This is a genomic window from Microvirga sp. 2MCAF35, from assembly GCF_052115545.1.
GTDB lineage: Bacteria > Pseudomonadota > Alphaproteobacteria > Rhizobiales > Beijerinckiaceae > Microvirga.
This window is the reverse complement of the sequence record NZ_JBFRGW010000007.1, coordinates 1-56,909: the sequence shown is the minus strand read 5'-3', so window position 1 is coordinate 56,909 and position 56,909 is coordinate 1. Positions and strand designations below refer to the sequence as shown.

At 63.8% G+C, this 56,909-nt stretch carries 53 protein-coding genes and 2 pseudogenes (1 of these 55 running past the window's edge); 27 read left to right on the top strand and 28 right to left on the bottom strand.

What is annotated here, in order from left to right:
• The 8 genes in view from urtE to AB4097_RS05275 are tightly spaced (at most 15 nt apart) and all read left to right on the top strand, a layout consistent with a single transcriptional unit that may run on beyond the window.
• Positions 1-585, top strand: partial view of an urea ABC transporter ATP-binding subunit UrtE gene (gene urtE / locus AB4097_RS05310; protein WP_442037566.1) — the 3' portion only. The gene continues 111 nt to the left of window position 1, outside the view; 585 of the gene's 696 nt are visible here — the last part of the coding sequence; its start codon lies off the left edge, out of view; the stop codon is at positions 583-585.
• Entirely contained in the window at positions 560-1,414 is an 855-nt protein-coding gene (locus AB4097_RS05305) for an urease accessory protein UreD (RefSeq protein WP_442037565.1), read from the top strand. Before urtE ends, AB4097_RS05305 begins: the two co-directional genes overlap by 26 nt.
• Before the next feature lie 9 nt (positions 1,415-1,423).
• Positions 1,424-2,044: an urease subunit gamma gene (locus tag AB4097_RS05300; protein WP_442037564.1), complete on the top strand. Its 621-nt coding sequence runs from the start codon at positions 1,424-1,426 to the stop codon at positions 2,042-2,044.
• Complete coding sequence (ureC, locus tag AB4097_RS05295) at positions 2,044-3,771, top strand: urease subunit alpha (RefSeq protein WP_442037563.1); 1,728 nt, start codon at positions 2,044-2,046, stop codon at positions 3,769-3,771. Before AB4097_RS05300 ends, ureC begins: the two co-directional genes overlap by 1 nt.
• Before the next feature lies 1 nt (position 3,772).
• Entirely contained in the window at positions 3,773-4,252 is a 480-nt protein-coding gene (locus AB4097_RS05290; protein WP_442037562.1) for an urease accessory protein UreE, read from the top strand.
• Positions 4,245-4,946, top strand: a complete 702-nt coding sequence (locus tag AB4097_RS05285; protein ID WP_442037561.1) for an urease accessory protein UreF — start codon at positions 4,245-4,247, stop codon at positions 4,944-4,946. Before AB4097_RS05290 ends, AB4097_RS05285 begins: the two co-directional genes overlap by 8 nt.
• On the top strand, positions 4,943-5,566 hold the full coding sequence (gene ureG / locus AB4097_RS05280) for an urease accessory protein UreG (RefSeq protein ID WP_442037560.1): 624 nt from the start codon (positions 4,943-4,945) through the stop codon (positions 5,564-5,566). Before AB4097_RS05285 ends, ureG begins: the two co-directional genes overlap by 4 nt.
• A gap of 15 nt (positions 5,567-5,581) precedes the next feature.
• Positions 5,582-6,151, top strand: coding sequence for a HupE/UreJ family protein (locus tag AB4097_RS05275; RefSeq protein WP_442037559.1), 570 nt, complete (start codon positions 5,582-5,584; stop codon positions 6,149-6,151).
• Positions 6,152-6,270: 119 nt separating this feature from the next.
• Here the strand turns inward: AB4097_RS05275 and AB4097_RS05270 are convergent, their stop codons facing one another.
• A complete protein-coding gene (locus AB4097_RS05270) occupies positions 6,271-6,681 on the bottom strand; it encodes a hypothetical protein (protein WP_442037558.1) in 411 nt (136 codons plus the stop codon).
• Between the two features lie 727 nt (positions 6,682-7,408).
• On the bottom strand, positions 7,409-8,845 hold the full coding sequence (locus tag AB4097_RS05265; protein WP_442037557.1) for a protein adenylyltransferase SelO: 1,437 nt from the start codon (positions 8,843-8,845) through the stop codon (positions 7,409-7,411).
• A 645-nt stretch (positions 8,846-9,490) separates the two neighbouring features.
• Here AB4097_RS05265 and AB4097_RS05260 point away from each other — a divergent pair.
• A complete protein-coding gene (locus AB4097_RS05260; RefSeq protein WP_442037556.1) occupies positions 9,491-9,865 on the top strand; it encodes a hypothetical protein in 375 nt (124 codons plus the stop codon).
• Positions 9,866-10,102: 237 nt separating this feature from the next.
• Here the strand turns inward: AB4097_RS05260 and AB4097_RS05255 are convergent, their stop codons facing one another.
• The gene (locus tag AB4097_RS05255) at positions 10,103-11,404 is read right to left on the bottom strand and encodes a L,D-transpeptidase family protein (protein ID WP_442037555.1); all 1,302 of its coding nucleotides are present in this window, start codon (positions 11,402-11,404) and stop codon (positions 10,103-10,105) included.
• A gap of 233 nt (positions 11,405-11,637) precedes the next feature.
• Between AB4097_RS05255 and AB4097_RS05250 the strand changes: the two genes are divergently transcribed.
• Together AB4097_RS05250 and AB4097_RS05245 are read left to right on the top strand one after the other, a co-directional pair.
• A complete protein-coding gene (locus AB4097_RS05250) occupies positions 11,638-14,970 on the top strand; it encodes a transcription-repair coupling factor (RefSeq protein WP_442037554.1) in 3,333 nt (1,110 codons plus the stop codon).
• Between the two features lie 102 nt (positions 14,971-15,072).
• A complete protein-coding gene (locus tag AB4097_RS05245) occupies positions 15,073-15,300 on the top strand; it encodes a hypothetical protein (RefSeq protein WP_442037553.1) in 228 nt (75 codons plus the stop codon).
• 45 nt (positions 15,301-15,345) lie between these two features.
• Here the strand turns inward: AB4097_RS05245 and AB4097_RS05240 are convergent, their stop codons facing one another.
• From AB4097_RS05240 to AB4097_RS05210, 7 genes are all read right to left on the bottom strand, one after another.
• Complete coding sequence (locus tag AB4097_RS05240) at positions 15,346-16,167, bottom strand: alpha/beta hydrolase (protein ID WP_442037552.1); 822 nt, start codon at positions 16,165-16,167, stop codon at positions 15,346-15,348.
• Positions 16,168-16,178: 11 nt separating this feature from the next.
• A complete protein-coding gene (locus AB4097_RS05235) occupies positions 16,179-16,877 on the bottom strand; it encodes an ABC transporter ATP-binding protein (RefSeq protein ID WP_442037551.1) in 699 nt (232 codons plus the stop codon).
• A complete protein-coding gene (locus AB4097_RS05230; protein WP_442037550.1) occupies positions 16,877-17,632 on the bottom strand; it encodes an ABC transporter ATP-binding protein in 756 nt (251 codons plus the stop codon). The genes AB4097_RS05235 and AB4097_RS05230 overlap by 1 nt, the downstream gene beginning before the upstream one ends.
• Entirely contained in the window at positions 17,625-18,656 is a 1,032-nt protein-coding gene (locus AB4097_RS05225) for a branched-chain amino acid ABC transporter permease (protein ID WP_442037549.1), read from the bottom strand. Before AB4097_RS05225 ends, AB4097_RS05230 begins: the two co-directional genes overlap by 8 nt.
• A gap of 8 nt (positions 18,657-18,664) precedes the next feature.
• Positions 18,665-19,585 (bottom strand): branched-chain amino acid ABC transporter permease, encoded by a 921-nt coding sequence (locus AB4097_RS05220; RefSeq protein WP_442037548.1) that lies wholly within the window; start codon positions 19,583-19,585, stop codon positions 18,665-18,667.
• A 122-nt stretch (positions 19,586-19,707) separates the two neighbouring features.
• Entirely contained in the window at positions 19,708-20,883 is a 1,176-nt protein-coding gene (locus AB4097_RS05215; RefSeq protein ID WP_442037547.1) for an ABC transporter substrate-binding protein, read from the bottom strand.
• On the bottom strand, positions 20,883-21,296 hold the full coding sequence (locus tag AB4097_RS05210) for a hypothetical protein (protein ID WP_442037546.1): 414 nt from the start codon (positions 21,294-21,296) through the stop codon (positions 20,883-20,885). The genes AB4097_RS05215 and AB4097_RS05210 overlap by 1 nt, the downstream gene beginning before the upstream one ends.
• Here AB4097_RS05210 and AB4097_RS05205 point away from each other — a divergent pair.
• The 8 genes from AB4097_RS05205 to AB4097_RS05170 all read left to right on the top strand — a co-directional run bounded on the left by AB4097_RS05205 (position 21,279) and on the right by AB4097_RS05170 (position 30,975).
• Positions 21,279-22,928 (top strand): benzoate-CoA ligase family protein, encoded by a 1,650-nt coding sequence (locus AB4097_RS05205; protein WP_442037545.1) that lies wholly within the window; start codon positions 21,279-21,281, stop codon positions 22,926-22,928. The genes AB4097_RS05210 and AB4097_RS05205 overlap by 18 nt on opposite strands.
• A 71-nt stretch (positions 22,929-22,999) precedes the next feature.
• Positions 23,000-25,354: a bifunctional salicylyl-CoA 5-hydroxylase/oxidoreductase gene (locus tag AB4097_RS05200; protein ID WP_442037544.1), complete on the top strand. Its 2,355-nt coding sequence runs from the start codon at positions 23,000-23,002 to the stop codon at positions 25,352-25,354.
• A 1-nt stretch (position 25,355) separates the two neighbouring features.
• Positions 25,356-26,123: an SDR family NAD(P)-dependent oxidoreductase gene (locus tag AB4097_RS05195; RefSeq protein WP_442037543.1), complete on the top strand. Its 768-nt coding sequence runs from the start codon at positions 25,356-25,358 to the stop codon at positions 26,121-26,123.
• A 2-nt stretch (positions 26,124-26,125) separates the two neighbouring features.
• Positions 26,126-26,635 (top strand): MarR family winged helix-turn-helix transcriptional regulator, encoded by a 510-nt coding sequence (locus AB4097_RS05190; protein ID WP_442037542.1) that lies wholly within the window; start codon positions 26,126-26,128, stop codon positions 26,633-26,635.
• Positions 26,632-27,468, top strand: a complete 837-nt coding sequence (locus AB4097_RS05185) for an enoyl-CoA hydratase family protein (protein WP_442037541.1) — start codon at positions 26,632-26,634, stop codon at positions 27,466-27,468. Before AB4097_RS05190 ends, AB4097_RS05185 begins: the two co-directional genes overlap by 4 nt.
• A gap of 1 nt (position 27,469) precedes the next feature.
• Entirely contained in the window at positions 27,470-28,678 is a 1,209-nt protein-coding gene (locus AB4097_RS05180) for an acyl-CoA dehydrogenase family protein (protein ID WP_442037540.1), read from the top strand.
• 13 nt (positions 28,679-28,691) lie between these two features.
• On the top strand, positions 28,692-29,135 hold the full coding sequence (locus AB4097_RS05175; RefSeq protein WP_442037539.1) for a RidA family protein: 444 nt from the start codon (positions 28,692-28,694) through the stop codon (positions 29,133-29,135).
• 364 nt (positions 29,136-29,499) lie between these two features.
• Positions 29,500-30,975 carry a diguanylate cyclase domain-containing protein gene (locus AB4097_RS05170; RefSeq protein ID WP_442037538.1) on the top strand — a complete coding sequence of 492 codons (1,476 nt, stop codon included), beginning with the start codon at positions 29,500-29,502 and terminating at the stop codon, positions 30,973-30,975.
• A 223-nt stretch (positions 30,976-31,198) separates the two neighbouring features.
• On the opposite strand, the gene greA is transcribed toward AB4097_RS05170, so the two are convergent.
• The 9 genes from greA to AB4097_RS05125 all read right to left on the bottom strand — a co-directional run bounded on the left by greA (position 31,199) and on the right by AB4097_RS05125 (position 39,831).
• The gene (gene greA, locus AB4097_RS05165) at positions 31,199-31,666 is read right to left on the bottom strand and encodes a transcription elongation factor GreA (RefSeq protein WP_442037537.1); all 468 of its coding nucleotides are present in this window, start codon (positions 31,664-31,666) and stop codon (positions 31,199-31,201) included.
• A gap of 59 nt (positions 31,667-31,725) precedes the next feature.
• On the bottom strand, positions 31,726-32,778 hold the full coding sequence (locus tag AB4097_RS05160; RefSeq protein WP_442037695.1) for a branched-chain amino acid ABC transporter permease: 1,053 nt from the start codon (positions 32,776-32,778) through the stop codon (positions 31,726-31,728).
• An 86-nt stretch (positions 32,779-32,864) separates the two neighbouring features.
• Positions 32,865-33,887, bottom strand: a complete 1,023-nt coding sequence (locus tag AB4097_RS05155; protein WP_442037536.1) for a branched-chain amino acid ABC transporter permease — start codon at positions 33,885-33,887, stop codon at positions 32,865-32,867.
• The gene (locus AB4097_RS05150; protein ID WP_442037535.1) at positions 33,884-34,609 is read right to left on the bottom strand and encodes an ABC transporter ATP-binding protein; all 726 of its coding nucleotides are present in this window, start codon (positions 34,607-34,609) and stop codon (positions 33,884-33,886) included. The genes AB4097_RS05155 and AB4097_RS05150 overlap by 4 nt, the downstream gene beginning before the upstream one ends.
• The gene (locus AB4097_RS05145; RefSeq protein WP_442037534.1) at positions 34,602-35,381 is read right to left on the bottom strand and encodes an ABC transporter ATP-binding protein; all 780 of its coding nucleotides are present in this window, start codon (positions 35,379-35,381) and stop codon (positions 34,602-34,604) included. Before AB4097_RS05145 ends, AB4097_RS05150 begins: the two co-directional genes overlap by 8 nt.
• 6 nt (positions 35,382-35,387) lie before the next feature.
• On the bottom strand, positions 35,388-36,578 hold the full coding sequence (locus tag AB4097_RS05140) for a substrate-binding domain-containing protein (RefSeq protein WP_442037533.1): 1,191 nt from the start codon (positions 36,576-36,578) through the stop codon (positions 35,388-35,390).
• 108 nt (positions 36,579-36,686) lie between these two features.
• Positions 36,687-37,622: a DMT family transporter gene (locus tag AB4097_RS05135; protein WP_442037532.1), complete on the bottom strand. Its 936-nt coding sequence runs from the start codon at positions 37,620-37,622 to the stop codon at positions 36,687-36,689.
• Between the two features lie 439 nt (positions 37,623-38,061).
• A complete protein-coding gene (locus tag AB4097_RS05130; RefSeq protein ID WP_442037531.1) occupies positions 38,062-38,976 on the bottom strand; it encodes an SMP-30/gluconolactonase/LRE family protein in 915 nt (304 codons plus the stop codon).
• Positions 38,977-38,994: 18 nt separating this feature from the next.
• Complete coding sequence (locus AB4097_RS05125; protein WP_442037530.1) at positions 38,995-39,831, bottom strand: universal stress protein; 837 nt, start codon at positions 39,829-39,831, stop codon at positions 38,995-38,997.
• Between the two features lie 232 nt (positions 39,832-40,063).
• Between AB4097_RS05125 and AB4097_RS05120 the strand changes: the two genes are divergently transcribed.
• Positions 40,064-41,116: an ElyC/SanA/YdcF family protein gene (locus AB4097_RS05120; RefSeq protein ID WP_442037529.1), complete on the top strand. Its 1,053-nt coding sequence runs from the start codon at positions 40,064-40,066 to the stop codon at positions 41,114-41,116.
• Between the two features lie 6 nt (positions 41,117-41,122).
• Here the strand turns inward: AB4097_RS05120 and AB4097_RS05115 are convergent, their stop codons facing one another.
• Positions 41,123-41,947 (bottom strand): polyphosphate kinase 2 family protein, encoded by an 825-nt coding sequence (locus AB4097_RS05115; RefSeq protein WP_442037528.1) that lies wholly within the window; start codon positions 41,945-41,947, stop codon positions 41,123-41,125.
• A 58-nt stretch (positions 41,948-42,005) separates the two neighbouring features.
• Here AB4097_RS05115 and AB4097_RS05110 point away from each other — a divergent pair, with 58 nt between their 5' ends.
• Positions 42,006-42,722, top strand: coding sequence for a glutathione S-transferase family protein (locus tag AB4097_RS05110; RefSeq protein WP_442037527.1), 717 nt, complete (start codon positions 42,006-42,008; stop codon positions 42,720-42,722).
• 3 nt (positions 42,723-42,725) lie between these two features.
• Here AB4097_RS05110 and ligD read toward each other — a convergent pair.
• The 8 genes and pseudogenes from ligD to AB4097_RS05070 all read right to left on the bottom strand — a co-directional run.
• Positions 42,726-43,595, bottom strand: a pseudogene (ligD, locus tag AB4097_RS05105) (non-homologous end-joining DNA ligase); the annotation flags it as partial.
• A 57-nt stretch (positions 43,596-43,652) separates the two neighbouring features.
• Positions 43,653-44,306, bottom strand: a pseudogene (locus tag AB4097_RS05100) (DNA polymerase ligase N-terminal domain-containing protein); the annotation flags it as partial.
• Between the two features lie 41 nt (positions 44,307-44,347).
• Positions 44,348-45,982 carry an ABC transporter ATP-binding protein gene (locus tag AB4097_RS05095; protein ID WP_442037526.1) on the bottom strand — a complete coding sequence of 545 codons (1,635 nt, stop codon included), beginning with the start codon at positions 45,980-45,982 and terminating at the stop codon, positions 44,348-44,350.
• A gap of 1 nt (position 45,983) precedes the next feature.
• Positions 45,984-47,126: an ABC transporter permease subunit gene (locus AB4097_RS05090; RefSeq protein ID WP_442037525.1), complete on the bottom strand. Its 1,143-nt coding sequence runs from the start codon at positions 47,124-47,126 to the stop codon at positions 45,984-45,986.
• An 8-nt stretch (positions 47,127-47,134) separates the two neighbouring features.
• Entirely contained in the window at positions 47,135-48,055 is a 921-nt protein-coding gene (oppB, locus tag AB4097_RS05085) for an oligopeptide ABC transporter permease OppB (RefSeq protein ID WP_442037524.1), read from the bottom strand.
• Between the two features lie 82 nt (positions 48,056-48,137).
• Positions 48,138-49,724, bottom strand: coding sequence for a peptide ABC transporter substrate-binding protein (locus AB4097_RS05080; protein ID WP_442037523.1), 1,587 nt, complete (start codon positions 49,722-49,724; stop codon positions 48,138-48,140).
• A 172-nt stretch (positions 49,725-49,896) separates the two neighbouring features.
• Positions 49,897-50,331 (bottom strand): GlcG/HbpS family heme-binding protein, encoded by a 435-nt coding sequence (locus AB4097_RS05075; RefSeq protein ID WP_442037522.1) that lies wholly within the window; start codon positions 50,329-50,331, stop codon positions 49,897-49,899.
• 103 nt (positions 50,332-50,434) lie between these two features.
• Positions 50,435-51,661, bottom strand: coding sequence for a urate hydroxylase PuuD (locus tag AB4097_RS05070; protein WP_442037521.1), 1,227 nt, complete (start codon positions 51,659-51,661; stop codon positions 50,435-50,437).
• 205 nt (positions 51,662-51,866) lie between these two features.
• Between AB4097_RS05070 and uraH the strand changes: the two genes are divergently transcribed.
• The 6 genes from uraH to AB4097_RS05040 all read left to right on the top strand — a co-directional run bounded on the left by uraH (position 51,867) and on the right by AB4097_RS05040 (position 56,200).
• Entirely contained in the window at positions 51,867-52,220 is a 354-nt protein-coding gene (gene uraH, locus AB4097_RS05065; protein WP_442037520.1) for a hydroxyisourate hydrolase, read from the top strand.
• A gap of 2 nt (positions 52,221-52,222) precedes the next feature.
• Positions 52,223-53,665 (top strand): allantoinase PuuE, encoded by a 1,443-nt coding sequence (gene puuE, locus AB4097_RS05060; RefSeq protein WP_442037519.1) that lies wholly within the window; start codon positions 52,223-52,225, stop codon positions 53,663-53,665.
• Between the two features lie 75 nt (positions 53,666-53,740).
• A complete protein-coding gene (gene lysM / locus AB4097_RS05055) occupies positions 53,741-54,187 on the top strand; it encodes a peptidoglycan-binding protein LysM (protein WP_442037518.1) in 447 nt (148 codons plus the stop codon).
• A gap of 67 nt (positions 54,188-54,254) precedes the next feature.
• Positions 54,255-54,572: a rhodanese-like domain-containing protein gene (locus AB4097_RS05050; RefSeq protein WP_442037517.1), complete on the top strand. Its 318-nt coding sequence runs from the start codon at positions 54,255-54,257 to the stop codon at positions 54,570-54,572.
• 135 nt (positions 54,573-54,707) lie between these two features.
• Positions 54,708-55,145: a c-type cytochrome gene (locus tag AB4097_RS05045; RefSeq protein WP_442037516.1), complete on the top strand. Its 438-nt coding sequence runs from the start codon at positions 54,708-54,710 to the stop codon at positions 55,143-55,145.
• Positions 55,146-55,252: 107 nt separating this feature from the next.
• Positions 55,253-56,200 carry a c-type cytochrome gene (locus AB4097_RS05040; protein ID WP_442037515.1) on the top strand — a complete coding sequence of 316 codons (948 nt, stop codon included), beginning with the start codon at positions 55,253-55,255 and terminating at the stop codon, positions 56,198-56,200.
• The last annotated feature ends 709 nt before the right edge of the window (positions 56,201-56,909 follow it).

Sequence of the window (56,909 nt, the reverse complement as noted above, 5' to 3'; positions counted from 1 at the left end):
GTCGGCAAGACTTCGCTTCTACGCGCCATCGCCGGGCATCGCCCGATCGCGGGTGGCAGCATTCATTTCGAGGGTCGAGACATCGCACGCCTGAAACCCTTCGAGCGGGCGGCACTCGGGATCGCCTATGTCCCGCAGGGCCGCGAGATCTTTCCGCTCCTGACCGTCAAGGAGAACCTCGAGACTGGCTTTGCCCCGTTGAAGCGTGGCGAGAAGACGATACCGGAAGAGGTTTTCGAGCTGTTCCCTGTCCTGAGAACCATGCTTGGCCGGCGCGGGGGCGATCTGTCCGGCGGTCAGCAGCAGCAATTGGCCATTGGGCGGGCCCTGGTCACGCGGCCGCGCCTGCTCGTGCTCGACGAGCCCACGGAAGGCATCCAGCCGTCGATCATCAAGGACATCGGCCGGGCGATAACCTACTTGCGCGAACGGAAGGATATGGCCATCCTCCTGGTCGAGCAGTATTTCGACTTCGCCCGCGATCTGGCCGACCGGTTCGTGGTGATGGAGCGTGGCGAAATCGTCCAGCATGGCGACCGTTCGGCGCTTGAGGGAGATGATGTACGTCAGCGCTTGGCCATTTGATGGCGTCTCCCAATCCGGATCTCAGCAGCGTCAGCGCGCGGTCGGGCGGGTTGCGTTCAGCGCAGCCGGGCTTGATGGCCGCACCCGTCCCATGCGGATCGAAGAGAGCGGATCCATGCGGATCAGGCTTCCGAAGGGTGCGGGGCGCGGGCTCGACGCGGTTCTCGTCAACACGGCGGGCGGCATCGCCTGCGGCGATCGTTTTTCTGTTCGGATCGAAGCAGGTTCCGGCGCTGCGGTGACGGTTGCGACTCCGGCGGCCGAGAAGGTCTACCGGTCAGACGGCCCGGTCGCGGAGCTGGTGGTCGATCTCAAGGTCGCGGCCGACGCACGGCTCGACTGGCTGCCGCAGGAAACTCTCCTGTTCGATCAGGCGCGTCTTTGCCGAAGCCTCGCTGCGGACATGGCCGAGAATGCGAGCCTGACATTGTTCGAGGCCGTCGTGTTCGGGCGGGAAGCGCGAGCCGAGCGGATTATGGACGGGTTGTTCGAGGACCGCTGGCGCATTCGGCGGGGAGGGCGCCTCATTTATGCCGATACGCTGCGGATCGACGGCCCTATCGGTGACCTTCTTCGGAAGCCCGCCGTCGGCAATGGAGCCCGCGCCTTCGCCACGTTGATCCATGTGGCGCCCGATGCGGAAGCGTGGCTGGACTTGGTGCGCGAGCATCTCTCCTCCATTGGCGGCTGCGACGCCGCAGCCAGTGCCTGGAATGGGCTACTCGCCGTGCGTTTCTGCGCGTTGAAGATCGAAGCGCTTCGCGCTGCCGCCATTCCGTTCCTGCTCGCCTTTCGCGGCGAGCCTCTGCCTCGTGTCTGGCTCAGCTAGGGTCGAACCATGCAACTCACTCCCCGTGAAAAAGACAAGCTCCTGATCGCCATGGCTGCCATGGTCGCCCGCCGCCGGCTGGAGCGCGGTGTGAAGCTCAATCACCCGGAAGCCATCGCCCTCATCACCGATACGGTCGTCGAAGGCGCGCGCGACGGACGTTCCGTCGCCGAACTGATGGAGGCGGGGGCGCATGTGGTCACGACCGACCAGGTGATGGAAGGCGTCGCCGAGATGATCCACGACGTGCAAGTGGAAGCGACCTTTCCCGATGGCACCAAGCTCGTCACAGTTCACCACCCGATCCGTGGCGCGGCCTCCAGGGACGTGCCCGGCGAAGTGACTGCGCAGGAGGGCGAGATCGTCTTCAACGATGGCGCCGAGCGCGTTGTTCTCACCGTCGCCAATACGGGCGACAGGCCGATCCAAGTCGGCAGCCATTACCATTTCTTCGAGACCAATCCAGCCCTGTCCTTCGAGCGAGAGAAGGCCCGCGGCATGCGGCTCGACATCGCGCCCGGTACGGCGGTGCGCTTCGAGCCCGGTGCCACGCGCGAGGTGGTTCTCGTTCCACTGTCCGGCAAGCGCGAGGTCTATGGGTTCCGCCAGGGCGTGATGGGAGCGCTGTGATGTCGAATGCAAGAAAGCCAGCCTCCCTGCCGCGTTCCGGCTATGCGGATATGTTTGGCCCGACGAAAGGCGACCGCATCCGCCTCGCCGATACGGCTCTCGTGATCGAGGTGGAGAAAGATTTCACCACCTATGGCGAGGAGGTGAAGTTCGGCGGCGGCAAGGTGATCCGCGACGGCATGGGACAGGCGCAGACGACCCGCGCCGAGGGTGCGGTCGACACGGTCATCACCAATGCGGTTATCCTCGATCATTGGGGCATCGTGAAAGCCGATATCGGCATCAGGGGCGGGCTGATTGCCGCCATCGGCAAGGCCGGGAATCCGGACGTGCAGCCCAACGTGGACATCGTCATCGGGCCGGGCACGGAGATCATTGCCGGCGAAGGCAAGATCATCACGGCGGGCGGCTTCGATTCCCATATCCACTTCATCTGCCCGCAGCAGATCGAAGAAGCGCTCATGTCCGGCATCACCACGATGCTGGGTGGCGGAACGGGACCTGCGACGGGAACCTTCGCCACCACCTGCACGCCGGGACCGTGGCACATCGCTCGGATGATCGAGGCGGCCGACGCCTTTCCGATGAACTTGGCCTTCACGGGCAAGGGGAATGCCTCGAAGCCGGACGCCCTGGAGGAGATGATACAGGCCGGCGCCTGCGCGCTGAAGCTGCACGAGGATTGGGGCACGACCCCGGCAGCCATCGATTGCTGCCTCTCTGTGGCGGATGCCTACGACGTGCAGGTGATGATCCACACCGACACTCTCAACGAATCCGGTTTCGTCGAGGACACCATCGCGGCGTTCAAGGGGCGGACGATCCACGCCTTTCACACGGAGGGCGCGGGCGGCGGCCATGCGCCCGACATCATCAAGGTGGCGGGCCTGCCCAACGTGCTGCCGTCCTCCACGAACCCGACACGCCCCTATACGGTGAACACCATCGACGAGCATCTCGACATGCTCATGGTCTGCCATCACCTGTCGCCGTCGATCCCCGAGGACCTGGCCTTTGCCGAGAGCCGCATCCGCAAGGAGACCATTGCGGCGGAAGACATCTTGCACGATATCGGGGCGCTCTCGATGATGTCCTCCGACAGCCAGGCGATGGGTCGCGTCGGCGAGGTTATCATCCGCACGTGGCAGACCGCGCATAAGATGAAGGTCCAGCGCGGCGCGCTCCCGGGCGAAACCGGCGACAACGACAATTTCCGTGCCCGTCGCTATGTGGCGAAATACACGATCAATCCGGCCATCGCCCATGGCGTGTCCAGGCATATCGGCTCGGTCGAGGTCGGCAAGCTCGCCGATCTCGTGGTCTGGACGCCGGCCTTCTTCGGCGTGAAGCCCGATCTCGTGCTGAAGGGAGGCGCCATCGCGGCGGCTCTCATGGGCGATCCCAATGCATCCATTCCGACGCCGCAACCGGTGCATTACCGCCCGATGTTCGGTGCCTATGGCCGGGCGCTCGCCGCGACCTCGCTCACCTTCGTGTCGAAGGCTGCCGTGGAGGATGGCCTGGCGGAAAGGCTCGGCGTCCAGAAGAAGCTCGTCGCCGTTGAGAACGTTCGCAGCGGGATCGGCAAGAAGGACATGGTGCTCAACGATGCGACGCCCGTGATCGAGGTCGACCCCGAAACCTACGACGTTCGCGCCGATGGCGAGCTTCTCGTCTGCGAACCCGCGAAGGCTCTTCCCATGGCCCAACGTTATTTCCTTTTCTGATATGATCCGCGCCACATCCATCATTCGCCGCGATGCCGTCGAGCAGGACCGCATCGTCGATGTCATCACCCTCGATCATGGCGACAGGCACCGCCGCCGCATCATGCTCAATGCCGATGGCGGAACCTCCTTCCTGCTCGACCTCGACAGGGTCGATGTGCTGGAAGACGGCGATGCCATCCGTCTGGAAAGCGGCTGGCTCGTGGAAGTCAGGGCCGCGCCGGAAAAGCTCGTGGAGATCACCACGGAGAATCCGCTCGATCTCCTGACCCTCGCCTGGCATATCGGCAACCGACATGTGCCGGCGGAGATCACCCGCGAGGCGATCTACATCGCCTATGACCACGTTCTGGTCGATATGCTGCTGGGCTTAAGCGCCAAGGTCGAGATCGTCGAGCGTCCTTTCCGGCCCGTGCGCGGTGCCTATCATCATCACGAGCATGGCAGGGATTCTGACCACCATGGATACAGCCATGGATGAGGATTCCTTGAATGTGCAGGGAAGGAGCGGCGAGGCGGCGATCCTGCCGCTCTTCGCCTGGCTCTCGCCGTCCTATCCCGTCGGCTGCTATGCCTATTCGCATACGTTGGAATGGGCTGTGGAGGCCGGCGACGTCATCGATGAAGCAAGCCTCGTCGGATGGCTGACCGATCAGCTCACGCTTGGGTTCGGGCTCAACGATGCCATTCTCCTGAGCCAAGCCTACGGGTCCGTGGAGCGGAGCGATCGTGAGGCTCTCGAAGCGATCAACGAGCTCGCTCTTGCCCTGTCGCCATCCGCCGAGCTTTATCTCGAGACCAGCCAGCAGGGGCGCAGCTTCCTTGATGCGACGCTCGCCGCATGGCCCTCGCCACGCCTGCTCCAGATCGAGGGAGACGTTGCTTTTCCCGTTGCCATCGGTATGGCTGCGGCGGCTCATGGCATTCCGCTCTCAATCACCGCGCAGGCCTATCTCTTCGGACTGGTGCAGACGCTCGTTTCCGCCGCCATCCGTCTGGCGCCCATCGGGCAGACGGCGGGCATCCGTGTATCGGCCGCACTGGCCGAGACTGTGCAGGATATTGCCCGTCAGGGAATGGCGCTCACGCTCGACGATATCGGCGGCTCGACCTTTCGGGCCGATCTCGGCTCGTTCCATCACGAAAACCAGTATACGAGGCTTTTCCGCTCATGAAATCTCAGACAGGACCCCTTCGCGTCGGCATCGGCGGGCCGGTCGGCTCGGGCAAGACAGCCTTGATGGAAGCGCTGTGCAAGACGTTCCGCGAGCGCTACGACATCTGCGCGATCACCAACGACATCTACACCAAGGAGGATGCACGCCTCCTGACCGTCGCCGGGGCGCTGCCGGTAGAACGCATTATGGGCGTGGAAACGGGCGGATGCCCGCACACGGCCATTCGCGAGGATGCGTCCATCAACCTTGCGGCCATCGCCACCATGCGCAAGCGCTTTCCGGCGCTCGATATCGTGCTGGTGGAATCCGGCGGCGACAATCTGGCCGCGACCTTCTCGCCCGAGCTCGCCGATCTGACGATCTACGTCATCGACGTGGCCGGCGGCGAGAAGATCCCGCGCAAGGGCGGCCCCGGCATCACGCGCTCCGATCTCCTCGTGGTCAACAAGATCGACCTTGCGCCCCATGTCGGCGCCGATCTGGCGATCATGGAAGAGGATACGAAGCGCATGCGTGGTCAGAGGCCTTACGTGTTCAGCAATATCCGCGACGGCATTGGGGTCGATGCTATCGCCACATTCGTCGAACAGGCCGGCGGCCTGTCCAGCGCAGCCTGAAGGAGGGTTTTCAGCATGATCAAACGCTCAATTCTCATCGCGACGTCGGTCGCTGCATCCACGCCCGCCCTGGCTCATACGGGCCATGATGCGGTCTCGGGTGTCCTCGCCGGTTTCGTGCATCCTCTGACGGGCGTCGATCATGTGCTCGCCATGGTCAGCGTCGGCCTCTTCGCGGCTCTTCTCGGCGGGCGAGCGCTATGGGCCGTTCCCGCGAGCTTCGTGGGCATGATGCTTATTGGCGGAATGATCGGCTTTGCCGGGATCGAAGTTCCTGCGGTCGAGATCGGGATCGCTGTCTCCGTTATCATTCTCGGTGCGATCGTGTCGTTGGGGTGGTCATGGTCCGTCGGCGCGGCGATGGCTCTCGTGGGTATTTTTGCCGTCTTCCACGGCTATGCGCATGGGGTGGAGATCCCATCCGGAGTAGGTGCCGTGCTCTACAGCCTCGGCTTCACTCTTGCGAATGTGATGTTGCATGGCTTGGGAGTTGCGTTCGGAACGATCACGGCCCGTCAGGCACATGCCGGACGCTTAGCCGGCGCTGCAGTTGCAGCCGCCGGCATTGTTCTCCTGATCGGGTAGAAACATGAATTGTCGGTTGGGATGCATTCTGAATTGTCTCTAGTTTAGGGGCCGTCGATCTCATCGTCAAAATCAAAGTCCTTGGCTGCGGACCCAGCCAAGGACTTTTCGTATGAAAATCAGATCCCGTTAGCGTTTGCCGCCGCCATTGCCACCGTCACGACCACCGCCATGGCCACCTCCGTTTCCGGCAGGACCATCCTGATCCGTACCATCGCCGTTGTTGGATCGGCCGGGATTGGACGAGTCGTTGCCGTCCGCATCATTCCCGTGGCCATTGTTGCCATGACCACCGGCATTGCCATTGCCATTCCCGTGTCCATTGCCGTTGCCGCCGTGGCCGTTACCAGCCGGACCATCCTGGTCGGTTCCGTCACCGTTGTTCGAGTTTCCAGGGTTGGACGAGTCATTGCCGTCGGCATCGTTGCCGTGACCATTGTTGCCATGGCCGTTACTATTGCCGTGACCACCGCCGACGCTTCCGCCTGTGCCACCAGTTCCACCAGTTCCACCAGTGCTTCCTGTTCCACCGGTCCCGCCAGTGCTTCCGGTTCCACCGGTCCCGCCGGTCCCGCCGTTGTCGGTCGAGCCGTTCGAACCGGCGGTATTGCCGCTGCTGCGACTGCCGCCGGTCCCGCTCGTTCCCGAGGCAGCATTGTCTGCCACAGCACCGCCACGGCTGGAGCTCGTGCTTCCACCGACAACACCGCTATTGCCTGTGCCAAGTGTGCCGCTGCCGACCGCTCCGGAAGTGCCGCGATTAGAACTCACAACGCCAGGAGCCATCAAAGGAGCGTTGCTGATCGAGCCCGTCACGCCCTCATATCGGTCGGATTCTGCAGGACGGTCCATACGGCGCAAGGCTTGAGGCCGAATGGCACAGCGACAGGTTTCCTGACCTCGCACAATGCGAAGTCGGCAGTTGTGATACATGGAGGCATCAGCGACTGCGGGTACGCATTGCTGACCGGTTCTAATGCCCTGAGCGCTAGACGGAGCTCCAAGGAAAAGGAGGATTGCCGCGCTGGACAAAGTAAGAGCGTATGAACGCTTCATCGTGTTCACCTACGTAAAGCCAATTTTGATGATGAGCCGGGTTGAGGTAGCTCGCTTGGCTTAAAGACGCAGGGCTAGGAATAACGTTCCGTTATATAGGCAAAAATCTATTCTGACAGAAAGGGAACTTTGTAGAAGCTTAAGCTTTAAATCGCCCCTATTTCTGGTAGTTAACCGGAAATATGCTTTAGTTTGCTGCCGTCAAGCTTGAGAGGACGTCTCTATTCCATAGGCTGCGGCCATACTGCGGATCTGATCGAGCTTGGCTTTGAATACGGACCAGTCATCTTCTGCGGCAATGGGAGCCCAAAGCGCCTCGACCTCGTCGATCAGCATGGTGCAGGGCGCGGTGCGCGCAAAATAGGGATGACCGAATTGGATACCCGGTGCCGGATCGAAATTGACGAGCGCGGCGCGGACGGGCTCGAAGGACGGTTGCGCGTAGAAATGCGCGGAGGGGCTTTTCTCCGCGCGCTGCGCACTCAACAGCCCGCCATGCCAATCGAAGAACGTTTGCTCGAACGGCGTTTTGCTCTCATGCAGAAACGACCACAGGGCTTTGGCGAGGGCCCCATCCTGCTCGAAGCTTTTCGATTGGAGGCCCAGGCGGCGCAGGATGGCGCCCGGGAATTCCCGATGAAGCGCAGGCTCGAATGTGGAGAGCGCCTGCTCGAGGCTGCTCTGCGGGGCGAAGGAAAGTAGGCATTCCGCCAGACGATACAGATTCCACAACAGCGTGTCGGGCTGTCGCCCGAAGGCGTAAAGGCCCGTCTCGTCGAAGTAGGCGGCCGTGAAGCCCGGCTCATAGACGGGCAGGAAACGCCATGGTCCGTAGTCGAAGCTCTCTCCCGTGACATTGATGTTGTCGGTGTTGAGCACGCCGTGCACAAAGCCCGCCGCCATCCATTGCGCGCCCATGCGGGCCACGCGTCGGCACACCTCTTCCAGAAAGGCAGCGGCGCGGTCGGGTTCCTCCTCGCGCCACGCCTGCGGCATGTAGGTTCGGATGGTGTAGTCGAGGAGCTTGCGGAGGTTGTCGGTCTCGTCCAGGTAAAGCAGGCGCTGGAACGTTCCGATGCGGATGTGGGAATGGCTGAGGCGCACCAGCACCGACGCACGTGTGGGCGACGGCTCGTCGCCGCGTTCGAGTTCCTCGCCGGTCTCGATCAGGCTGAAGGATTTCGATGTCTCGACGCCGAGCGCTTCGAGCATCTCCGTCGCCAGGATTTCCCGCACGCCGCCCTTCAGGGTCAGGCGGCCATCCGCATGGCGCGACCACGGCGTCTGCCCGCTGCCTTTCGTGCCGAGGTCGAGAAGCCTGCCGTCCTGCACATCGTGGAGCTGCGCGAACAGAAAGCCGCGTCCGTCGCCCAGATGCGGATTGTAGGTTCGGAACTGATGGCCATGGTAGCGCAAGGCGAGGGGCTGTTCGAAGCTGTCCGGGAGCGGAACGAAGCGTCCGAAATGGTCGATCCATTCTTCATCGCTGAGCGACCCGAGGCCCGCTCGCTCGGCCCAGCGCTGGTTGCGGTATCGCAGGATGTGCTGCGGGAACTCCGCCGGCCGGACAAGGTCATAGAAATCGGAACCGAGATCGGAATGGCGTGTCGAGGCGCGATAGCTGGCGGAGGCGGGCATGTGCGAGATCCGGTGAACTCGTGATCAATTCCAGGACATCCGAAATGTTCAGAATTGTCCGGATGGATCAAGCCTCATGCGGGTTCGAGGCCTCGTTCGAGGGAATGCCTGCCAAGTCATGCTACTGTGCAGTAAAAATATAACAACATAACGTGTTACGGTATGGCTTGAACAAGGGTGCGTTCTCGAAGCCAACTAAAATATTAGGTGAACTCAGAGTCAGAAAAGGCTTTCTTTTTCCTTACGTTGCTGAGCGTTGTTGAAGCGGCGCCCCGTTGTCGATGCGTCAATTTGTGCTTTGGTCTATTGGCTACGGCGAAAAGCTCCCCTAGGATTCTTTCGTTAAGGAAGACGGGAGGAAGGTTTATGGCATTCAAGGATATGCTGAGCCTTTGTGGCCGGATCGGTCTGATCGTCGTGGCCTTTGCGTTCGTAGCCGGGATTGTTGCCGGTCCTATCCTTGAGAGAATCTGGTCGTCGCACCTCACTGTGACGCAGAACAACGAGACGCCTCTTTCCGCTCCGCCCAGGGTCCCGGCCAATCCTAAGGCCGCAGAGCCAGGCTAACGCCTTCTTAGAACTCTCCAGTTCATACAACAGCACCGCCGCGAGGCGGTGATCCAGATCCTATTGCGGGAAGGTGCGATGAGCAGCGAAGTGCTTTTGCGGCAAGAGATCCGACATTCTCTTGGTTATGTCCGCGGCATGATCGATCATTACTCCGGCCTCTACTCGGGCGAGAACCTCACCCGGGACGTGCTCAGTTTTTGCGATGGGATGATCCGGTCCGAGGAGTCGAGCTCTCGGTTGAGGGAGGCGCGGCGCCTGGTCGAGGAAAGGTGCCGGCAGTTGGCAGATGCGGCGGACCGTTTTGCTAAGCGCGACCCAGCTTCGATTGCGACCATGCGGGCGCAGGCCGTCGCGGCGATCGATCTGTTTCAGGATGCCGCGTTCGAATGGCACAAGACCCGCGCGGCTGTTCCGTCATCTGGATGCCTGCTGCGCAGGAAGAGTCTTTAGAGCATCGAACGCAAAAGTGGGAACCGGTTTTGCGTGCAAAGATGCGAAAGAACAAAAGCTGAGAGCGTTGGACGGGAGTTCGAATTCTCACGTCCAACGCTCTACAGCATCGGACCCAAAAGTGGATTTGCACTTTTGGGATCCATCCGATGCTTTTTCTCTTGGCTGGCGCATCGAATGGAGCGGACCCGCAGGGCCGCGTCAGCGAATACCGGGTCCACTTTTCCGTCCGATGCGCTAGCGCGTCGTCATCTTTGCACCATCCTCCAGACGCTTGGGTTTGATCGACGCCGTCGCGGGTACGTCCATGACCTGGGGTTCCGGCAGAGGGTTGCTCTTCGGGGTATCGAGCCCGTAGACATCGTCGCGGAAATGCACCGCGCCGTCCGCCGTCGCATAGCCGGTGAGATAGACCCAGGCGACCGGGACGGGCTTGTCGAGACGGATGTCCTGGCGGGTCGCGGCAGCGATGGCCGTGTCGATCCCGTCTTTCGTCCATACGCCCGCCTGACCGTTGGTGCCGCGCAGAAGCCATTCGGCGAAATCGGCCACATCGGCCACACGTACGCAGCCCGAGGAATGGAAGCGGGCATCCTGCGCGAAGAGCTGCTTCTTCGGTGTGTCGTGCATGTAGACGGCATGCTTATTCGGCATGTCGATGCGGATCTGTCCGAGCGAGTTGATGGCGCCGGGATCCTGGCGCAGGGTGTAGTTCACCGCATTCTCCGTGGACCAGTCGAGCGTCTTGGGATCGACCTCCTGTCCCTTGGCATCGAGGATGCGGATCTTCATCTTCTCCAGATAGGCGGGATCTTTCCGCACATGAGGAATGATGTCCTTCTTGATCAGGGAGACCGGCACCGTCCATGTGGGATTGATGTTGACGGCGGTGACGCGGGTTTCGACGATCGGAGAAGGACGATCCGCCTTGCCGGCGATGGCGACATAGCGGCGGGCCACCTGTCCACGCTCGACGGCTTCCACGGCGGCCGATGGAATATTCACGACCACATAGCGATCACCGAAAGCGAAAGTGGAACCCGTCAGCCGTTGCGCCGAAGCCGTGAGCTGGCGATGGCGGGTGAGCGCCGGGACGTTCAGTGCGTCCAGGGTTCGTGCCCTCACCGCACCGGATTCGGGCAGGCCGTGGCGTGCCTGAAACCTTTTGACCGCACTGGTCAGTTCCGTGTCGAAGACTATGCTCGTCGTGGCATTGTCCGGGAGGTCTCCCTCCAGAGCGAGACGTTGCCGAAGGGTCGCGACGAGCGGCCCCTTGTCGCCGCTCTTCAGGACCGTCCCTGCGGGCAGGCTCGGCCACCCTCCCGCCTCGGCGATGCGCTTATAGGTCCAGGCGGCCCGCATCGTGTTGATGAAGGTGCTGGCGTCCAAGGTCGGGCGTGGATCCTGCGAGATCGAAGCTATAGGCGTGGGCGCCGCTTTCTCGGGCGCCTGGGCCGGTGTCGTGGCTGCCGCTTTGGGCGGCAGGACCAGGCCTCCGGCGGGAGGGGGCGATCCGTTCGGCGCGGCCTTCGTAGGCATGTCCGAAGGCAGAGTTTCAGCCACCGCGAAGGCGCTCGGAGAGCTCCAGAGGGTGGAGCACAGGAGCAGGGCTAGTCCAAGGCGGAGATGGTGTGCATTCCCATAGGTCATGTTCCGACTATGAGGGTTCTTGGTTTACAAAATGCTGTGCCGGGCGAGCGACTGCGTGAGATTGCAACAAGGACAGGACAGGGACGTTGTCCTGGGTCTTCCGACCGCCCCACGAGTGTTCCATGCGTGCCAAACCTCTCCCCCCTCAGGATATCAGGCGGATCGACCTGCCTTTGCCATCCTCCATAGGGCTCCATGCGGTCCGGTTGCTCGAGCAGGCGAAGGAGGCTGGGCCGGCAGGGGCCGTTTATGTCGCAGGAGGGGAGCGCTGGGCCGAGCAGATGGCGCAGGCCATGCGAGGATTGGCTCCCGGACTCGACGTTTGTCTTCTACCGCCATGGGACTGTCTTCCCTACGACAGCGCTTCGCCCTCGCGAGAGGCCATGGGGCGACGCATGTCCGTGCTGCGGCGAATGTGCGAACCGGGCACGGCTCCGCGCGTCCTGATCACGAGCGCAGCTGCGATCATCCAACGGGTGCCGCCGCGCGACAGGGTGAACAAGGCTGTCTTCCCTCTCCGGGCAGGCGAGGAGTTTTCCGCGGAAGCGTTGAACGAGTACCTGCATCGAGCGGGATACATTCTGGATGAGCGGGTGGATGAGCCGGGCGAAGTGGCCATCCGAGGACAGGTGATCGATCTCTTTCCCGCCGATAGTCTTTTACCCTATCGGGCCGAGCACGATGGACGAACCATCGTGGCCATTCGCTCCTACGATCCGATCTCTCAATTGACGGAGATGGAAGTCGACCATCTCGTGATCGGCCCGGCTTCGGAAGTCGTTCTGCATGAGACGGATGATGGCGAAGCATCCGTCGAACGGGTGGACGGAATGGAGCACCGTCTGCCGGAATTCTATCCCCAGCTGGAAACCGTCTTCGACTACTGGCCGGATGCGGCCATCGTCCTGGATGTGAAGTTCGAGGAGAGGCGCCAGCTCGTGATGGAACAGGCCGCCGATGCCTATGACAATCGGACGAGTCGGCGGATTCAGGGCAGGCCCGCAGCATCGGCCTTGGCGCCTGAGCGGCTGTTCATCCAGGACGACGAGTGGGTGGGTTTCATGTCGAAGCGCCGTGTCGTCTACATCCATGCCGTATCGCAGGATGATGCCTTGCAGAATGCGGTGCCGAATTTCGCGATCTCTTCAAAACCCTCGAAGGCCCTTGCGGATTTCCTGCGTGCTCAGTCCGACGCGGGAAGAAAAATCGTCCTGGCTGCGGCTGCCCGTTCGGATCTGGGCAGGCTCAGGCGCCGGGTCCAATCCATCGGGCGTCCCGACGATGTAGGTGGCTGGGATGCCGTCGTGGACGGTCCGTCCAAGGGATGGTTTGCCTTGCAGGCCGACCTCAAGAAAGGCTTCGTCGATGAGCGGGATGGGATCGCGCTGATCACGGCCACGGACGTGCTGGGGAGCCGCGTTCGCAGCAGCGCGGAGGCCGAGGTCGGTTCCGCCCCGTCGGGCTTCACGGATACGGGCTTTCAAATAGGCGATGCCGTCGTGCATATCGATCACGGGATCGGCGTCCTGCAGGGCATCGAGACCGTCACCGCCGGTGATGCCGGCGAGAGCGAAGCGGTCCGGCTTGGTTATGCGTCCGACACGACGCTCCTTGTCCCCGCGACGGAAATGGACAGGGTTTGGCGCTACGGCGCGATGTCGGATGCCCTCTCTCTGGACAAGCTGAAAGGCGATGCATGGCAGGTGCGCCGTGAGAAGATCGAAACGGAAATCAGGGAAACGGCCAAACACCTGATCGGCCTCGTCGATGCCCGCAAGGCGAGAAAGCTGGAGCCGCTCGTCCCGCCGAGCCGCGACTACGAACGCTTCGTCGCCCGCTTCCCGTTCTCCGAAACAGCCGACCAGATCAACGCCGTCGAGGCCGTCCTCGAAGGTCTCTCTTCGGGACTGGCGATGGACCGCCTCGTCTGCGGCGATGTCGGGTTCGGCAAGACGGAAGTTGCCCTTCGTGCCGCCGCCGCTGTCGCGCTCTCGGGCAAGCAGGTGGCTATCGTCGCTCCAACGACCGTCCTGGCTCGCCAGCATGTACGGAGCTTCGAGAGGCGTTTTGCCGGCCTTGGCATTGAGATTGCGCATCTCTCCCGTCTTGTGTCGCCATCCGAAGCGCGGGCGGTGAAGAAGGGATTGGCCGACGGGTGGATCCGCATCGTCATCGGCACGCATGCGCTCGCTGCAAAAGGCGTGACGTTCAAGAATCTCGGGCTCGTCGTCATCGACGAGGAGCAGCGGTTCGGTGCGGCGGACAAGGCCAAGCTCAGGCGCCTGTCGGCGGAAGCGCATGTGCTGACGCTGACCGCCACACCGATTCCCCGGACGCTGCAATCGGCGCTGGTCGGATTGCAGGAGCTGAGCATCATCGCGACGCCGCCGGCGCGCCGGCAGCCGATCCGCACGTTTCTGACGCCCTTCGATCCGGCCAGCGTGCGCGACGCGCTCATGCGCGAGCGGCGCCGGCGCGGGCAAAGCTTCGTCGTCTGCTCCCGGGTCGAAGACATCGAGCCGATGCGCGAGCGGCTGGCGAAGCTCGTTCCGGAGCTCGACATCATGGTGGCTCATGGGCAGATGCCGCCCGCGGAAACCGACGACGTGATGGTGCGCTTCGCCGATGGGGAAGGGGATGCCCTCCTCTCCACCAACATCATCGAGAGTGGCCTGGATGTTCCCCGCGCCAACACTATGCTGATATGGCGCGCGGATCGCTTCGGAATGGCGCAGTTGCATCAGCTCCGAGGGCGTGTCGGGAGAGGGCGCGTCCGAGGGACGGCCTATCTGCTGACGGAACCCGGTCAGGAACTCCCGAAAGCAACGGAAAAGCGCTTGCGGACGCTGACGGCCCTCGACAGGCTGGGAGCAGGATTTGCCATCAGCGCGCAGGATCTCGATCAACGCGGCGCCGGCGCGCTGCTGGGCGAGGAGCAGGCTGGCCATGTCAAGCTGATCGGCACGGATCTTTATCAGCATATGCTCGCGCACGCCCTGCGGGGCGAGAGCCTGGACGGCGACTGGACGCCCGAGCTCAACATCGGCCTGTCCGGTGCCATTCCGGAAACATACGTGAACGAGCCTGAGATGAGGATCAACCTCCATGCCCGCCTCGCTCGGTATGACTCGTCCGAGAGCCTCGACGACCTGGAAGCGGAGATCGAGGACCGCTTCGGCTCCATCCCCGAACCGGTTCAGAACCTCCTGAGGTTCGCCTATCTGCGGCAACTTTGCCGGAAGCTGGGGATTGCCCGTATCGATGCGGGGCCGCAGGCGATTGCGTTGACCTTCCGTCCAGGCTGCGCGGAGAAGCTCTCTCTGCAGGCAATGATCGAGGCCTCGCAGGGAAGGTTCGACTGGAGCAAGGAGCGCCTGGTGTGCTCGGCCTCCAGTGAGCAGGCCGAGGAGCGTCACGGTATAATCCTTGACTTGCTGGATTCGCTTTCGCGATAGACCCTGCATGGAACAGTCACGGTCCGCGTTGTGCGAGCGCTCCGTGAACGGATTCGATCCAGCAGACTTAACACTGAAAATAGTCTTGATCGTGAGGAGCCCATGACGTCCGAGGAAATCCAGGAGCTGAACGCTGCACGCGAAAGCCTCGTGAAGCGGCGCAGGGAAATGACGCGGCAGATTTCCGAGGCTCCGCTCCCCTCCGTCGATCTGGCCGAAGAGCTGACGAAGATCCTCATTGCCATTGAGGCCGTGGACCGGGCGCTCAACGAGGCGGGCCATCCTTACATGAGCCAGGGTGTGGTCGACCAGCTTACGAGGGACAGCTGAAAGTCCTGATCCTGCGGCACAGGTCCTGACGCAGCCTGAAAAGGCTCAAGCGTCCTCTGCCAGCCCCACGAGCATGTCCACGAGCGGGGCGCCCGGGTCGGCGAGCCCGGCGATGACGTCGAAATGGTGCGCTCCCGGCACCTCGTGGTAGCGGGTCGTCACGCCTGTCTTGCCCCAGCGCTCGACGATGGCTCGGGACTGGCGCAGGAACTCGCCGCTCTCGGCGCCGCCGACGACGGCGATGAGGCGCCCGCTCGCAGGAGGATTCCACTCCAGCGGGCTTAAGGAATGCGCTTCCTCGACGGTCAGACCGAGAGCCTTGTTGAGCAAGGTCGGGACCAGCGGCGGCAGGTCGAACAGGCCGGAGATCGGCATGGCGGCGCGAACGGGTTTCAGCAGTGCGTCGGGGCGTGCCATGAGGCAGGCTGTCAGATGACCGCCGGCCGAATGGCCGGTCACGACGAGAGGGCGGCCCAGGCGCCTCGTGACGAAATTGGCCGCCGCCTCGATTTCGGACACGATCTCGGCCAGTGTGGCGGCAGGTGCGAGCGTATAGCTCGGGATCGCAACGGTCAGCCCGCGTTCGTTGGCGCCGCGCGCCAGATGGCTCGACGACGACTTGTCGAACGCCTGCCAGTAGCCGCCATGGATGAACAGCACCACCGGGCCGCCGGCATCGCCGCCCGGCGGGTGGAACAGGTCAAGCCGGTTCCGTTCGCCCGGCCCATAGGAGAGATCGAGCTCGCAGTTCGCGCTCTCGCGGTAGGCGGCGGCATCCCTTAGCCAGCCTGCGATATGGGTCGGGTGATCGGGCACGCGCGCCCGGTTGTTGTACTCGGCCTCCAGGTCGAGGTCTTCGGCTGCCATCGCGATTGCCCTTAAACGTGGAGGTAGCGGTCTTTGAGGCTGCTGTCCTTCATGAGCTCTTCGCTCGTTCCGGTCCAGACCGAGCGGCCCTTCTCGATGATCACGTGCCGGTCGGCGAAGCTCGCGAGCGCGCCGATATTCTTGTCGATCACCAGGATCGATTGGCGCTCGCCCTTGAGACGCTTCAGGCACGTCCAGATCTCGGCGCGGATCAGGGGCGCCAGCCCTTCCGTGGCCTCGTCGAGGATCAGCAGCTTTGGGTTGGTCATCAGCGCCCGGCCGACAGCCAGCATCTGCTGCTCGCCGCCGGAGAGCTGCGTGCCCAGGTTGCCGCGGCGCTCCTTCAGGCGCGGGAACAGGTCGTAGACCGCGTCGAGCGTCCAGCGACGAGAGCCTCTTCTGGCCGAGGCCGTCGCGACGAGGTTCTCTTCCACCGTCAGCGTCGGGAAGATCTGTCGGCCCTCCGGCACGAGGCCGATGCCCGTCTGCGCGATGCGATAGGGTGCGAGCCCCGTCACGGCCGCGCCGTCAAAGCGGACCTCGCCGCCGCGTGGGCGGAGCAGGCCCATGATGGACCGGATGGTGGTGGTCTTGCCCATGCCGTTGCGGCCGATGAGCGTCACCACCTCGCCGGCATTGACCTCGAGCGAGATGTCGAAGAGCACCTGTGCGGCGCCGTAGGACGCCTGGAGCTGTCGGACGGAGAGCATCAGACCAACTCCTCTTCGCCGAGATAGGCGGCGCGGACCTCCGGGTTCGCCCTGATCCGCTCGGGTGTGTCGGTAGCGATCACGCGGCCGTAGACGAGAACGGAGACGCGGTCGGCCAGGGAGAAGACCGCATCCATGTCGTGCTCGATCAGCACGATGGTGAGGCGACTCTTCAGGCGCCGCAGGGTCTCGACCACGCGCAGGGATTCGTCATGGCCGGTGCCGGCGAGGGGCTCATCGAGAAGCAGAAGCTTCGGCGCGGTCGCAAGGCCGATGGCGAGTTCGAGCTGGCGCTTCTCGCCATGGGACAACAGGCCGGCCGGGATGTGCGCGCGAGCCGCGAGGTTGACCTGTGCAAGGCACTCCATGGCGGGCTCGTTCAGGGCCTTCTCCTGCGCGGCATTGCCGAAGAGGCGGAAGCTCGAGCCCGAGCGGGCCTGGACGGCCAGCGCCACGTTCTCAAGCGCCGAGAAGCCCGGGAGGATCGACGTGATCTGGAACGAACGGGCAAGCCCGCGCCGGACGCGCTGCGGCATCGACAGCTGCGTCACGTCCTCGCCGTCGAACAGGACGGATCCGGAATTCGACGGCAGGGTGCCGGAGATCTGATGGATCAGGGTCGTCTTGCCCGCCCCGTTGGGGCCGATGATGGCGTGCAGTTCGCCGGGCCGGACGGACAGGCTCACATCGTCGGTGACGACGAGGGCGCCGTAGGTCTTGCGCAGATTGCGCAATTCGAGGAGCGGCTCAGCCATAGTGCGGCCTCCGCAGCAGGCCCATGATCCCGCCCCTGGCGAACAGAACGATGAGGATGAGCAGGGGCCCGAACACCATCTTCCAGTTCTCGGCGAGATGGGATCGGGCTTCCTCGCTCAGGAAGAAGCTTAAGGAATGCAGGATCTCCGGCAGGAACTCTTCCAGGAGCAGGAAGGCAGCGGCGCCGATGATGGCACCATGCAGGGAGCCGAGCCCGCCGAGCACGACCATGAAGATCAGCTCGCCGGAACGCTGCCACGTCATGAAGGCCGGGCTGACGAACTCGGCCTGGTTCGCCAGCAGGCAACCGGCAAGCCCCGCCAGCATGCCGCTGATAACGTAGGCGGCGAGCTGGAAGCGGAACGGCTGGAAGCCGATGGCTTCCATGCGGATGGCGTTCTCCCGCGTGCCGCGCAGGACGCGCCCGAACCGGGAAGCGACGACGGAGCGCGAGAACGCATAGGCTCCGAGAAGGCAGAGCAGGCAGACCCAGTAGAAGGTGAAGTCGTTCTTCAGAACGCCCGTTCCGGCCAGGAGACTGCGCGACGACAGGGTCATGCCGTCGTCGCCGCCATAGGCCGCAAGCGACGTGGCGAGGAAGTACAGCATCTGCCCGAAGGCGAGGGTGATCATGATGAAATAGACACCCTTGGTCCGCAGCGAAATCGCCCCGGTGATCAGCGCGAAGAGCGCCGAGGCGGCAAGCGCTACGGGAATCTGCACGAGGGCATCCTCGATGCCGTGGCTGGCCAGGATGCCGACCGCATAGCCGCCGAGCCCCAGAAAGGCCGCGTGGCCGAAGCTCACCAGCGCGCCGTAGCCGAGGATGAGGTCGAGCGCCATGGCGGCGATACCGAAGATCATCACCCGCGTCAGCAGGGACAGGATATAGCCTTCGGCACCCGAGTAGGTGGCGAACAATGGGGCCGCCGCGAAGGCGGCGAAGAGAACGATGGGGACGATCTCGAACCGTGTGGTGAGCGATGGCATGGGCGCGGAGGGTGTTTCAGCGAGTTCGGTCATGACGCACCCTAGCGCTTCACGGGGAACAGGCCGGAGGGGCGGAAGAACAGCACGGCGGCCATGAAGATATAGATCAGCATCGGGGCGATGGCACGGCCGGTCTGGCTCGCGGCGGCGGGATCGAGAAAGAGGCGCAGCAGGTTCGGCGCGAAGCTGCGTCCGACCGTGTCCACGAGCCCGATCAGGAGGGCTGCGAGAAACGCGCCGCGAATCGACCCGATTCCGCCGATCACGATCACCACGAAGGCGAGGATCAGGATGTTGTCGCCCATGCCGGGTTCGACGGAGAGGATCGGCGCAACCATCGCGCCGGCAAATCCCGCCAGCATGGCGCCGAAGCCGAACACGATCATGAACAGCCTTTGGATGTTGACGCCGAGCGCCGACACCATGGAGGCGTTGCTGGCGCCCGCGCGCACCAGCATGCCGACGCGCGTGTGGTTGACGAGGACATAGAGCAGGGCGGCCACCACGAGCCCGGCCGCGATGATCGCGAGGCGATAGACGGGGTAGAGCAGGCCGCTCGCGATCTCCACCGAGCCCGAGAGGAGATCCGGCACGGGAACGCTCAGGGGAGCGGCACCCCAGACGAACTTGACGCCCTGGTTCAGGAACAGGATCACGCCGAACGTGGCGAGCACCTGATCCAAATGATCGCGGTCGTAGAGATGCCGGAAGACCAGCACTTCGAGCAGCAGGCCGAAGGCCAGCGCGGAGGGCAGGGCGAGCAGCAGCGCCCAGCCGAAGCTGCCGGTCCAGGCGCTGAACGCCGCCACCAGATAGGCGCCGACCATGTACTGCACGCCGTGCGCGAGGTTGATGAAGTCCATCACCCCGAACACCAGCGTGAGGCCGGCGGCGATCAGGAAAAGGATGAGGCCGAACTGAAGGCCGTTCAGAGCCTGGACGAAGAGGAGTGTTGCGTTCATCGGCACGTCACTGGCAGCAGGCCTGCTCGGGCGCCCTCATGTGAAAGCGCCATGATGATTGCTTGATAGAAAAGGATCGATCTGCCCAGTGCGAGCAGATCGATCGACTTATGCGTAGCGCCTCAGTTCGTGGCGGTGCATTCCTTGGCATAGGCGTCCGTGTAGTCGTCGAACACCTTCTCGACGATCTCCGTCTCCAGCTTGCCGTCGGCGCGCTTGGCCGCCTTCACGAGATAGAAGTCTTGAATGGGGAAGCCGTTGGCACCGAACTTGAAGTCACCGCGCAGCGACTTGAAGTCCGCCTTCTTGATGGCGGCGCGCAGGGCTTCCTTGTCGTCGGTCTTGCCGCCGGTCGCCTTGAGGGCGGAATCGATCAGCAGGGCCGCGTCGTAGGAATGCATGGCGTAGGAGGCCGGCACGGTGTTGTAGGCCGCCTCGTAGGCCGCGACGAACTTCTTGTTCGCCGGATTATCCATGTTCGGAGCCCAGTTCGAGCCGCTGAGCATGCCGATGGCGGCATCCTGCTGCGCGGGCAGGTTCGTCTCGTCGACCGTGAAGGCGGAGAGGAACGGAATGCGGTCGGCGAGGCCTGCGGCGCGGTACTGCTTGACCAGGTTCACGCCCATGCCGCCCGGCATGAAGGTGAAGATCGCGTCGGGCTGCATGGACGCGATCTTGGCAAGCTCGGACTGGAAGTCGAGCGTGTTGAGCGGAATGTATGATTCCTCGACGACCTCGCCCTTGTAGTGGCGCTTGAATCCGGCGAGCGCGTCCTTGCCGGCCTGGTAGTTCGGCGCCAGCAGATAGACCTTCTTGTAGCCGCGGTCCTGCGCGACCTTGCCGAGAACCTCGTGGTTCTGGTCGTTCTGGTAGGAGGTGGCGAAGAAGTACGGGTTGCAGCTCTTGCCGGCGAGGTTCGACGGGCCGGCATTCACGCTGATGTAGAAGGTCTTGGCGTCGACGATGGGCTTTTGGGTGGCGACGGCCACGTTGGAGAAGATCGGGCCGACGACGAAATCGACCTTGTCGCGCTCGAGAAGACCCTTCACCTTCGTCACCGCAACGTCGGGCTTAAGCTCGTCGTCGACGACGATAACTTCCACTTCCCGCCCGCCGAGCTTGCCGCCGAGATCTTTCACGGCGAGCTGAAAGCCGTCGCGGGCATGCTGGCCGAGGACGGCCGACGGGCCGGAGAGGGTCAGCAGCAGGCCGACCTTCAGCTTCTCCTGCGCCATGGCCGGGGCTGCGGCCAAGCCGACGGCCGCCGCAAGGCCAAGGGTTTTAAGCGTTACGTTCATCATGGTCTCCCGAGTGGTGTTCCCTGCGCACATTGGCTGTGCTGCGTGATTGTTTCCGACGGGACGTAGGACGCCCCGACGGACAGGTCGGCGATACTCTGCCGCAAAAATTTTCTGCCGAACACTCCCTTTGTCGGAGCTTTCTCCCCGGCATCCCCAGTCTTTGCCCAATCTTTGGGATTGCCAAGGATTATTTTAAGATTAAAATATTTTTTCGGTTCTTCAAGCGGATTATTACGCAGAGGAAGGCAGGCGAAATGACGAGCGCGTGACTGGCAATGGACGGGCAGCGATACGAAGTTCGCCAAGGTGCGGCGTCCGACGATCTGCTGCCGACCCGGCCAAGCCGACAGCGCTTCGTTCTCCTGACGCACAATAAAACAGAGGAGCGGACGATGGCGGACACGGCGCATGTGGATACCTTTGCGAGGGACAATCTTCCGTCTCGCGACCTATGGCCGACATTCCAGTTCACCCGTTCCGAACTTCACTATCCCGAGAGACTCAACTGTGCCGTAGCCTTCCTCGACCGGTGGGTCGATGAGGGGCGAGGCGATGAGCCCTGCATCATAAGCCCGACCGAAACCCTGAGCTATCGCGCCCTGCAGGAGCGCGTGAACCGCATCTGCAACGTGCTGGTTCACAGGCTGGGCTTCGTGCCGGGCAACCGCGTCCTGCTTCGCTCGGCCAACAATCCGATGATGGTGGCCACCTATCTGGCGGTCCTGAAGGCCGGCGGCGTCGTCGTCGCCACCATGCCGCTGCTGCGCGCCAAGGAGATCGCCTACCCGCTGAACAAGGCGCAGATCACCATTGCGTTGTGCGACCATCGCCTTGCGGACGAGATGGAGCGCGCCAGGGCGATGGCGCCCGGTCTGCAGCATGTGGTCTATTGGGGCTCGGGCAAGACCGACAGCCTCGAGGCGATGATCGCCGAGGCTTCGCCGGAATTCGAGGCGGTCGATACGGCCGCCGACGATGTCTGCCTCATCGGGTTCACGTCCGGCACGACGGGCGAGCCGAAGGGCACCATGCATTTCCACCGCGACATGCTGGCGATCTGCGACGGCTATGGGCGAAACGTCCTGCGGCCCGAGTCGAACGACCGCTTCATCGGTTCGCCGCCGCTCGCCTTCACCTTCGGTCTTGGCGGAATTGTGCTGTTTCCCATGCGCGTCGGCGCCTCGACCGTGCTGCTGGAGAAGGCCGGGCCCGACGATCTTCTGCCCGCCATCATGCAGTACAAGGCCACCATCTGTTTCACGGCGCCCACCGCCTACCGCGCGATGCTGTCGAAGCTCGAAGGCTACGACATCTCATCACTGCGCAAATGCGTCTCGGCCGGCGAGCCTCTGCCGAAAGGTACGTTCGAGGCCTGGAAGTCCGCGACGAAGATCAGGCTCATGGACGGCATCGGCGCCACCGAGATGCTGCATATCTTCATCGCCGCGACGGAGGACGAGATCCGTCCCGGCGCGACGGGAAAGCCCGTTCCGGGCTACGAGGCCAAGGTCGTCGACGACGAGGGCCGCGACCTCCCGCCCGGCAGCATCGGCCGTCTGGCCGTGCGCGGGCCGACGGGATGCCGCTATCTCGCGGACGAGCGGCAGCGCAAATACGTGCAGGACGGATGGAATATCACCGGAGACACCTACCTCATGGATGAGGACGGGTATTTCTGGTACCAGGCCCGCTCCGACGACATGATCATCTCGGCGGGCTACAACATCGCAGGACCCGAGGTCGAGGCCGCGCTCCTCACCCATCCGGCGGTCGCCGAATGCGGCGTGGTCGGAGCGCCCGACGACGGGCGCGGAACGGTGGTCAAGGCCTATGTGGTGCTCCGTTCCGGCCATGCTCCGGGACCGGAGCTGACGAAGGTGCTGCAGGATCACGTCAAGGCCGAGATCGCGCCCTACAAATATCCGCGCCTCATCGAATTCGTGGAGGTCCTTCCGCGCACCCAGACCGGGAAGCTGCAGCGCTTCGAGCTGCGGCGGATTGCCCAGGACGTCGAGGGCCACCAGGAGGCGATGAGCGCGTGACGCTCTTCCGGCTTGTGCTGAAATTATTTTAAGCTTAAAACAATATGTGCAGTTTGTCGGGTGGGAATCTCATGAAGACAGCGATCATCGGCGGCGGCCCGGCGGGGCTTTATTTCGCGATCCTGCTGAAGAAGCTTCGGCCGGAATCCGACATCACGGTCTATGAGCGCAACCGCGCCGATGAGACGTTCGGCTTCGGCGTCGTGTTCTCCGATGCGACGCTCGACAATTTCGAGAAATACGACCCGCCGAGCTATCAGCGGATCGTGCGGGAATTCGCCTATTGGGACGACATCGCCATCCACTTCCGCGGCACCGAGCACCGGATCGGCGGCAATGGTTTCTGCGGCTGCTCGCGCCGCACGCTGCTCCTGATCCTGCAGGACCGCGCGGAGGAGCTCGGCGTCAGGCTGCGCTACGAAGTGGACGTGGATGACGAGAGCCTGTTTAACGATGCGGATCTCGTGGTCGTGGCGGACGGCATCAACAGCCGCTTCCGGGAACGCTATGCGGATCACTTCCAGCCGGAGGTGGATCTGCGCCCCAACAAGTTCACCTGGATGGGCTCCACCAAGCCGCTGGACGCCTTCACGTTCATCTTCCAGGAGACCGAGTGGGGGCCGTTCATCGCCCACGCCTATCAGTATGAAGCGAACCGCTCGACCTGGGTGTTCGAGACCGATCCCGAGACGTTCGAGCGGGCAGGGTTGAAGGACAAGAGCGAGGCCGAGTCGGCGGCGCTCATGGAGAAGATCTTCGGCTGGTTCCTCGGCGGGCACCGCGTTCTCACCAACCGCTCGATCTGGCGCAATTTCCCGATGATCCGCAACAAGCGTTGGGTCATGGGCAACAAGGTGCTGCTCGGCGACGCCAAGGCGTCGGCGCATTTCTCCATCGGGTCCGGCACAAAGCTCGCGATGGAGGATGCCATCGCGCTCTATGAATCCCTCCGTCGCGATCCGAGCGTCGAGGGTGCGCTGTCGCTCTACGAGACCGGACGGCGCGAGGAGGTCGAGAAGACCCAGCACGCCGCCGACGTGTCCCTCGTCTGGTTCGAGCATGTGGCGCGCTTCTGGGATTTCGACCCGGTGCAGTTCGCCTTCGGCGTCATGACCCGCGCCAAGGCGATCACCTACGACAACCTGCGCCTGCGCGCGCCCGATTTCGTGGCCGATGTCGACCGGACCTTCGCACGACAGGTGCGAAAGCAGGGCTTCGACGTATCGGTCGAGAGCCCGAGCGCGCCCATGTTCCAGCCCTTACGCCTGCGGGACATGACGATCGCGAACCGCGTCGTCGTTTCGCCGATGGACATGTATTCGGCCAAGGACGGCGTGCCGGGCGATTTCCATCTCGTGCATTACGGCGCGCGCGCCATGGGCGGCGCGGGGCTCGTCTTCACGGAGATGACCTGCGTGTCGCCGGAAGCGCGCATCACGCCCGGTTGCACGGGCCTGTGGAACGACGAGCAGGAAGCGGCCTGGAAGCGGATCGTCGATTACATCCATGCCAATTCGGCCGCGAAGTTCTGCCTGCAGCTCGGGCATTCCGGGCGCAAGGGCGCGACCAAGCTCATGTGGGAGGGCATGGACCGGCCTCTGGACGAAGGTGCGTGGGACATCTGCTCCGCATCTTCCATTCCCTACTTTCCCGACAGCCAGGTGCCGCGCGAAGCGACGCGCGCCGACATGGATCTCATCAAGGCGCAGTTCGTCGAGGCTGCGCGACGTGGCGAGCGGGCCGGGTTCGACATGCTCGAACTGCATTGTGCCCACGGCTATCTGATGGCGAGCTTCCTGTCGCCGCTCACGAACCGCCGCACGGATGAATATGGCGGCTCCCTGGAGAACCGCCTGCGGTTCCCGCTCGAAGTGTTCGACGCCATGCGCGAGGTCTGGCCCGCGCACAAGCCCATGTCGGTGCGCATCTCCGCGACGGACTGGGCGGAGGGCGGGATCACGGGCGACGATGCAGTGGAAATCGCCAGGGCTTTCTCCGAGCATGGTGTCGATCTCGTCGACGTCTCGACCGGCCAGACCGTGCGCGAGGCGCGGCCGATCTATGGGCGGATGTTCCAGACGCCGTTCTCCGATCAGGTGCGCAACGAAGCGCAGGTTGCCACCATGTGCGTCGGCAACATCACGGCGGCCGATCAGGTGAACACGATCCTGGCGGCGGGCCGCGCGGATCTCGTGGCGCTCGGCCGGCCGCATCTCGTCGACCCGTTCTTCACCATGAAGGCGGCGGCGTGGTATGGCGCGAAGGACATCCATTGCCCGCCGCAATATCTCGCCGGCAAGGACCAGATCTTCCGCAACTCGGTACGCGACCGGCAGGACATGGAAGAGCTGAAGGTCAAGGCAAAGCCCAAGACCCGGGCGGAGTTGAAGATGGAGGCCGGCGAGAAGCCTCTCGCGGCGGAATGATATGACCCTGACAACTCTTAAAGGACGGCACGCCCTGGTGACCGGCGGCGGTCGCGGGATCGGCCGCGCCATCGCGGCGTCGCTCGTGAAGGCAGGCGCCACTGTCACCATTGTTGGGCGCTCTCCCGCATCGCTCGAACAGGTGATCGTGGAGGGTGAGGCCCATGCCGCCGCTATTGCCGATGTTACCGATGCGCCCGCCGTGCAGCGCGCAGTGCGAGAGTCGGTCGGGCGCTATGGCCCTGTCGACCTGATGATCGCCAATGCCGGTGCGGCTTCCTCCGCGCCGTTCATGAAATCGGGACCCGAGGTCTTCCGGCAGATGCTGGACGTGAATCTGCTCGGCGTCACCAACATGGCACAGGCGGTGCTGGGCTCGATGACGGAGCGCGGTTTCGGACGCATCGTCGCGGTGGCATCGACCGCGGGGCTCAAGGGCTATCCCTATGTGAGCGCCTATTGCGCGGCCAAGCACGCGGTCATCGGCCTCATCCGTGCGCTTGCGCTCGAGAAGGCGAAGACCGGCGTGACAATCAACGCGGTCTGTCCCGGTTTCACCGATACCGATCTCGTCACCGAAAGTCTTGATCGCATCATGGCGAAGACCAACAGAACCCGCGACGAGGCGCTCGGCGAACTCGTGAAGCACAACCCGCAGGGACGGTTGATCGATCCTTCTGAGATCGCCGATGCCGTGCTCTGGCTGTGCGGTGAGGGAGCGCGCTCCGTGACAGGACAGGCCATCGTGGTGGCCGGTGGAGAAATCTGACGATGGACGATCAAGCCATTCCCCTCGACGCCGAGACTAAGGCGGTCGAGATGCCCGAGGATCACCGGGAGGAGCTGCGCCTGTGGCTGCGGCTTCTCACCTGCTCGACGCTGATCGAAGGCGAGGTGCGCCGCCGCCTGCGCGAGCGCTTCGACGTGACGCTTCCGCGCTTCGACCTGATGGCCCAGCTCGACAAGGCGCCGGACGGCATGATGCTGTCCGATTTGTCAAAGCGAATGATGGTGTCGAACGGCAATCTCACGGGCCTCGTCGACCGGCTCGTCACGTCGGGCCATGTGGTGCGAACCGTGTCGCCCACGGACCGGCGCGCCATGGTGATCAGCCTGACGCCAGAAGGCCGCGCCGAATTCAGGACGATGGCGGGCGAGCACGAGCATTGGATCGCCGATCTTTTCGGCGATCTCACCGCAAAGGATCGCAACGAGCTCATGCGGCTTCTCGCCAAGACGAAGCTGTCCGCCCGCCGGGCCATCATGGGAGACGACCAGTGAGTCAGTTCGCCAATTCCGTCACTCTGCCGCTATCAGGTTACGAGCCGCGTCATTTCCTGCTCTCGGTGGACGGACCGGTTGCGACGGTCACGCTCAATCGGCCGGAGAAGAAGAACCCGCTCACCTTCGAAAGCTACCGCGAGCTGACGGATTTCTTCCATGCCTGCGCCAAGGATGATGTCGTCAAGGCTGTCGTCATCACGGGGGCGGGCGGCAACTTCTCGTCCGGCGGCGACGTGTTCGAGATCATCGGCCCGCTTGTCGCGATGGACACCAAGGGCCTCACGGCCTTCACGCGCATGACGGGCGAGCTGGTCAAAGCCATGCGCGCCGCGCCGCAGCCCATCGTGGCCGCTGTCGAGGGCATCTGTGCGGGCGCCGGTGCCATCGTGGCCATGGCGTCGGACCTGCGGCTCGCGGCGCCGGGCGCCAAGGTGGCGTTCCTGTTCAACAAGGTCGGCCTCGCCGGCTGCGACATGGGCGCCTGCGCCATCCTTCCGCGCATCATCGGCCAGGGCCGTGCCTCGGAACTGCTCTACACGGGCCGCTTCATGAGCGCCGAGGAGGGCGAGCGCTGGGGTTTCTTCAGCCGTCTCGTCGAAGCCGGCGAACTGCTCGCCGAGGCCGGCAAGCTCGCCCGCGCCATCGGCACCGGGCCGACCTATGCCAACACCATGACCAAGCGCATGCTCGCCATGGAATGGGCCATGTCGGTGGAAGAGGCCATCGAGGCGGAAGCGGTCGCGCAGGCCCTGTGCATGACCACGGAGGATTTCGCCCGCGCCTATCGGGCCTTCGCGGCGAAAGAGAAGCCTGTGTTCAAGGGAGATTGACGTGATCGACGCGAGCTTTCTCTCCTGGCCGTTCTTCGAAGGCCGCCACCGGCGGTTCGCCGGCGACCTGGACGCCTGGGCGAGCCGGGAGGTCGAGCCGCTCGTCGATCACCACGACGTGGACGCCTCCTGCCGTCGTCTTGTACGGCGCCTGGGCGAGGGTGGCTGGCTGAAGGCGGTGGTGCCGCAGGCCTATGGCGGCCTCACCCCGTCCTTCGATGTCCGCACCCTGTGCCTCGCACGGGAAACCCTTGCCGCTCATGAAGGCCTGGCGGATTTCGCTTTCGCCATGCAGGGCCTCGGTACGGGGCCGATCACCCTGTTCGGTTCGGAGGCACTGAAAACACAATACCTGCCGCCGGTCGCGCGAGGGGATGCCATCGCGGCATTCGCCCTTTCCGAGCCGGAGGCGGGCTCAGATGTGGCGGCCATGAGCACGACGGCGACGCCCGACGGTCCTGACCATGTGCGGCTCGACGGCGTGAAGACCTGGATCTCCAACGGCGGCATCGCGGACCATTATGTGGTCTTCGCCCGCTCGGGCGAAGCCCCGGGCGCGAAGGGCCTGTCCGCCTATGTGGTCGATGCGCAGACGCCCGGCTTGAGCATCGAGAACCGCATCGACGTCATCGCGCCGCATCCGCTCGCGACGCTGCGCTTCGAAGGCTGCCGGGTGCCGCTGACGAACCGGATCGGCGGGCCGGGCGAGGGGTTCAAGGTTGCCATGGCGACGCTCGACGTGTTCCGCTCGACGGTGGGAGCGGCGGCGCTCGGTTTGGCGCGCCGAGCTTTGTCAGAGGCGCTGCAGCACGCGTCTTCGCGCAAGCTCTTCGGCGCGCCTCTCGGCGACCTGCAGATGACGCAGGCCGCGCTCGCCGACATGGCGACGGGCGTGGACAGCGCCGCGCTTCTCGTCTATCGCGCCGCCTGGACCAAGGACCAGGGAGCCCCGCGCGTGACGCGCGAGGCCGCCATGGCGAAGATGCACGCGACGGAAACCGCCCAGAGCGTTATCGACAAGGCCGTGCAGATCTTCGGCGGCCTTGGCGTCACCCGAGGCGTGAAGGTCGAAGAGCTCTATCGGGAAATCCGCGCCTTGCGCATTTACGAGGGCGCCACCGAAGTCCAGAAAATCGTGATCGCGCGCGAGCTCCTGAAGATGCTGGAGGCGCAGCGCGTCCGGGATCTCGGCACAGCGTCCGATCGATAAGGGAGGAAGAACGATGACAGCCGCACTGGAAGGCACTCCCCGGCCTGACGTCGACGATGGGCCCGAGGTTTTGAACCCAAAGCGTTGGCGGGCGCCGAAAGGCTATTCCAACGGCATGATGGGCGAGGGCAGGGTTCTGGTGACGGGCGGTGTCGTCGGCTGGGACGAGAAGGAAGTGTTCGCCGATGGCTTCGTCGCGCAGGCCCGCCAGATCTTCGAGAATATCCGGGCCATTCTGGCCGAGGGAGGTGCCGAGCCCCGGCATCTCGTGCGTCTGACCTGGTACGTGGTCGATATCGACGAATACCTCGCCCACCTCCGTGAGCTCGGCCGCGCCTATCGGGACGTGTTCGGCGCGCATTATCCCGCCATGGCGCTCGTCCAAGTCGTGCGGCTCGTGGAGAAGGCCGCGCGGATCGAAGTCGAGGCTACGGCCATCGTTCCGAGCAAGCGTTAGCGCATCGTGCCGCGTGAGGATTTAGAGCAGGCTCATAAACCTCCCACCTCATCCTGAGGAGCAGCGGAGCTGCGTCTCGAAGGAGGTTCCAGTGCGTTCTGGAGACGCCCTCGTCCTTCGAGACGCCGCCTCTGGCGGCCCTCAGGATGAGGTGATAGTTTGTGGAAAGCGATATCATCGGCACGAGGCCGGTGATGACGAGCCATGACTTTGGAGCCGGATGAGGCATTTCGGCTGTGTTGCAGGAATGCCCGCTTCCTCGACAACGTTGCGGATGCCTATAAAAGCGCCTGTTTTGCGCTAGTATTACATTGCTGGTTTGCGGTGAATGGCGCCTTGAATCAGGTTCATCCGCAGGCCTTCTATGCTGCACTCCAAAACCGACAGGTTCGCCGCTCAGTCGTCGAGCGAGTTCGCCGACGATGCCGAGATGTTCGAGCTGGCCCCCGTATCCCTCTGGCTCGAGGATTACAGCGGGCTCAAGGAGCTGTTCTCGCAATGGCGTCAGGCCGGCGTGACGTCGCTGCGGGATTATCTCCTGGAGGACACGACGCGGGTGGAGGCCTGTTCGAGCCTGATCCGCGTCATCAAGGTCAACCGCAAGACCCTCAGCCTGTTCGAGGCCGAGGACCTGTCGCAGCTGGTGAACAATCTCGGCCGGATCTTCCGCAATGACATGCTGAAGACCCATGTCGACGAGCTTGTGCAGCTTTGGGACGGTCACACGCAATTCTTCAGCAATACCGTGAACTACACCCTGTCGGGCAAGCGGCTCGACATCCAGCTCAAAGGCAGCGTGCTGCCGGGCCATGATGACCGCTGGGATCGCGTTCTGATCGCCATCGAAGACGTGACCGAGCGCGAGACGGCGCGCCGTCAGCTTGCCGCCAGCGAGACCTACGCCCGGGGCCTGTTCGAGCATTCGCCCGTATCCTTGTGGGTGGAGGATTTCAGCAGCGTCAAGCATCTCCTCGACGACGTGCGCCGGCAGGGGGTCATCGATTTTCGCGTGTTCACCGATGTGCATCCGGAATTTATCACGCGCTGCATGAGCGAGATCCGCGTGATCGACGTCAACCGACACACGCTCGAGCTCTTCGCGGCGCCCGACAAGCAGACCTTGCTGATGCGCCTCGGCGACGTGTTCCGCGACGAAATGCGGGAGCATTTCCGGGAGCAGCTGATCGACCTCTGGAACGGCAAGATTTTCCAGCAGCGCGAAGTCGTCAACTACTCCCTGTCCGGCGACGAGCTGCATCTTCACCTGCAGTTCTCCGTGCTGCCGGGCTACGAGAAGGATTGGTCGCTGGTCCAAGTGGCGCTGACCGACATCACGGCCCGCAAGCGCGCCGAGGCCTACCTGGAATATCTCGGCAAGCACGATGTTCTGACCAAGCTCTACAACCGCTCCTTCTATGTGGACGAGCTCAATCGCCTGGAGCGCAAGGGACCGTTCCCGGTATCCGTCGTCATCATCGACCTCAACGGTCTGAAGGCGGCGAACGACCAGCTCGGCCACGCGGCGGGCGACGCGCTGCTGCGCCGCGCCGGCGAGGTGCTGAGCAAGGCCGTCGATAAGCCGTCCTATGCCGCGCGCATCGGCGGCGACGAGTTCGCTCTCCTGATGCCCGGCACCGACGACCGGGATGCCAGGGTCGTGATGGACGGCATCGAGAACCTGCTCGAAGTGAACAACCAGTTCTATACCGGCCTGGCTCTCCGTTTCGCCATGGGGGCCGCCACGAGCCAGCCAGGCGAGAGGCTGGAGGCCGTCGTGAAGCGCGCCGACCTCCTGATGTACGAGGCCAAGCGCGCCTATTACGCGGCGGCTGAGGGGTAACGCGACATTGTCATCCCTGGCGCACGAAGTGCGTCAAGGGGATCCGTCGCGGATTGCTTGATCAGGAATCCCCTACTCATCCGCTGACGCTCCAGCCAGGAATGACGCCCACGACGTCATGGCCGGGCTTGTCCCGGCCATCCCGATACGGTGAAGCGCCGCGCTCAACGGAACCGAGATCACCGGCACGAGGCCGGTGATGACGAGCGGAGATAACAGATCCTCACAACCCGATCTCGACGATCTCCGCCGTCGTCTGACCAACCGGCACCACGTCGCCGATTTCCTTGCCCATGAGGGCCTGCGCGAGCGGGGATACGTAGGACAGGCTTCCCTTGGCGGGATCGGCCTCGTCTTCGCCGACGATTCGATAAGTCTGGCGCCGGCCGTCCTCGCGCTCGAAGGTGACGCGGGCGCCGAAGCGGACATGAGCGGCGTCCGTGGGAGGCGGCACCACCTCAGAGGAGGCCCGGCGGGCGGACCAGTAGCGCAGATCGCGGTTGAGACGTGCCACTTCGGCTTTGTCGTCGGCGGCCTGCGCCGCGTCAAGGCGCCTGTGCAAGGCTTCGATTTCCGCCTCCATCTGGGCCAGCCCCGTGGGCGTCACGAGATGGTGCGGACTGATCATCCGGTCGGGAAGGTCCTCGAAGGCTTCTCCACCCTCGGTCTCACGAACAAAGGCACGGCTCATTACGTCTCCTCCGCTCTTTAAAAGGGGAAACGGTTCGAGGCTCGCTAAGGTTTCCGGAACTAACCTTTATTGCTTGGCTTGGACCGGGTTTGCCGCAGGCGTCCGACGATGCCGCCCGGGAAGGCATAGACGCTGACGATGAACAGCGCGCCGAGCCACAGGAGCCACCGGTCCGGGTGGATCAGGTTGGGCAGGAGCGGGATCCCCGCCACAGCGGCGCTCCCTATGCCCATCAGTACCTGCAGGTAACTCTGTGCCAGGACGAAGAGCGTCGCCCCGATGATGGCGCCGTACATGGTGCCCATGCCGCCTATGACGACCATGAGCAGGATGTCGATCATGATCGAGAAGGACAGGGTGGTGTCGGGGCCGTTATAGCGCAGCCATAAGGCCATGAGGGCGCCGGCGATCGTGGCGGCGAGCGCCGAGATGACCGAGGCCGCCGTCCGATAGGCCACGACCCGGTAGCCGAGCGCCTCGGCGCGAAACTCGTTCTCGCGGATCGCCTGCAGCACGCGCCCGAAGGGCGAGTTCACGATGCGCAGGAGAACGAGGAAAACGACCAGGGAGACGAAGAACACGAGGTAATAGGCGAGCAGCCGCCCGTTGACCGCGGTGCCGAATAGGGGCTCCGACAGGAGCCGGAAAGCTGGTCGTAGCGCCTGCGGCAGCTGGAACGACAACCCGTCCTCGCCGCCGGTCACCTCGGAAAGCTGCGAGGCGAGAACGGCCGCAGCCGACGCAACCGCCAGTGTGATCATCGAGAAGAAGATGGCGCGCACCCGCAGCGACAGGAGGCCGATGGCGACGGCGAGCAGCGCCGACAGGGCGAGCGCCGCCACGAGACCGATGGCAGCCGAGCCCCAGGTCGGACCCAGGCGTTCCAGCGCAATGGCGATGCCGTAGCCGCCGATGCCAAAGAACATGGTGTGGGCGAAGGACACGATGCCCGAATAGCCGAGCAGCAGGTCGTAGCTCGCGACCAGCACGACGAAGACGCAGATCTTCGCCGCCGTGCCGACCGGCTGGCTGCCGGAGAACAGGAACGGCGTCGCGGCGAGCAGCAGCAGGATGGCGATCAGGATGGCGCTCAGCACACGCGAACGCGGCATGTCGGAGGAGAGGATCGCGCTCAAGAGGCCGCCGCGCCGGCGTGTCTCGTCGAAGGGAAGGGCGAGGGCAGAGGTGGAAGATGTGCTCATCGGCGGGCCACCGGAAACAGGCCCTGCGGACGCCAGATCAGCACGAGGGCCATGACGAGGATGTTGGAGATCAGGGCAAGCTTGGGCTCGATGAAACCGACGTAATTGGCGACGAGCGCCACGAGGATCGAGCCGACGAAGCAGCCGCCGACGGAGCCGAGGCCGCCGATGATGATGACGATGAAGACCAGCACCATCACCTCCATGCCCATGCCGGCGGTGAGCGTCTGGCGGTAGAACGCCCACATGACGCCGCCGAGACCGGCGAGCGCCGAACCGGCGACGAACACGCTCACGAAGAGGCGGCGGATGCGGTAGCCCAGCGCCTCGACCATCTCGGGGTTCTCGACGCCCGCCCGGATCAGCAGGCCGATGCGGGTGCGGTTGAGGAGGAGCTGCATCCCCATGAAGACCACGAGGCCGATGGCGACGGCGACGACCCGGTAGCGCTCCATGACGATGTCGCCGAGCACGAAGGCGCCGCGCAGGGATTGCGGCAGCGGAATCGGGATGGGCGAGGCGCCCCAGATGGCGTGGATCAGCTGCTCGGTCACGATCAGCCCGCCCATGGTGACGAGGATCTGCTTCAGGTGGCTGCCATAGACCGGGCGCACGATGACGCGTTCGAAGACGGCGCCGGCGGCGCCCGTCACGGCCATGGCGGCGAGGATGCACAGGAGCAGCAGGGCGAGGTTCAACCCGATGGAATCCGCCGTCGCCCAGCCGGCGAGCGGCCCGAGCACAAGGAGCGTCGCGTAGGCGCCGAGCGAGATGAACACGCCATGGCCGAAATTGATGATGTCCATCAGGCCGAAGACCAGGGTCAGCCCCGAGGCCATGAGGAAGATCATCATGCCCATGGCCAGCCCCGCCACGGTGAGCGTCACCCAGGTCGAAGGGCTGCCGACGAAGGGCAGGGCGAGCAGCGCGAGCGCCGGAACCAGCAGGAGCGGAAGCCAATCGGTCTTGGCGCGCGGCAGCTCGGCCGGGGCGGAGGCGTCCGTGGTCAGGTCGCTCATTGATGCGCATCCAGGGAAAGGCCGAGCAGACGCTGCTGCAGGGCCGTGTCGGCGACGAGGTCGCGCATGGCGCCGGAATGCACGATGCGCCCGTCATCCATGACGACCACGTTGTCGCCGAGCGCCGAGGCGGCGTAAAAGTTCTGCTCCACCAGCAGGATCGTCTCGCCCGAGGCCTTGAGGGCCTTGAAGGCCTCGATCATGGAGCGCACCATCACGGGCGCGAGGCCCTTGGTCGGCTCGTCGATGAGGAGCAGGCGGCGCGGCTCCGCAATGGCGCGGGCAATGGCGAGCATCTGCTTCTGCCCGCCGGAGAGATTGCCCGCCGGCAGGTTCCAGAACCGCTTGAGGGCGGGGAAAAGGCCGAGGATCCAGTCGAGCCGGGTCTTGTCGACAGGCCCGGAACGGGCGGCGAGCACGATGTTCTCGCGCACGGTCAGGTCGGTGAAGATGCCCATGGATTCCGGCACATAGGCGATGCCCGAGCGCGCGATGTCCGGCGTGGCGCTCGCCGTGATGTCGCGCCCGTCGAACCGGATGCGGCCGGATGATGCCTGCCACAGGCCCATGATCGTGCGCAGGGTCGTGGTCTTGCCCGCGCCGTTGCGGCCGAGAAGCATGGTCAGCTCGCCGGCAGGCACCGCGAAGTCCACCCCGTGCAGGATGTGATAGGGGCCGATATGCGTATGCACGCCGCTCAACTGGAGGAGGGGCTCAGGCACGGGTGACCTCCACGCCGAGATAGGCTTCCTGCACCACGGGCGAGGCGATGACCTCCGTGGGCTCGCCGTCTGCGACGAGCGTGCCGTTGTGCAGCACGATGATGCGGTCGGAGAGCGAGCGCACCACGTCCATCTTGTGCTCCACCAGAAGCACCGTGGCGTCGCCGCGCTGCTTGATGTCGTGAATGAGTTCGAGCACGGTCGGCACCTCGTCGACGCTCATGCCCGCGGTCGGCTCGTCGAACATGAAGACCTTGGGCTCCATGGCGATCAGCAGCGCCACTTCGAGCTTGCGTTGGTCGCCGTGGGAGAGCGCCTTCGGGGCGATGTGGCGCTTGTCCGCCAACCGCACCCTTTCCAGGATGCTTTCCGCCTTCTCGATCAGGTCGCGGCGTGAGTTCCACACCTTGAACAGGGACCAGCCCGCCTCGGCGCGGCTCTGCACGGCCAAGCGCACGTTCTCGAGGGCGGTCAGCTGCGGGAACAGGTTGGTAAGCTGGAACGCGCGTCCAAGACCGCGCTTCGCCCGTGCCGAGGTGGGAAGCGACGTGATGTCCTCGCCCTCGGCGAGCACCTGGCCCGACGTGGCGCGCAGCTGGCCCGAGATGAGATTGAAATAGGTCGTCTTGCCGGCGCCGTTCGGGCCGACGATGGCCGTGAGCGTGCCCGGCGTGAACCGGCACGACACGTCGTTGACGGCCACATGGCCGCCGAAGCGAATGGTAAGCCCGCGCGTTTCAAGCGCGGGCGTCGTTGTCTTCGACAGGATCACGGGGGTTCAGCGCTTGTTGCGAACCGGGATCGGCATCTTGTCGGCCGGGATGGTGGCCACGAGATCGAGCAGGTCGTTCGCGTCCTTGCCGTTGGCCTTGACCTTGAAGTGATACATCTCCTGCAGGGCCTGATGGTCTTCCTTGCGGAAGGTCATGGGTCCCTTCGGCGTCTCGAAGGTCATGCCTTCCATGGCCGTGATCAGCTTCTCGGTGTCGGTGCCGCCCGCCTTCTGGATGGCCGTGACGGCAGCAGAAGCCGCAGCGAAACCGCCCGCGGTGAAGAAGTCCGGCGGCGCGTTGTAGCGCTTCTGATGCTCGGCCACGAGCCAGTCGTTCATCTGATTCTTCGGGAATGCATAATAGTAATACACTGCGCCTTCCATGCCGGGATAGTTCTTGTAGATCTGCATGGCCGGCAGGATGTTGCCGCCGGGCGCGATCTCGATGCCGAAGCGCTCCGGCTTCAGGTCGGCGATCTTCGGCAGCGGGTGTTGGCCGGCCCAGATGATGTTGATGATCTTCTTGCCTGGCTTGTCCTTGAGCGCGTCGAAGATGCGCTGCGCGGAAGCCGTGAAGTCCGTGGCGTTCTGCGGCGCGTATTCTTCGAACACGACCTTGGCATTCGGGCGGATCTCGGCGAGCGCGTTCTTCAGGGCCGTAACGCCGTCCTTGCCGAAGGCGTAATCCTGCGCGAGCGTCGCGATGGACACCTCGCCGCTCGCCGGAACGGCGGCCGCGGCGCCGTAGGCGTCTTGCGTCGAGTTGCGCGCGGTGCGGAAGATGAAGCGGTTCCACTTCTCGCCTGTGATCGCGTCGGCCACGGCGGGCTCCACGATCAGCACCTTGCCGTTCTCTTCGGCCACCGGCAGCATGGCAAGCGCCGCTGCGGACGACGTGGTGCCGACGGCCAGATCGACCTTGTCGTCGTTGTAGGACTGTTCCAGCAGGGTCTTGGCGAGATCGGCCTTGAGCTGGTCGTCCTTCACGATCACGTTGATCTTGCGGCCATTGATGGCCATCGTGCCCTTCGTGAGATATTCCAGGCCCATCATGAAGCCGGCTTCGGTCTGCTTGGCGTAAGCTTCGAGCGGCCCGGTCTTGCCGGCGATCAGCGCGATCTTGATGTCTTGGGCGAAAGCCGCGGAGGCAAAGAGAATGCCTGCCGTAGCGGCAGTAATGGTAAGCTTCAGGCGCATCGGACTCCCCGTGTCTTTATTGCGCCATTGGCTGCTTCGCAGTGCAGCATGTCAAGTTCGACTCTCGGACCATCCGCAGGGAAAACGACACGCTATAGCTGTGCCGGTTCAGGCCTCCGGCAGCACGGGCGTTTCGATGTCCTTGGCCTCGCGCCCGCGCCGGGCGGCTTCACGCTCCAGGAGGATCAGAGCCACGCCGGCGGCGCAGATGATGGCGGCGCCGACCAGCGTCCAGAAGCCGACCACGTCGCCGAAGAACAGGTAGCCCAGGACGATGGCCCACACGATCAGCGTATACTGATAGGGCGCCACGACGGAGGCAGGAGCGATCTTCAGCGAGCGGTTGACGCAGACATGGGCCGCCATGGACACGATGCCGAGCAGGAACAGACCCGCCAGGTCGAGGGGCCCCGGCGTCACCCAGGCGAGGGGGGCCGCGACGAGGCCGAAGATCAGCGCGCCGAGAATCTGGCCGAAGACGAGCGTTGCGTCGTCCGTGTCCCGGAGCTTGCGGGTGGTGATCATCAGGAGCGAGTAGAACAGGCTCCCTGCGAGCGCGATGAGAGCAGGGAGAGACAGGGTGGCCGTCGACGGACGCAGGGCGATGAGGACGCCGATGAAACCGACCGCGATCGCCAGGATGCGCGGCTTGTCGATCTTCTCGCCGAGCCAGAACGCCGCGAAGGCCGCGACATAGATGGGGCCTGCGAGATAATAGGTCATCACGTCGGCGAGCGGCAGATAGGTGACGGCCCAGTAGAAGCAGGCGACTTCGAGGGTTGAAAGCGTGATACGGACCGCGTGCAGGGCCGGTTGCGGCGGAATGGCGAAGGGCACCTTCCGCTGTCGCATGATGGGCAGGAGAACCATCAGGGCCGCGATGCTGCGCAGAAGCAGGACCTGACCGACCGAATAGGTGGCGACGAGCCACTTCCCCATGACGTCGTTCATGGCGAACATGAACACGCCCAGCAGCATCAGGCCGATGCCGACGAGGGTGCCTGAACGGACGATTTGCGCGGAGGATGAACCGGGGCGACTCATGGGGCGCATACATGAGCGAAGCGCCGGCAATGCACAAGCATTGTCGAACACGACCTTAGTCCGACGCTCGCTTCATTCTGATTGACCTGAGCCCTCATCCTGAGGAGGTCGCGCAGCGACCGTCTCGAAGGACGAGGGCGTCTCCTGTACTCTCTGGACGATCCTTCGAGACGCAGCTGCGCTGCTCCTCAGGATGAGGCGGAGGGCCAGGGTTGACGACGGGGATAGCCGGCACAAGGCCGGTGATGACGAGGAGGGTGTCATTTCGGGGCGAGCGTAAGCGAGAGCCCGGAACCCATAACCGCTAACGATGCCGGAAATGAGTGTGAGGCGGCTCGTACTTCCTTGAGCCGCCATGGTTATGGGTTATGGGTTCGCCTGCGGCGCCCCGTAATGACGGCGGTGCAACACTAAACGTCATGACACGAGGTGCGATGCCTTAAAACGTCTTCGCCCCGTTCACCGGCAGCATGATCGCGTAGAGCGATGTGGTCGCGCAGATGTAGAGCCGGTTCCGCTTCGGCCCGCCGAACACCACGTTTGCCACGGTTTCCGGCACGAGGATCTTGCCGATCATCGTGCCGTCGGGGTCGTAGCAATGGACGCCGTCGCCGGCGCTGGTCCAGATCCGTCCCGCGTCGTCCAGCCGGAAGCCATCGAACAGGCCTGCCGTGCAGGTGGCGAAGACCTTGCCGTTCGAGAGGCCGCCGTCGGCGCTCACGTCGAAGACGCGGATATGGCGCGGGCCGTCCTTCACGTGGGTCGCGCCGGTATCGGCCACGTAGAGACGCGTTTCGTCGGGCGAGAAGGCGATGCCGTTGGGGCGCACGAAATCGTCGCCGACGATGTGGACATCGCCCGTCTGCGGATCGACGCGATAGACATGGCAGGCGCCGATCTCGCTCTCCGCCTTGTGGCCCTCATAGTCGGAATCGATGCCGTAGGCTGGGTCCGTGAACCAGATCGAGCCGTCGGACTTCACCACCAGATCGTTAGGGCTGTTGAGGCGCTTGCCCTCATAATGACTCGCCAGCACGGTGATGGAGCCGTCATGCTCGGTGCGCGTCACGCGCCGGTTGCCGTGCTCGCAGGTGACCAGACGCCCCTGACGGTCGACGGTGTTGCCGTTGGAATACCCGGCCGGATGGCGAAAGACGCTGACCGCGCCGGAGGTCTCGTCGAACCGCATCATGCGGTCGTTGGGAATGTCGCTCCAGACCACATAGCGGCCTGCCGGAAAATAGGCCGGGCCCTCCGACCAGCGGCAGCCCTCCGCCAATTTCTCCAAACGCGCCGATCCCTTGAACAGGTGCTGGAAGCGCTCGTCGAGAACAACCGCGACATCTCTGAACATGGGAGCTCTCAAGTCCTGTCAGTGAGCCATCAGAACGGGAATGGACGTGTTGCCGAGGATATGGCTGGTCGCACCACCGAAGAACATCTGCCTGAGGCGGCTCTGGGTATAGGCACCCTTCACGAGAAGATCGCATCCGACCGCAGTGGCTTCGGACAGGATGGTCTCTCCGGGCTTGTTCGAGGGATCGGGTACCGTGATCGCCTCGGCCGGCATGTCGTGCATGCGCAGATGCCTGGCGAGTTCCGAACCGGAAGGACCGGGCACACCCCAGTCTTCCAGTTCGAGAACGACGATGCGCCGCGCCTTCTTGAGCAGGGGCATCGCGCCCAGGACCACGCGTGCGGTCTCGGTGCTCCGGTTCCACGCGATCACGACGGTCTCGGCGAAGGTGCGGGGCGCTTGAGGCGGCGCGATGAGGATGGGACGGCCGGTCTCGAACAGGGCCGCCTCCACGGTGGAGAGGCGGGTCTGGCCGTTCGACCCGTCCGGCCGTCCGACCACGATGAGATCGAACACCCGGCCGTAGGCGCCGAGGAACGCGTCTTCCGTGAGCCCGTCCTGCCGCCAGCCGAAGCCCAGGCCGGGCAGGCCCGCCGAGGCGCGTTCGATCTGCTGCACGGTCATGAAGGCCTCGAACCGCTCGCGGCAGGCGCGGGCCATTTCGAGCCGGTTCTCCGGGGTGATGGGTGAGGGAACACCGATGGCGATGTCCACCGGCAGGACAACCGGATAATCGGGGGTGATGGCGATCCCCTCGATATAGCTGTCGAAAATCCGGCCGACCTGCAGGGCAGTCCGCAGCTGGGGCTCGACGATTCCGTGGTCTTCAATCGGGACGAGAATGCTCTTCATAAGGATTATTGTCGCGCTTAAACCCGCGCTCGGCAAGACCATCCGAAAGTTCACCATGGGCTGTGGATGGGCTGGAGCATTTTTCGGGGAAGTGGGTCCGGTTCACCGTCAAAAATGCGGCAAAGCAAAAAAGAGAGGGGATTCCACGCCAGTGGAAACAGCTCTAGGGTTTGACATCCGGTTGTCGTCGGTTCCAGCTTGAATGCCCCGCCACATCAAGGAGTCCTAAGAAATGCGTAAGTTCGCGACCATCGGCGCAGCCACTCTCCTCGCGTTGTCCATTTCCGTGACCGCCCATGCGTTCGATCAGGGCAATACGAGCCGGATCAAGACATTGGTTGATACCGGCATGCAGTATTACTGGACCGGCGGGGACGTGAAGAAGGCGGAAGCCGAGATCTTCAAGGGCATTACCCTGCACGGACGCTACGACGTGGTGGAGAAGGCGTTCGCCGAGGCCTCGACCCTTGCGCCCGAGCGTCTCGATTTCCGCTTCGCGGTCGCCTCATCCCAGATCCTGCAGAAGAACCTTTCAGGCGCCCGGGCAACCTATCAGGACATTCTCGCCAAGGATCCGGCCTCCTTCGATGCGCAGGCCTGGCTCGCGGCGCTCGCGCGGATCGAGGGGCAGGCCGACGAGGCGGCCCTGACGGATCAGGCGCTGGCCGCTCTCGACCGCGAGCGCGCGGAAGCTTATCGCCAGCGTTTCACCCGCGCCGAGGCCATCATGGCCGAGCGTCCGAACCTGGACGTGCCGACCGTTCCCGGCCGCGTGATGATCGTCACCCTCGGCTATGCGCTCGCCAAGGACGGCACGGCGGAAAAACCGCTCCTCGACCGGCTCGACGTGGCGCTGAAGGCCGCGAACGCGAATCCGACGGCCCGGATCATGGTCACGGGCGGCCAGCCGCAGGCCGGTGTCACCGAGGGTGACGTCATGACCAAATGGCTTGTGGAGAAGGGTGTCGACCGGGACCGCATCCTCATCGAGGACAAGTCGAAGGATACGGTCGGTAACGTGCTGAACGTCGCCAACCTGCTAAAGCGCCACACAGCCGATGCGGTCATCCTGGTGACGAGCTCCAGCCATATGCGCCGCGCCCGCACGTTGCTCGAAGATGCCTTCCGGCAGTACGGGCTCAGCGCGCCGATCCTTCCGGTGGTGGCCCTCGACGCGTCGTCGGTCGAGGAGGCGGCGAAGGTTTCCAAGGACGAGCGGATGGTGATCTACCGCGATCTCATGCGCGTCTCGGGCCTGTGGGCCTATCCGGGCATCCAGCAGTAAACGGGCCTACTCGATCTTGAAGTCTCCTGGTTTCCAGGAGACTTTCGGATATTGCGGGTCCATCTCCTCAAGGGTCGCCTTGACGATGGTCGCGATGGCCGCGTTGCGGACCCATTTCCGGTCGGCGGGAATGATGTGCCAGGGCGCCCACTTGGTCGAGCAGCGATTGAGCATCGTTTCATAGGCTTCCTGGTATTCGTCCCAGTGCTCCCGATCTTCCAGGTCACCCGGGTTGAACTTCCAGTGCTTCGTCGGATCGTCGAGCCGCTCCTGAAGCCGCTCCTTCTGTTCGTCCTTCGAGATGTGCAGCATGAACTTGAGGATTGTCGTGCCGTTCTCCGCGAGCATCTTCTCGAACGCGTTGATCTGCTCGTAACGCTGCTCGATGGCCTTGTCAGGCGCGAGCTTCCTGACCCGGCCGATCAGAACGTCCTCGTAATGCGAGCGGTTGAAGATGCCGATGGTGCCGCGTCTGGGAACGGCCTCATGGACGCGCCAGAGATAATCGTGCTCCAGTTCGATCCGCGACGGCGGGCCGAAGGCGTGGACCGAGACGCCCAACGGCCCGGCCGCATTGAACACGCCGCGGATCGTGCCGTCCTTGCCTGATGTGTCGGTGCCTTGCAGGATCACGAGCAGGGACCGCTTTCCCTCCGCGTAGAGCCGGTCCTGCAGGATGTCGATATCCCTGGCGAGAGCCGCCGTTGCGGCCTTCGTTTCCTCCTCGTCCTTGAAGAGCGATTTGTCCCGTGGATCCCAGTCCTTCAGCCGAACCTTCCCGTCGGGTTCGACCCGAAGCTTGTTCATCAAGGTCCGTTCCTGATCCGCCATGCCCTGTCCTCCATGTCTCCAGGACGATAGGGCACCATGGCCGGAAAGGAAGGTTGGGATGGCGGCCGTCCCGGTCTTTACGGACATTCCGGCAGTGCCTACCAATGATCTCCCCATCACCATGGAAGAAGCCGCCACGATGCTGTCACTCTACTATTATCCCGGCAATGCCAGTCTCCTGCCGCACATGATGCTGCGGGAAATCGGGGCGGAGTTCGAGCTGTGCCTCGTGGATCGCGGGCAGAACGCCCAGAAAAGCACTGACTATCTCAAGCTCAATCCGAGCGGGCGCATCCCCGTTCTCGTCGACGGCGATCTCGTCCTGTTCGAGACGGCTGCCATCGCTCTTCATCTGGCCGACAAGTTCCCGGAATCGGGCCTTGCGCCCGCCGTCGGAACGGTCGAGCGGACGGAGTTCTACAGGTGGATGATCCATCTCACGAACACGCCGCAAGTGGAGTTTCGCGCCTGGTTCTATCCGCACGAGCACGTGAAGGACGAGGCCGCTGCGCCGACCGTCAAGCAGGCAGCCGGAGAGCGCCTCGACCGCATGTTCGACGTGATCTCCGGGCAGCTCGGCGACAAGCCTTGGCTTCTCGGCGAGCGTTTCTCCGCAGCCGACCTGTTCCTGTTCATGCTGATCCGTTGGGGCCGGGGCATGCCGCGCCCGCCGCGTAGCATTCCGAACCTCAACGCCTTGGCTGAGCGGGTGCTCGCACGGCCCGCCGTTCAGAAGGCGCTCGAGGTGGAAGGGATCAAGGCTCCGGTGTTCTGAGTTCTACTTCTTGCGCGATGTTCGCTTCGATGGGCGGCGCTCAGGCAATACCTGATCGACCTTGCCCATTTCGGCCCAGGGATCTCGTTTCAGCGAAGCGAGACGTTTGCTTAGGTTCTTGACGCTGAAGCCGTTGGGCCTGAGATCCGGCGACAGCTCCTCCCAGGCGATGGGCGTCGCCACGGGAGCGCCGGGTCGCGAGCGCGTGGAGTAGGGGGCGATTGCCGACGCCTCGCGATTGTTGCGCAGGTAATCGATGAAGATGCGACCCTCGCGCTCCTGCTTGACGGAGGTGGTCGTGTAGCGATCCGGCTCCTCGGCCGCCATGGCTTCGGCGATCTCGCGCGTGAACACGAGAGCGTCCTTCCAGGGCGCTTTCGGCTTGAGTGGCACGACCACGTGCAGGCCCTTGCCGCCGGTCGTCTTCACGAAGCTTTCCAGGCTCAGCGCTTTCAGCCGTTCGCGGACGGCCAATGCACCCTCGATCACACGCGGCCATTCCACCCCGTCACCGGGATCGAAATCGAAGATGAGCCGGTCGGGACGTTCGAGGTCGGCCAGGGTCGCGCCCCAGACATGCATCTCCAGCACGCCGGACTGGACGAGGGCTATGACGCCCTGAATGTCGCGAACCGTCAGGACTTCCGACTGACTCTTCCCGTCCGGCACCATGTCCCGGTGGATGAAGGAATTCATGCCCGCCCAGGAGTGGCGCTGGACGAAGCACTTCTTTTGCACTCCTCCGGGACAGCGGGTGAGCGTGAGAGGGCGGTTGACCAGATGCGGCAGGAGCCAATCGGCGATGCCGGCATAGAACTCGGCCAGTTCCTGCTTGGTCAATCCCTGATCTTCCCACAGCACGCGGTCAGGATGGGTGAGGGGAACGCCAGCCACTTCGGCTGAACTTCTACCGGATTCCATGGACTTCGACGCACTCCGCTTCGCGGGCTTTTCCGACTTTGCCGATGGTGCCTTCTTTGCCGGTGATTTCTTCTTCGCAGCACTCTTCGCCTTGCGTGCCGGGGCGATCTCCTCCAGCGAGCGGCCCGTCTTCACCGACAATGGCGCCTCGTCGAGAATGTCCGGATCGTTCTCGCCTCTAGCATAGCCATCCTCGGCCTTGATCAGAAGCCAGGATTCCTGCCGCTCGCGGGGACGTTTCGCCATGCGGACGAGATGCCATGTCCCATGCAGCTTCTCGCCATCAAGACGGAAGGTGAGACGGCCCTTCTCGTAGCTTTCGTGGGGATCGCCTTCCGGCTCCCATGTCCCGCGATCCCACAGCAGAACGGTGCCGCCGCCATATTGGCCTTCCGGGATCGTGCCTTCGAAGTCGCCGTAATCGAGCGGGTGGTCCTCCACATGGACCGCGAGGCGCTTCTCGCCCTGGACGAGGCTTGGTCCCTTCGCCACCGCCCAGCTCTTGAGAACCCCGTCGAGCTCGAGGCGGAAATCGTAATGCAGGCGCGAGGCGTCGTGCTTCTGCACGACGAAGGAAGCACCGCGACGGCGGGAAGCTTTGCCCGCCGGCTCGGAGGTTTTCGTGAAGTCGCGCTTGGCGCGATAGGCTGCGAGCTTTGCCATGGCGCCGAGTCAAATCCGCGCCATGGGTTCTGGTTCCAGCGCTAGGAGGCCAAGGGCTGGGTTGCCGCCTCGGCCTTGTCGCGCTCGGTCAGGAAGGCGGCCGCGATCAGATCGCGGGTATAGTCTTCGTGCGGCCTGTCGAAGATCTCCTCGGCCGTGCCGCGCTCCACCACCTTGCCGCTCTTCATGACCATGATCTCGTCCGAGAGCGCCCGCACGACCGCGAGGTCGTGGCTGATGAAGACGTAGGCCAAGCCGTGGGCCTTCTGCAGGCCGCGCAGCAGCTCGACGATTTCCTTTTGGACGGAGCGGTCCAGCGCCGAGGTCGGCTCGTCGAGCACCACGAGCTTCGGATGCAGGATCATGGCGCGGGCGATGGCGATGCGCTGACGCTGGCCGCCGGAGAATTCATGCGGGAAGCGGTTGCGCCATGCCGGGTCGAGCTGCACCTCCTCGAAGGCCTGGGCGGCCCGCCGGTCGCGCTCCTTGCGCGAGATGCTCGGTTCGTGGACGAGCAGGCCCTCGGTGACGATCTCACCCGCCGTCATGCGCGGCGACAGGGAGCCGAAGGGGTCCTGGAACACGAGCTGGAGATGACGCCGCAGGGGTCTCATGCCGCCCCGGTCGAGAGGCATCAGGTTCCGGTCCTCGAACCGCACGAGACCGGAGGCGGGCAGAAGGCGCAGGATGGCTCGGCCGAGGGTCGACTTGCCCGAGCCGGATTCACCCACGACACCCACCGTCTCGCCGGCGCGAACCCGCAGGCTCACATCGTCGACGGCACGAAGCACATGCGTCGCCTTGCCGAAGAAGCTCTTCTCCAGGGCGAACTGAACCGCGATGTTCCGCGCATCGAGCACCACCGGCGCCGTGGGCGCGACCGGCTCCTTGCGGCCGGTCGGCTCGGCGTCGATGAGCATCTGCGTGTAGGGATGCTTGGGCGCCGCGAAGATCGCGTCGGTGTCGCCGCTTTCCACCACCTCGCCGCGCTTCATCACATAGGTGCGGTCGGCGAAGCGGCGCACCACGCCGAGATCGTGGGTGATGAACACGATCGACATGCCGAGCCGCTTCTGCAGGTCCGCCAGAAGCTCCAGGATGCGGGCCTGGACGGTCACGTCGAGAGCGGTCGTCGGCTCGTCGGCGATCAGCACGTCCGGGTTGTTGGCGAGCGCCATGGCGATCATCACGCGCTGGCGCTGGCCGCCCGACATCTCGTGCGGATAGGCATCGATGCGCCGCGCCGGGTCGGGGATGCGGACGAGTTCCAGAAGCTCGATGGCGCGCTTGCGGGCCTCGGCTTTGCTCAGGCCGCCATGGGTGGTGAGCGGAAGGCTCAGCTGATCGCCGATCCGGTAGAGCGGATCGAGGGAGGTCATCGGCTCCTGGAAGATCATGGTGAGCTTGGAGCCGCGGTAGTTGTTGAGCCGGCCCGGAGACAGGCCGACAAGCTCCTCGCCGCGATACTTGACCGAGCCTTCGGCCCAGCCGTTCGAGGCGAGAAGCCCCATGACGGACATCATGGTCTGACTCTTGCCCGACCCGGACTCGCCCACGATGGCGACGGTTTCGCCCGGATTGATGTCGAGGTCGATGCCCTTTACCGCATGGAGGATGCCGTCGCCGGTGCGGAAACGGACGTGAAGGTTGCGGACGGAAAGAACGGGTTCAGCCATCTCAGCGATCCTTCGGGTCGAGAGCATCGCGCAAGCCGTCGCCGATGAAGTTCAGGCAGAAAAGGATCGCGACAAGCGTGATGGAGGGATAGATCAGCATCCAGGTGGCGCCCTGGATGTTCTTGGCGCCTTCCGAGATCAGGACGCCGAGGCTGGTGTTGGGCTCCTGGACGCCGAGGCCGAGGAACGAGAGAAAGCTCTCCAGCAGGATCACCTTCGGCACGAGAAGCGTCATGTAGACCACGACGGGTCCCAGCGTGTTGGGAATCACGTGGCGGCGGATGATGCCCTTGGTTTCGACGCCCAGGGCTTCTGCGGCCTGCACGTATTCCTGCCGCTTGATGGAAAGCGTCTGGCCTCGGACGATACGGGCCATGTCGAGCCATTCGACGGCGCCGACCGCGATGAACATCAGCACGAAATTACGGCCGAAGAACACGACCAGCATGATCACGAAGAAGATGAAAGGCAGCGAGTAGAGAACGTCGACGATGCGCATCATCACGAGATCGACCCGTCCGCCGAGATAGCCGGATGTCGCGCCGTAGATCACGCCGATGATAATCGCCACGAAGGTGGCGAGCAGGCCGATGGCGAGCGAGATCTGGCCCGCCTTCATGGTGCGGGTGAGAAGATCGCGTCCGTTGGTATCCGTGCCGAAGAAGAAGTATTGCCGCTTCAAGGGCACATCGACGACGAGGCGCTGGCCCTCCTGCTGCTTTTCCACCACGCGGGCTGGTCCGAACAGGTCCGAGCGCTCGAAATAGGCGAGCAGCCGTTCGTCGATCGGCCGGCTGCTCGAGCTCACGAGCGTCATGTGGACGACGTCGTTGTCGATGGCGATGTTTTCAGCTTTCGCACGGACGCGGGCACCGATGCGCTCGATATTGGGCTCGATCTGATCGGCCTTCGGATAGGCCTCGAGGCTTGCCGGCACCTTCACGTAATCAGGATAGACCCGGTCGAAGGGATGGCCCGTGAAGAACGGCCCGAAGATGCAGGCGAGCGCGATCAGGCCGAGCACGATGATGCTGGTCAGCGCGGCGCGGTTGCGAACGAGACGACCGCGGGCCTCGGCCCAGAGGGAGCGTCCGGTGATGGGGCCCGTCATGGTTTCGACGGGGAGAACGGCGCCTTCAGCCATGGGAGGTCTCACTCGTAGCGAATGCGCGGATCGATAAGGGCGTAGAGAATATCGACCACGAGATTGAAGAGCAGAACGAAGACGGCGACCACCACGACCGTGCCCATGACGAGGGTGTAGTCGCGGTTCAGCGCTCCTTCGACGAAGTAGCGTCCGATGCCCGGCAGGCCGAAGATGGTCTCCACCACCACGGAGCCGGTGAGCAGGGCTGCCGCCGCAGGTCCAAGATAGGACACTACGGGCAGGGCGGCCCCGCGCAGGGCATGAGCCACGATCACCCGGGTGGGCAGGCCCAGCGAGCGCAGGGTGCGGATGTGGTTGGAGCGCAGGTTCTCGATCATCGCCGCGCGGGTCATGCGCGAAACGACCGCGATCTGTGGCAGGGCCAGGACCAGCACGGGCAGGATCAGGTTGCGGATGTTTCCGTTCGCCCACCCGGCGACAGGAAGCCACGCGAGAGCCAGGCCGAAAACGATCTGGAGGATCGGCGCCACGACGAAGTTCGGGATGGTCAGTCCCAGCGCGCCCATGCCGGTGACCAGATAATCGACGGTGCTGTTCTGGCGCAGGGCCGCGATGGAGCCCAGGGTGCCGCCGACGATGATGGCGAAGGACAGGGCGAGGGCGCCCAGGGTCATCGAAATCGGAAGGCCGCGCGCGAAGAGTTCACCCACCGAGAAGTCGCGCAGGATGAAGGAGGGGCCGAAATCGCCCCGCGCGACGGCGCCGAGATACAGCAGGTACTGCTGAAAGAGCGGCTTATCGAGCTGATAGATCCGGTTGAGGTTTTCCATCACCTTGGCCTCGAGGGGCCGCTCCAGATCGAACGGCCCGCCGGGCGCGAGCCGGATCAGGAAGAACGAGATGGTGATGATGATGAAAAGGGTCGGGATGGCCGATAGGAAACGGCGAAAGATGAAGGAGAGCACGGAAAGCTCCTCCTGCTACAGCATAACAATAAAAGAATAGGGCGGCCTGACGCGCAGACCGCCCCCTTTGGCAGATTTATTTTTACTGCGTCTTCGACAGGAACCGCGACGGATAGACGCCGCGGGTGTTCTGCACGAAGCCCTTGATCTTCGGCGAGATCAGGTTGCTCTTGCCGTAGTACATGATCGGAATCCAGGGCATGTCCCGCATGAGAATCGCCTCGGCCTTCTTCATCATGTCGGCGCGCTTCGTGAGATCAAGCTCCTTGGCCGCGTCGTCGAGCAGCTTGTCGAACTCCGGATTGTTGTACTTACCGTAGTTGAAGCCCTTGTTGTCGCTCTTGAGCAGGAACAGGAAGTTGTTCGGATCAGAGTAGTCGGCGATCCAGCCGTAGCGGGCCACGTCGAAATCGCCGCCGTCACGCAGATGGGCGAAGTGGGTCTTGCCGTCCGTGTTGATGAAGGAGGTCTCGATGCCGGCCTGCTTCCACTGCTCGGAAATGGCGATGACCGTGTTCCGGTTGTTGTCCGTGGTGTTGTAACGGATCTCGACCTTCAGCGGCTTGCCCGGGCCGAAGCCCGCTTCCGTGAGGAGCTTCTTGGCGGCGTCCTCGCGGTCGATCGGGGACTGGTCCTTGTAGCTCATGTAGGCCGGCTCGCCGTAATTGCCCACGCCCGGGGGCATGAACGAGTAGCCCGGCTGCATGGTCTGGCCCCAGATCTGCTCGGCGATGAACTCGCGGTCGATCAGCATCGACAGGGCCTGGCGCACCTTCACGTCGTTGAAGGGAGCCTTCGAGGAGTTCACGACCATGTACCAGGTGCCGAGATACGGGCCGAGCTTGACCTGATCCTTGAAGCGTTCCTTGAGCGACTTCATTTGGTCGGCCGGCACGTCGTCCGTGGTGTCGAGTTCGCCAGCCTCGTAGCGGCGGACCATGGCGGCGAAGTCGGGAGTCGGGAAGTAGTTGACCGTGTCGATCTGGACGTTCTTGGCGTCGTAGTAGTTTTCGTTCTTGGCGAGCTTGATGTGGGAGTTCGGCACGAACTCGACCAGCTTGTAGGCGCCGTTCGTCACCATGTTGCCCGGCTTCACGAAGTCCTTGCCGAACTTCTCGACCGAGGCCTTGTGCACGGGAAGGCTGGTCTGGTGGGTCAGCAGCTCGATGAAGTAGGGGGTCGCGGCTTCGAGGGTGATCTCGACCGTCTTGGGGTCGACCGCCTTCACGCCCAGCTCCTCGGGCTTGCCCTGGCCCTTGTTGATCTTCTCGGCGTTCTTGATGGGATAAAGGATGTTGGCGTATTTCGCGCCGGTCGCCGGATCCATGATGCGGCGATAAGAATAAACGAAGTCCTCGGCCGTGACCGGGTCGCCGTTCGACCACTTCAGGCCATCACGAAGCGTAAAGCGATAAGTCTTGCCGTCGTCGCTGACTTCCCACTTCGCGGCCTGGCCGGGGACGGCTTCGCCCTTGGCGTTGTAGGTCACGAGGCCTTCGAGCATGTCGCGCAGGATGTGCGATTCCTGGACGGTCGACGTCTTGTGCGTGTCGAGCGTTTCCGGCTCGCCCGAATTGGCGCGGTTGTAGACGACTTCAGCCGACGCGGCGCCCATGAGGGCGGCCGTGGCGACGGCGGCAAGAGCCGTGCGTTTGATCCATGATGACATTGGGCGGGTTCCCTTTCTGGTCTTATTGCAGAGTTCTTGAATGTCTCGGTCAGAGCCGGTTAGGGCAGTAACCTTGCCCTATTTGTTGATCAATCAACTGTTTATGTCCAGTACTATCCCTAAAAGTCGAGAAAAATCAAGAATAGTAAAGGTTTAGCAGTTTTAAGAGGGCTCAGGCCCCGGTGTCGAACACCAGTCCTGCCGCCTCGATACCCCCGGCAGCGGCGATTTCGTCATTGTCCGAGGTATCGCCCGAGACACCCACGGCGCCGAGGATCTGTCCCTGGGCGTCCTTGATCAGAACACCGCCCGGGACCGGCACGAGCTGTCCCCCGACCGCATGGGTAGCGGAGGCGATGAAGTAGGGGCGGTCGGTCGCCATCTTGTGGAGCGCGCGGGAACCGATGCCCAGGGACAAGGCGCCATAGGCCTTGCCCATGGCGATCTCGGCCCGCTTCAGGCTGGTCCCGTCTTCCGACAGGAGCGCCTTGAGGGCGCCCCGGGCGTCGTAGACGACGACGGACAGGGGCTTGAAGGCTTTCTCCCGCGCGGTCTTGAGAGTGGAGGCGGCGATTTTCTGGGCTGCTTCCAGGGTGAGTTCGGTCACTTGGTTTCTCCAGTAAGTGTCGTTGTCGGGGGCAGACGCTCTAAGGCTTTGTTTTCCCGCATCTTTACACGCAGAGCTGGTTCCCGCTTGCGCGTCCGATGTTTTAGCGCGTGGCCGTGTCCTTGGCCGCAAGCCAGGTTGCCACGGCCTTGCGCTCGTCCAGGGTCATCTCGGTGATGTTGTTGGGCGGCATGGCGTGGGTCAGCACGCTCTGGACGCGGATGATCTCCGCGTGGCGGGCGATCTCCTCCGGCGTGTCGAGGCGAACGCCCTTCGGGGCCGTTGTGATGCCGTCCCATACGGGCTCGGCCGCATGGCACATGGAGCAGCGGGACTGGATGGTGAGCACGGCTTCGTCGAAGGAGGCCGTCACGGCCGCAGGTGTCGCATTCGTGGGAGCCGCCGCCAGATTGGCGTTCCCCGGCTTGCCGAGGATCGAAAGCCAGATTGCCGCCCAGATGCAGAGCGCCGCCACAGCCCAGGTCCACCACGGCGATCCCTTGCCGGCATGCTGCGAGTTGAAGAAGTGCCGGATCACGGCGCCTGCGATCACGATCATCCCGATGATGGCGACCGCGTAGCGCGAGGACCATGCGAGCGGGTAATGGTTCGACAGCATCAGGAAGATGACGGGAAGCGTCAGGTAGTTGTTGTGCGTCGATCGCAGCTTGGCCTCCGCGCCGAGTCTCGGGTCTGGCGAGCGACCCGCCAGCAGCGTGGCCACCACCTTCTTCTGGTTCGGGATGATGATGAAGAACACGCTCGCCGACATCCAGGTGGCGATCATCGCGCCCGTATGGAGAAAGGCCGCGCGGCCGTTGAACACCTGCGTGAAGGCGAAAGCGGCCAGCAGGATGTAGACGAAGAGCGCAACCCCGAGGACGCCGCCGTTTCTGCCCAGGGGCGAGCGGCAGAGGCCCTCATAGACGAACCAGCTCACCACGATGCCGCCGATGCCGATGGCCGGCGCCTGCCAGGGCGCAAGGGCCCGAACGCTCGGATCGATAGTGTAGAGGTCGGCGTGGAGATAATAGACCCAGACGATGAGGAAGAAGCCGCTGATCCAGGTGGAATAGCTCTCCCACTTGAACCAGGTCAGCTCCTTCGGCAGCTCGGGGGGCGCAACGAGATACTTGCGCATGTTGTAGAAACCGCCGCCGTGAACCTGCCAAGCCTCGCCGCCGACGCCTGCCGGCAGCCCCTCGCGCTTCTTGAGGCTGAGATCCAGATGGATGAAATAGAAGGACGAGCCGATCCAGGCGATCGCGGTAATCACATGGATCCAGCGAATGATCTGGCTGATCCATTCGGAAATTTGCGGGTCGATCATGCAAGCCCTTGAGCCATGAGGGAGCGTGTACCCTATGGCGGCGCCTCCGTTTGCGGAAGGCCCGGGTTCAGGCTTTTTCAACAGGAACCCTGTCCCGGAAACCCGGCCTTTCGACAATTGGGATGACGGTGGCAGCTTGACGTGAGGGCACGGGACCGAAAGATTTCCGGAGACGCCATACGCCATTCTTTACCCGCGAGGTTTCATGGGACGCTTGTCCACCCACGTTCTGGATACCGTCAACGGCAGGCCTGCCGGCGGGGTCGCCATCGAGCTCTTCGCGGTCGACGGCGAGCAACGCCGCTCGGTCGTCAAGACCACGACCAATGCCGACGGGCGCACCGATGCGCCTCTGATGATCGGCGACGCCTTCCGCGCCGGGACCTATGAACTCGTCTTCTCGGTCGGGGCCTATTTCAGGTCGCTCGGCACGGCGACCGCCGATCCGCCGTTCCTGGACGTCGTTCCGATCCGCTTCACCATCGCGGAGTCCGACGGGCATTACCACGTTCCGCTCCTCGTTTCGCCCTGGAGCTACTCCACCTATCGAGGAAGCTGACCTTGTCCGAGACCTCCTATCCCCGCGACCTCGTCGGCTACGGCCGCAACCCGCCGCATCCGCGCTGGCCGAACCAGGCGCGGATCTGCATTCAGTTCGTGATCAATTACGAAGAGGGCGGCGAGAACAACGTCCTCCATGGCGACCGGGCATCCGAAGCCTTCCTGTCGGAGATCGTGGGCGCGCAACCCTGGCTCGGCCAGCGGCACATGAGCATGGAGTCGATCTACGAATATGGCTCCCGCACGGGCTTCTGGCGCCTGTGGCGGATGTTCACCGAGCGCAACATGCCGGTGACCGTCTACGGCGTCGCCACGGCCCTCAAGCGGAATCCGGACGCTGTCGCGGCCATGAAGGAGGCCGATTGGGAGATCGCAAGCCACGGACTCAAGTGGATCGACTACCGGGATTTCTCGGCGGAAGAAGAGCGGGCGCACATGAAGGAGGCGATCCGCATCCATACTGAGGTGACGGGAGAGCGGCCTCTCGGCTGGTACACGGGCCGCACGTCGGAGCACACCAACCGTCTCGTGGCGGAGGAGGGCGGGTTCCTCTACAGCGCCGATTCCTACGCGGACGAGCTGCCCTATTGGGAACGGCACGGGGACCGGCAGCAGCTGATCGTGCCCTACACGCTCGACGCCAACGACATGCGCTTCGCCACCCCGCAGGGTTTCAATGCGGGCGACCAGTTCTTCGCCTATCTGAAGGACAGTTTCGACACGCTCTACGCGGAAGGCGAGACGGCGCCGAAAATGCTGTCGATCGGGCTCCATTGCCGTCTCGTCGGCCGCCCCGGCCGCGCCGCGGCCCTGGCCCGCTTCCTGGATTACGTTGCGTCTCATGAGCATGTCTGGGTGGCGCGGCGCATCGACATCGCTCGTCACTGGATCCGGAACCACCGCCCAGTCGATCTCAAGCCCAGCCGCATGAGCCGCATGCTGTTCGTGGACGTCTTCGGCGATATCTTCGAGCATTCGCCCTGGATCGCGGAACGCACCTACGTTGCCGGACTGACAACCGGGCAGGATACGGCCGAGGGGCTCCATGCGGCGATGGTCCAAGCGCTCTCGGAGGGAACGCGCGAGCAGAAACTGGCACTGGTCAATGCCCATCCGGACCTCGCCGGACGGCTGAAGCTTGCCGATCTCACGGCCGATTCACGCAATGAGCAATCCTCGGCCGGTCTCGACAGCCTGACCGAGGAGGAGCGTAACCGATTCCTGAAACTGAACGACGCGTACCGGCAGAAATTCGGCTTCCCCTTCATCATGGCGGTGAAGGGCCGCTCGAAGGGCGAGATCCTCGCCGCCTTCGAGGAGCGGCTGGACCATGAGCAGGACATCGAGTTCGAAACCGCCATGGGGCAAATCGAGCTGATCGCCCTGCTCAGGCTGAAGGACCGGCTGCCGTCGCTGGCGGACGTCTTCTCGAACCTGGCCTGACCGGAACCCTGAGGGCCAATGCGCGTCTTCCTGACAGCTTGGCCATCGTGAGCCGGGCGGAAGGAGGAGGACGATATGGGTCTGTTCAAATTCATCAAGGAGGCCGGCGCCAAGATCTTCGGAGGCAGCGCCGCCGCCGCTACTCCCGACAAACTGCAGCAGGAGGTCCAGGGGCACGGATTCGACGCCTCCAAGCTCGGGATCCAGGTCGACGGCGACAAGGTGAAGCTGTCGGGACAGGCCGCCAATCAGGAGGAGGCCGAGAAGATCATCCTCTCCCTCGGCAACACCTATGGCGTGGCCGAGGTCGATACGAGCGAGCTTCAGGTCCAGCAGCCATCGCAGGCCTCGACCATGTATACCGTCCAGAAGGGGGACACCCTCTGGGAGATCGCCGAGAAGCATTACGGCAAGGGCAAAGGCGCGAAATACACCGAGATCGTCAAGGCCAATTCCCCGCCGGTGAAGGATCCCGACATGATCCAGCCGGGCTGGGTGCTGCGGATTCCGCCTCTGGCTTAAGACGGGACCGGATTGCACTCCTCCCTGGGAAGCCGATATGAGTGGCCCATCCCAGGGAGGAATTTCCATGAATGAAGCGCCAAGAATCATCGATCTCGAGCGGGAGGCCGTCAAGCAGGGGCTTCGGGAAGGCTCTCTCGTTCTGGTCGATGTCCGCGAGCCGCATGAATTCGCCGCCGGGCACATTCCCGGTGCCGTGTCCCATCCGCTCTCGACCTTCGATCCGTCCTCCCTGCCTGAAGGCAAGCGAATCGTGTTCTCGTGCGCGGCCGGCGTCCGGTCGGTCAGAGCCCTCGAATTCGCGCAGGCTGCCGGCCGGGACATCCGCGAGCACTACAAGGGCGGCTTCAAGGACTGGGCTGCATCGGGCGAACCCGTGGAATGACCGGGGAGCACGGGCCGCTCACATAGATGTGTTCCAAAGTAGAGTGCTCAAGCTTAACCAGATATGCGCTAATGCCGGCCCGCTGACGGTGGTTCGTAGGGACGCCATCGGTCGCGCCCATAAGGGAAAGACAATATGAAGCGTACGATATTTGTCGCCGGCCTCGCGGCCCTCGGGGTGACTGCCGCCATCGCACAGAGCGATGTGGTCGAGCAGCGCCAGGCGCTCATGAAGCAGATGGGAGCCCAGACCCGGCCCATCGGCGCCATGATGCGCGGCCAGGAGCCGTTCGATCTCGCCAAGGTCCAGGCCAGCTTGAAGGTGCTCGCGGAAAACCCCGTGAAGTTCGTGGCCCTGTTCCCCGAGAATTCGAAGGACGCGCCCAAGACCGAGGCCCTGCCGTCCGTGTGGGAGAACAAGGCCAAGTTCGAATCCTATGGATCGAAGATGAGCCAGGACGCCCAGACCGCCATGGCTTCGATCAAGGATGAGGCCTCGTTCAAGACCGAGATGCCGAAGGTGCTTCAGAACTGCGGCACCTGCCATAACGAGTTCCGGAAGAAGAGCTCTTAAGTTCGAGAGCCTGAAGATGGGCGGCCTCAGAGCATCGGACCCAAAAGTGGATTTGCACTTTTGGGTCCAATACGCCAGGGCTGCCCGTTTCCTTTGGAGATGCGTCGATGCGTAAAGCGCTCGTGGGTCTTTTGGTTCTGGCACTCGTCGGAGCGCTGGGCTTCTGGGGCCTGACCTCCCCAATGGCCTACAACCTGATCAGGGGGAACGATCCGGCTCCCTCAGAAACGTCAAGCGGCTCAAGTCGCCAACCCAACCTCGAGAACGGCCGCACCCTGTTTTATGCCGGGGGCTGCACCTCATGCCACGCGGTGCCCAATCAGGACGACAAGCTGCGGCTCGGCGGCGGATATGCGCTGAAATCGCCCTTCGGCACCTTTCACGTTCCGAACATCTCGCCCCACAAGCAGGATGGCATCGGCTCCTGGACCACGGCGGATTTCGTCCGCGCCATGCGTGAGGGCGTTGCCCCCGACGGCAGCCACCTTTATCCGGCTTTTCCTTATACGAGCTATCAGAGGATGAGCCCTGAGGACCTCGGGGATCTCTTCGCCTTCATCATGACGCTTGCGCCCGTCGAAGGGCGTGCGCCGGATCACGAATTGCCTTTCCCCTTTAACATCCGCCGGGGCGTCGGCCTGTGGAAGCTCGCTTTCCTGGACGGGCAGGTCTTCCGGCCGGATCCATCCAAGCCGGCGAGCTGGAACCGGGGCGCCTTTCTGGTGAACGGGCCCGGGCATTGCGCCGAATGCCACAGCGAGCGCAATGCCGCCGGTGCCATCATCGAGGACCGGCGCTTCGCCGGCGGCCCCGATCCGGAGGGCCGGGGCACCGTTCCCAACATCACCCCGCATCCGACCGGCATCGGAGGCTGGACACCGGATGACCTCACGACCCTGTTGAAGACCGGCGAGACGCCGAACTTCGATACGGTCGGCGGACCGATGGGCGCCGTAGTGGGCAACACGTCTCATCTGTCCGACGCGGACCGGAAGGCCATGGCGGAATATCTCCTGTCCCTGCCGCCGAAGCAGGGCTTCAAGAAGCCTGAATAGGGTTGGCAGAGAATATTCGCGGCCGCTGCTGATTCTTCCGTGAACGGCATCCCCTCCACTGGCATGGCCGTCCCCGGACTTGATCCGGGATCAGTCCCGGCCATCGGCCATCCACGCCTTCTCTCAAACTCTCTGGCCTCATCCTGAGGAGCAGCGCAGCTGCGTCTCGAAAGGAGGTTCCAGAGAGCGCTGGAGACGCCCTCGTGCCCGGACATCGTCCGGGACCTCGAGACACCGCCTGCGGCGGTCCTCACGATGAGGGCTCAGGCAAGGGGATGAGCGCTGCGCTTGCATCCTCTCCCCCGTCATGGCCGGGCTTGTGCCGGCTATCCCGGTGCTGAAAAGCACCCTGGCCGTCATTCCGGGGCGAGCGTGAGCGAGAGCCCGGAACCCAGGACCGCAGGCGATGCCGAAAGAGGCGCAACGCGGATCGTGTTTTCTTGAGCCGTTGTGTTCATGGGTTCCGGGCTCGCCTCCGGCGCCCCGGAATGACGGCGGTGAGGCTGCAGCAGGCGGGAGCAGCGGCCTAACGCCGGCCATGACATGGTGCGGCAGAGGTTATGTTCTCATTTTGTTCTTGACAGATGCTGCAACCTTGGCTATATCGTTGCACAGCCTGATCCGACGAGGGGCGCGCTTCGCGAGGCGTCGCAAGTTGTGGGAGCAGGCACGGTCCTGTCCGCCGGTCACGCAGCCGGCGCCAGGAGGC

Coding starts and splice junctions, on each gene's coding strand:
- AB4097_RS05190 (WP_442037542.1), top strand. CDS start 26,126: ATGGACGATCAAGCCATTCCCCTCGACGCCGAGACTAAGGCGGTCGAG.
- AB4097_RS05235 (WP_442037551.1), bottom strand. CDS start 16,877: ATGCTCTCCGTCCGACAGCTCCAGGCGTCCTACGGCGCCGCACAGGTG.
- uraH (WP_442037520.1), top strand. CDS start 51,867: ATGGGACGCTTGTCCACCCACGTTCTGGATACCGTCAACGGCAGGCCT.
- AB4097_RS05200 (WP_442037544.1), top strand. CDS start 23,000: ATGAAGACAGCGATCATCGGCGGCGGCCCGGCGGGGCTTTATTTCGCG.
- ureC (WP_442037563.1), top strand. CDS start 2,044: ATGTCGAATGCAAGAAAGCCAGCCTCCCTGCCGCGTTCCGGCTATGCG.
- AB4097_RS05090 (WP_442037525.1), bottom strand. CDS start 47,126: ATGGCTGAAGGCGCCGTTCTCCCCGTCGAAACCATGACGGGCCCCATC.
- AB4097_RS05160 (WP_442037695.1), bottom strand. CDS start 32,778: ATGCCGCGTTCGCGTGTGCTGAGCGCCATCCTGATCGCCATCCTGCTG.
- AB4097_RS05175 (WP_442037539.1), top strand. CDS start 28,692: ATGACAGCCGCACTGGAAGGCACTCCCCGGCCTGACGTCGACGATGGG.
- ureG (WP_442037560.1), top strand. CDS start 4,943: ATGAAATCTCAGACAGGACCCCTTCGCGTCGGCATCGGCGGGCCGGTC.
- AB4097_RS05215 (WP_442037547.1), bottom strand. CDS start 20,883: ATGAACGTAACGCTTAAAACCCTTGGCCTTGCGGCGGCCGTCGGCTTG.
- AB4097_RS05300 (WP_442037564.1), top strand. CDS start 1,424: ATGCAACTCACTCCCCGTGAAAAAGACAAGCTCCTGATCGCCATGGCT.
- AB4097_RS05305 (WP_442037565.1), top strand. CDS start 560: ATGTACGTCAGCGCTTGGCCATTTGATGGCGTCTCCCAATCCGGATCT.
- AB4097_RS05155 (WP_442037536.1), bottom strand. CDS start 33,887: ATGAGCGACCTGACCACGGACGCCTCCGCCCCGGCCGAGCTGCCGCGC.
- AB4097_RS05255 (WP_442037555.1), bottom strand. CDS start 11,404: ATGCCTACGAAGGCCGCGCCGAACGGATCGCCCCCTCCCGCCGGAGGC.
- AB4097_RS05290 (WP_442037562.1), top strand. CDS start 3,773: ATGATCCGCGCCACATCCATCATTCGCCGCGATGCCGTCGAGCAGGAC.
- AB4097_RS05135 (WP_442037532.1), bottom strand. CDS start 37,622: ATGAGTCGCCCCGGTTCATCCTCCGCGCAAATCGTCCGTTCAGGCACC.
- greA (WP_442037537.1), bottom strand. CDS start 31,666: ATGAGCCGTGCCTTTGTTCGTGAGACCGAGGGTGGAGAAGCCTTCGAG.
- lysM (WP_442037518.1), top strand. CDS start 53,741: ATGGGTCTGTTCAAATTCATCAAGGAGGCCGGCGCCAAGATCTTCGGA.
- AB4097_RS05130 (WP_442037531.1), bottom strand. CDS start 38,976: ATGTTCAGAGATGTCGCGGTTGTTCTCGACGAGCGCTTCCAGCACCTG.
- AB4097_RS05080 (WP_442037523.1), bottom strand. CDS start 49,724: ATGTCATCATGGATCAAACGCACGGCTCTTGCCGCCGTCGCCACGGCC.
- AB4097_RS05220 (WP_442037548.1), bottom strand. CDS start 19,585: ATGAACGCAACACTCCTCTTCGTCCAGGCTCTGAACGGCCTTCAGTTC.
- AB4097_RS05225 (WP_442037549.1), bottom strand. CDS start 18,656: ATGACCGAACTCGCTGAAACACCCTCCGCGCCCATGCCATCGCTCACC.
- AB4097_RS05140 (WP_442037533.1), bottom strand. CDS start 36,578: ATGCGCCTGAAGCTTACCATTACTGCCGCTACGGCAGGCATTCTCTTT.
- AB4097_RS05110 (WP_442037527.1), top strand. CDS start 42,006: ATGGCGGCCGTCCCGGTCTTTACGGACATTCCGGCAGTGCCTACCAAT.
- AB4097_RS05195 (WP_442037543.1), top strand. CDS start 25,356: ATGACCCTGACAACTCTTAAAGGACGGCACGCCCTGGTGACCGGCGGC.
- AB4097_RS05230 (WP_442037550.1), bottom strand. CDS start 17,632: ATGGCTGAGCCGCTCCTCGAATTGCGCAATCTGCGCAAGACCTACGGC.
- AB4097_RS05245 (WP_442037553.1), top strand. CDS start 15,073: ATGACGTCCGAGGAAATCCAGGAGCTGAACGCTGCACGCGAAAGCCTC.
- AB4097_RS05045 (WP_442037516.1), top strand. CDS start 54,708: ATGAAGCGTACGATATTTGTCGCCGGCCTCGCGGCCCTCGGGGTGACT.
- AB4097_RS05260 (WP_442037556.1), top strand. CDS start 9,491: ATGAGCAGCGAAGTGCTTTTGCGGCAAGAGATCCGACATTCTCTTGGT.
- AB4097_RS05125 (WP_442037530.1), bottom strand. CDS start 39,831: ATGAAGAGCATTCTCGTCCCGATTGAAGACCACGGAATCGTCGAGCCC.
- AB4097_RS05095 (WP_442037526.1), bottom strand. CDS start 45,982: ATGGCTGAACCCGTTCTTTCCGTCCGCAACCTTCACGTCCGTTTCCGC.
- AB4097_RS05205 (WP_442037545.1), top strand. CDS start 21,279: ATGGCGGACACGGCGCATGTGGATACCTTTGCGAGGGACAATCTTCCG.
- AB4097_RS05285 (WP_442037561.1), top strand. CDS start 4,245: ATGGATGAGGATTCCTTGAATGTGCAGGGAAGGAGCGGCGAGGCGGCG.
- AB4097_RS05170 (WP_442037538.1), top strand. CDS start 29,500: ATGCTGCACTCCAAAACCGACAGGTTCGCCGCTCAGTCGTCGAGCGAG.
- AB4097_RS05265 (WP_442037557.1), bottom strand. CDS start 8,845: ATGCCCGCCTCCGCCAGCTATCGCGCCTCGACACGCCATTCCGATCTC.
- AB4097_RS05115 (WP_442037528.1), bottom strand. CDS start 41,947: ATGGCGGATCAGGAACGGACCTTGATGAACAAGCTTCGGGTCGAACCC.
- AB4097_RS05240 (WP_442037552.1), bottom strand. CDS start 16,167: ATGGCAGCCGAAGACCTCGACCTGGAGGCCGAGTACAACAACCGGGCG.
- AB4097_RS05250 (WP_442037554.1), top strand. CDS start 11,638: ATGCGTGCCAAACCTCTCCCCCCTCAGGATATCAGGCGGATCGACCTG.
- AB4097_RS05275 (WP_442037559.1), top strand. CDS start 5,582: ATGATCAAACGCTCAATTCTCATCGCGACGTCGGTCGCTGCATCCACG.
- AB4097_RS05040 (WP_442037515.1), top strand. CDS start 55,253: ATGCGTAAAGCGCTCGTGGGTCTTTTGGTTCTGGCACTCGTCGGAGCG.
- AB4097_RS05210 (WP_442037546.1), bottom strand. CDS start 21,296: ATGCGCCGTGTCCGCCATCGTCCGCTCCTCTGTTTTATTGTGCGTCAG.
- AB4097_RS05050 (WP_442037517.1), top strand. CDS start 54,255: ATGAATGAAGCGCCAAGAATCATCGATCTCGAGCGGGAGGCCGTCAAG.
- AB4097_RS05120 (WP_442037529.1), top strand. CDS start 40,064: ATGCGTAAGTTCGCGACCATCGGCGCAGCCACTCTCCTCGCGTTGTCC.
- AB4097_RS05070 (WP_442037521.1), bottom strand. CDS start 51,661: ATGATCGACCCGCAAATTTCCGAATGGATCAGCCAGATCATTCGCTGG.